This is a genomic window from Fodinibius sp. GM108, assembly GCF_058386985.1.
In genome coordinates this window covers 230,686-288,356 of the sequence record NZ_JBYEIR010000002.1, presented here as the reverse complement: position 1 = coordinate 288,356, position 57,671 = coordinate 230,686, and the positions used below count along the sequence as shown (strand labels likewise).

Sequence of the window (57,671 nt, the reverse complement as noted above, 5' to 3'; positions counted from 1 at the left end):
TGCATCATATGCTCGAACGAGCCGGTGAAGATCAGGTAGAAAAGATATTTATGGGCATGGCTCACCGTGGACGATTAAATATTCTCGTCAATATTCTGAATAAGCCCTATCGTAAAGTTTTCGCCGACTTTGAAGGAAATATTGATCCTGACAGCATTCAAGGATCCGGAGATGTAAAGTATCACCTTGGATCGAAAGGTGAATACGAAACAAAGACAGGCGATAATATTGAGATAGAACTGATGCCTAACCCCAGCCATCTCGAATCGGTAAATCCGGTGGTTGAAGGTGCTACACGGGCCACACAGGATCATGATGGAGAAAATGCCGAGAAAAAGAATGTACCGCTGCTTATTCACGGCGATGCTGCTTTTTCAGGTCAGGGGGTTGTTGCTGAAACACTGAATATGTCGCAACTGGATGCCTATAAGACAGGTGGAACAATTCACGTTATTATTAACAACCAGATCGGTTTTACTACACTGCCTGAAGATGGACGTTCGACTGAATATGCCTCTGACCTTGCAAAAGCTATTTTGGCACCAATATTTCATGTAAATGGGGATAATCCCGAAGAGGCCGTCCATGCAATGAAGATGGCTTTTGATTACCGCCAGAAATTCGGAAAAGATGTTGTTATCGATCTGGTCTGCTTCCGTAAACACGGACATAATGAGGGTGACGAACCGGCCTTTACACAGCCTGGTATGTACAAGGAGATCGAAAATCATCCTACAGTTCGTGATATTTATACTGATAAACTGCTCAACAGCGGCGAATTTACGGAAGAGGAGATGCAGGAGATTTTTGATGAATTTGATGAACTTCTCCGTGAAGCATTTGACGATGCCAAAAATGCCTCTCCCCTGGAAGTTACTGAGGATATGATCGATCGCCATGAAACCAGGCAGGAAAACTGGGACGAATATCCCGACACTACATATCCTGAGGATGAATTAAACGATATTGCAGTAAAACTAAATACCGTTCCCAAAGATTTTGATGCCAATCCCAAGCTGCTTAAACAGCTTGCAAAGCGCGCCGAAATCGTAGAGAAAAACGAGAAAAAGATCGACTGGGGATTTGCGGAAGCACTTGCTTTTGGTTCGCTGTTGAAAAACGGTACAACCGTGCGTCTTACGGGACAAGATGCTGAACGCGGCACCTTTTCGCATCGACACGCTATTTTGCACGGCACCGAAACTGATCAGAAGTTTATTCCTCTGAATAATCTTGATGACGACCAGGCACCATTTTTCCCTTACAACAGCTTGCTTAGTGAGTTTGCCTGCGTAGGCTTCGAATTTGGATACAGCGCTGCCAAACTGGATGCATTGGTTATATGGGAGGCTCAGTTCGGCGATTTTGCCAATGGTGCTCAGGTGCCTATCGACCAGTATATATCAGCCAGCGAGGCCAAGTGGGGACAAAAATCAGCACTTGTGATGACCTTACCCCATGGCTACGAGGGACAAGGGCCGGAGCACTCTTCGGCCCGCTTAGAACGCTACCTCCAGCTTTGTGCCGAGGATAATATGCAGGTCGTTAATCTTACAACCCCGGCACAATACTTTCATATTCTGCGCAAACAGGCCAAGATGGACGACAAGAAGCCATTGATTATTATGTCTCCGAAAAGCTTGCTGAGACACCGACTGGCGACCTCCCGAGCTGAAGATCTTGCCAAAGGTCAATATCGACCGTTTATAGAAGATCAGGAAGTTGAAGATAAGAGCAAAATCGACCGACTGATTATCTGTTCGGGCAAGGTCTATTACGATCTGTATCAGCAGCGGGAAGACGAAGAGCTTGAAAATATTGCCATTGCCAGGATGGAGCAGTTTTACCCCTTCCCTGATAAGGATGTAGAAAATATTCTGAAAGAATACGATCATGTGGAAGATATCGTCTGGTGCCAGGAAGAACCCAAAAATATGGGTGCCTGGACATTTGTCGCTCCGCGGATCATGAACGAATTGCAGGATAATCAATCGTTGAGATATGTAGGGCGACAAGCTTCTGCATCACCGGCTGCGGGACAGATGAAAGTTCATAAAGCCGAACAAGAGAAGCTTATCCAGGAAGCGCTTAGCTAAGGTATCCAGGTATCTTAAGGTCTAGGGGGGATAAGGATATAAGTCCTTATCCCTTGCCTTCCAAATTATCTGGGGTCAATGATTAAAAACCAGCTCATAATACCTTTGGAGAGGCTATCTATAATAGAAGTGATTCCGGAACAGGATATAAGATTTATACCTATTCCCTTATTTCCTTGTACCCCATATCCTAATTTACCTCAGGCCGTTCTTAACGCCCTTGCAGATGCGACTCACGGCATCGTGGCTGTGCAGACTTTCCATATGAACGCAGCGAATAACAAAATCGTGAATACGTTCTTCCTCATTTAATTGCTCATAAAGAAGCCGGGCGGCATCTTCCACAAATTTTTGAAAAGCTCCATTCATCTCGGCAAACGCCTGCTCATCTTCACGTTTTACCATAACCTGAGTTTCAGTCATCAGAGCTTCACGGCAGTGTTTGACAAGCTCTTCTACAAATAGTTCCTCATTGAGCTCAACAGTAAGACTGGCTACACTCCGCTGACTGTGAGGAATACTGGCTACTTCCCTGTTTTCACGTGCGTGTTCCGAAAGTTCGTATGAGCAGGGACATGCACTACTGTACTCAAAGTCAAGGTGCATAAACTTTCGGAAGTCTCCGTCAGCATTCATCGTACCTTCAATAGAAACATTATAGTACTGATATCCTTCGAGCCCCGATCGCAGACTCTCTTGCAGAATCGGATAATTAAATGACAAACGCAGATAGGCTGTTTGCGAATCCAGCTCTTCACGATACGTTTCCAGGACTTCTTTAAGTTTATCGGGATGGAAAACATCATCTTTAAAATCATAAAATGAGCGTATAATTCTGCTCATATTGATTCCTTTTTTACCGGCTTCCAATCCCACATAGCCGTCGACAGATGTCTCAAGGGTAATCAATTCTCCATCCGGCCGCGGATATTTTAACGGCAGTTTGAAATCGGAAATACCAACTTGTTGAATGGGCACGTTTGCCCCTTCAATAAGCGAAGCCGGTCCATTTTGAAGATCGGGTAAACTATCTTTGTAATCGTCTGACACGGTGAAGGTTGGATCGTAATAACGTTTCAATTTAGTAGAAATCATTCGTGCTTACTGCAATTTCTTAAATTTTAATGTATTGCCGGAGTTTCTTTTTTCAAAAGGTATGGACAATATTTGGCTGAATTTCGTTCGGTTTCCCGGAGTTCAACTTCATACAAAAAGCCATTGCCATTTGTTGCTTCCCGAATCGGTTTTTCTAACTCCTCAAAAAAAGCCTTGACCAAATTTTCTGTCGAAGGCATTACATCCTCAAGAAAATCTACATCCAGATTTAGATTCTTATGGTCGCATTTTTCAACAATACTAGACTCAACAATCGCCTTCAACTTCGACAGATCAATAACATACCCCGTCTCGGGATCAGGTGTACCAGCAACGGTCACATTGATAATATAGTTGTGTCCATGCCAATTTTCATGATTACACTTCCCATACATATCTCTGTTCCACTCGTCAGATTTATCGGGATTGTGCAAGCGATGCGCTGCGTTAAAGTGAGCCTTCCGAGTTACAAAAACCAAGCCGTAGATTTTTTATTGTTATGAATACTGATTTTAAATAACGCATCTTTAATGGAGATTGTTCCCCATTTAATATCAGGATAATTTATCACCCAAATAGATTTTAATCAAATTGCTGTTAAAGGCCTGAAAAAGATCATAACCAGTACTTATTCAAGTCATTTATGTAGCAAATAATTAAGCGTAGAGTCCAAATGTTTGGTCTGAGGCACCATTTGGTACCAACACCTGTTCGTTACGAACAATATTCCCTTCAGCTTATTTGAGAACCTGTCCAGCTTCCGGCGAATTCCTCATCACCTACCCCCCTGGCTATGATCAGTGGTTAATAGGCATTAAAGAAAGGGAAAGGACAGGAGAGGGTTCAAAACGAAGGGTTGGTACACATGAGAGCATCGGGCCGAGATAAGAGGAGAATCGGGTGACTTCAAAGCCGAAAATTCTCTTACTACGGAGCAGAGCTCCCTCGTAACAACACATTTGTGTAACTCTGCGTCTTCTCTGTGAATCTTGTGGATACCTAGAATAAAAAAGGAGGACCGAATCAACGGACCTCCTTTTTGTGATCAGCACACCTCACATTTGGGACTGTGAGATATTTTTAAAACTAATTTGATGGCCAGCGAACCCAGCTTCCTTCCCGGGTCCAGTCTTCGGTACCAAAAGCACCACGATATTCAACCTGATCAAAAAATCCATCGTTGGGCGGAGTTTCACCACTGTCTAATGCAGGAGAATCGGATTGGAGACTAAAATCATAGTTAGCCGGATTATTAAACAAAGGATCAACTTCTTCATAAGAACCAGCATAACGCTCGGCGTCCGGTTGATCGGCACGACCACCGGCGTCGGAGGCATCCTGAAATACATCATTATTATGGATGACAAATCCGTTAAGACTTAACGCATCGGGATAATTGGTATAGGTGTCATCTCCTTCTTCACCTTCATCACCACCTTCGAGTACAAATGGTGCACCGTCAAAATTAGAGACGATGAAATTATTATATGATCCTTCCAGGTGTTCGCGCAGACGAAGCCCAAAGTTATTTTTCTCGGGACTACTGCCATCACCGGCTCCATAAACTGTAACGTTATAGAGATTAGGAGAGGTAGGTCCGTTGCCACCGTCACAGTCAGAAAGATCGGCACATCCGTCATTTTCGAATCCGTTATCGGCACCTGGTTTTTGAACAGCTAACCAAAACTGCCCGCGGCCGACCCAGCCTTCGTCATAATCGAATGAATCATCGTCAGCGCCGTAGGCAATGAAATATTTCAGATCTACAGTTCCACCGAACAACTCTACGCCATCGTCGCTGCATTCGTACGTTTGTACGTATTCGATAGTCGTCCCGCTTCCCACAGAATAGAGCGTCAGGGCCTGAAGTTCAGAGCCTTCTGCAATACTGAATCCGGTATATTCGATTCGCACATAACGCAGAATACCGCTGTCATCATCATCTTTGTTTCCACCATATTGGATTGCTTCATCCAGGCCTTCAACCTCACCGACTCCACTGGGATTACTGTTGGGAGCATGGCCGGTAAGAATAATTCCACCCCAATCGTTGCGCTCGGGATTATTCCGGGCCGATGTAAATACAATGGGATTATCAGCTGTACCATCAGCGACAAGACGTGCCGTCGGACGAGTGCCATCTGAGAAGTTCTCATCATCCTGGTCCAGCGTGATTATTGTCCCAACATCATCAGAGTTACCATTGTGATACTCGAAACTCACCGTAACCCCGGGCTCGATAGTCAGCGTGACACCCGGCATTACAAAATGCGGACCGGCAAGCGTAGTATCATTACTCCACGTCTCATCTTCGGATATCAACGTACCCGGCAGGTTTTGATACACTTCGGGAATTTCTATTTCTTCCTCTTGCCCATCACCTGGATCGGTGGGATTGTCATCACCACAAGCAGAAACCATTAGCGCTAGAGGCAATAAAAGCATCATTAATCTTTTTGTTGCTGTATTAATCATGAGTGATTGATTTTGGATTGATTAAATGTTGACAAGGTGAAGATGAAAAACATGCTTTAAGAAATTATTATCCCAAGATAGGCAAACCATTATCTTTAGGATTAGAAATCGTAGCTAATTCCTACATTATAGCTCACTCCCGGCGAATACCTGTTTGTAATTACCTCTCCCTGCTTATAAATCACATCTTGGTTAAGCAGGTTTTCGATATCCGCCTTAAGTGTAAACTTGGATACCCGATATTTTACTCCAAGATCTATCTTATCGAAAGGCTGCTCATATTCGTCATCAGGATGGCGTCGCATCCCAACGGTAACGATCCGTTCGCCAAAGGTGTTATAATTCGCTGAAAGTTCAACATTCCATTGTGGGATGGTGTAGTAGGCTCCTACGTTCAAAGAATAAGGTGATTGACCATACATCGGCCGCTCAAAATTAGCCGTACGGTAGCGATCCTTTTCTTTGCTGCGGGTTTCCGAAAGGATATATGAGCCATTAATCACCATTTGGAATTGCTCAGTAATATTTCTCCTCCCTTCTATCTCTATTCCAAATAGATTTGCCTCTTCTGCATTCTTGTACTGCACTTCCGTCCGCTCGGTAAAGCGATAGAACAATTCAATAGGTTCAAAAAACTTTTTGTAAAAAGCACTGACGGCAAACATTTCACCGGGACTCGGATAGGTCTCAAAACGCAGATCGTAATTGTGGATTTTCGTTCGATTTAAATCCGGATTTCCATACACGATCTGTGATCCCACAAAATCCTGAAATCGAAAATCAGAAATCTCACGAAATTCGGGACGTGCCAGCGTCATTGAATACGCCCCGCGAATATTCATCTTTTCTGATACGCTGTATGTAGTATTTATCGCAGGTAACAGATCAGTTTTGCTTACGTTGGCAATGGTCTGACTGGCATTATCAACATCAATCATTACCTTCTGTACGGATTGCTCAATACGAGCTCCCGCCTCAAGCGAAAAGTTATCGAAGTAATTCCAGTTGGCACTGAGATAACCGGCAAGTAATGTCTGCTCACCGTCATATGAATCCCGCGACTGCGTAGTTTCTGCTAAATCCAGCAAATCATTTTCGACCATTGAAGGGTCAAGCGCAATATCGGCCGGCTCACTCTTCATATCACGAGGGTACGAACCAGTGAAATTTTGATATTCCAGTCTGCGAGCCGAGAAATCACGTTGTTTGAGTTCGGCCGAAAAACCAGTTTTAAACTCCAGTGACTGCAGCGGCTCGAGTTCATAATCTACTTTGGTCGTATAGTTATTGTCAGTCTGGTTGGAGAAGAAGTGTGAGTTTCCTCCGTCATCAAAATAGATGTTGTAATGCCCTTCGGGCGTTAAATTGTACTGGGTTGTTCGGCGGTCGGGGCGATCTTGTTTGGCTCTGGAATAGTTTAGCGTTATCGACAACTGCGACTTCAAAAGCTCATCAAAATACCGTTCGAATACACCGCTACTCGAAAAAATAGCACGCCTGTTGAAATCCAGGACTGTTTGACGTGTATTCCGCGGATAGTTAACATAATCCCCGATAATCTGTTGCGCAGAATTTTCAAGTGAATTAGAGTAAAGGTTTTTAAGGCCAATCTTTGTCTGCGAATCAGGTTTAAAAAACAGGTTCAGCATTCCGCTTATCTTAGCACTCTCGGTACCCTCTCTGCTAATGTAGTCAGCATTCAATACGTTTTTCGCGGCGTCATCATTGTAACTTTGAATTACCCGGAATTCGCGACTTGGTTGCAAGGATCGATCATACTTATAGCTAAAATTTGATACAATACCGATAGGTTTATCGCTTTCATTTATCTGGTTTGCATAACTGAGTTCAACTTTTTGTGATGGGATAGCTTGGCGACTATTGTTGAGAGACCAATCTTTATGAAGAGCATTAGCAACCTGCTTTTCATTCTCAATTGTAATCCGACTATTTTGCAAAACTACAGGCATCCCTCTTTTTCCATTATCAAAACCAAGGAAATCAGTTGCACTTCCCTGATATCCCAAAACATCCTCAAAAGTTGAAATGCTGTTATAGCCGGTTGAGTATGAGAAACCGATATCTTGCTCTTCCGGAAATTCTTTTGATGTGATCTGTACCGAACCCCCGGAAAATTCACCGGACTGATCTGGTGTAAAAGTCTTTTGGACCACGATATTATCAACCGAACCGCTGTTGATTAAATCAACCGGTGCCTCTTTTTTCGTTGGACTCGTTGAAGGTACTGCTCCGCCATTTAACTGAACATTACTGTAACGATTTCCAAGTCCACGGACGAAAACATCTTTGCCATTTAACAGCGTGACTCCTGTAATACGCTTCATGGCCGTAGCAACATTACTATCACCGGACTTGCTGATAAATTCCGAAGATAACCCATCCTGGAAAGCAATGGCCTTTCGCTGTGTGGCCAGTAAACCTGCCTCACTATTTGTAACAGCACCTGCACTAACGGTTACTTCTCCCAAGCCATAGGTTTCGGGCTGCAAGGATATATTAAGCTTGGTTACCTCACCGGATTCAACTTTTACATCAGTCACTTTCTTATTGGCGTAAGAAATATAAGAGATGGTAATCGTATAAATCCCCGGTGCAACTCCACGGATACTATATTTGCCATCAATATCGGTTGCCGCACCCCGAGTAGTATTTACAATAGCTACATTAGCGCCGATAACTGGTTCGCCTGTTTTACTATCTACAATCTTACCGGCAATTTTACCGGTTTGATTCTGGGCATTTACCTGAGAGATGACAGTAATACAAATGAAGGTTGTTAAAACGAACCCCAATAACTGTTGGAAAGTTGAGTATAATGAAGTAATCACAATAAGTGTGCTGATTTAATTTGAGTTTCCTTAACATCACATGTCAAGGATAGCACACTGATATTGCAGTACTGTTATCTCACCATTATTACTATGTTATTTTCACTTTATGAAAATGTTAACAATAGCAATCTGACAACATAAGAATGGGTGATAGATTATTCTCACACAGCTGTCAAAATGAGATTAATCGGCGTTGTTATCCGGTGAAGACTTTGTAGAAGATGTCTGAGGCTGATCATTTATCCCCCCAGATTCTGATAACTCTCCAAGATCACTTTTACCGTTCTGATCTCTGTTATCTTTTTCGTAATCGAAAATTCCTTCAGGATATTTCCCCTCAGGATGATCGCCAAGAAGCTCTTTCAGGTCATTATGATCGAGAACTTCTTTTTCAAGCAGCGTCTTAGCCATTTTTTCGAGCTTATCTTTATGCTCGTTAATCAATTTTCGAGTGCGCTTGTAGTTCTCTTTGATAATTTCGCTTACCGCATCATCGATACGTTCGGCTGTCCGATCCGAATATTTTTTATTGAAACCATAACTATTTTCAGGATTCTGTGAATCCTTCAGTGACAGATAACCTAGCTCATCGCTCATACCATACTCAGCAACCATCGCAAAAGCCATATTCGTGATTCGTTCCAGATCGTTTTGTGCACCTGTAGAAATCCGATCAAAAATTATCTCTTCTGCAACACGTCCACCGAGCAAAGCACAAATTTTATCATTGAGCTCTTCGGTTGTCATCAGAAAGCGATCCTCGAGCGGCGTCTGCAGTGTGTATCCCAACGCAGCTAGACCACGCGGTACGATACTCACTTTTAGCACAGGATCTGTATGTTTGAGGTACCAGCCGACAATAGCGTGACCAGCTTCATGATAAGCCACAATTTCGCGCTCTTTGGGACTGATTAACTTATTCTTTTTCTCAAGTCCTGCTATAACGCGTTCAATAGAATCCTGAAAATCTTCCATTTCTATGGCATCTTTATTGCGACGAGCAGCCGTTAGTGCAGCCTCGTTACAGAGGTTCGCCAGCTCTGCACCGGCAAAACCCGGCGTTTGCGATGCCAACAATTTCAGATCGATATCTTCAGACATTTTTAAATTGCGTGTATGTACTTTCAGTACTTCTACACGACCTCTCAAGTCTGGTTTATCGATGAGTATTTGACGGTCGAAACGTCCGGGACGCAGCAAAGCTGAATCCAGTACATCCGGCCGGTTTGTTGCCGCCATAATTATGACTCCCTTATCGGTATTAAAGCCGTCCATTTCGCTAAGGAGCTGGTTTAGGGTATTCTCTCGTTCATCATTAGATCCCATCTGCATCCCCTTGCCACGGCTTCGGCCAATTGCATCAATTTCATCAATGAAAATGATACATGGTGCTTTTTCTTTGGCTTGTTTAAACAGGTCACGAACACGTGCTGCTCCGACACCGACAAACATTTCTACAAAATCGGAACCACTAAGACTGAAAAATGGCACATCTGCCTGTCCGGCTGTTGCCTTTGCAAGCAGGGTCTTTCCGGTTCCCGGAGGACCTACGAGTAAAACTCCTTTGGGCAGTGTACCCCCCAGCTTAGTAAACTTCTGAGGATTTTTTAAGAATTCGACAATCTCTTCAACCTCTGCTTTCGCTTCTTCCAATCCAGCCACATCTTTGAAAGAAACTTTATTTTCCGACTGTTTATCGTAGAGTGATGCCTTGTTTTTTCCGATATTTAATACCTGTTGTCCCGGATTCATACGCCGGAAAATAAAGATCCAGAATGCTATTGCTATACCAATGAGTATCAACCAGATAAAGATGCCGCTAAACCAATCTTCTTTTACTACAGCATCATAGGTTACATCATAGTTATCAAGAATAGGACGTATGTCATCCCCCTGAAGCATTGTAGTAGTAAACTTTTTATTGCCTGAGGAAGTAAACGACCACTGATCCTGGTTTTCATCCGGTGGAGGAATTATACCATCTTCTATAGCTTTATTGCTATAAGTTCCATCGATATAAGTACCATTTTCTATGGTTATCTCGTCAACATATCCTTCTTCAACATATTCCAAGAACGTGCTATATTTAATGCGAGTACCATCTTCCGGACTCATAAACCAGAACTGAATTCCCAATAAACCCAGTAATAGAATTACATATATCCAGATAGGAAATCGAGGGGATTTATTTTTCCCCTTTAATATCTTCTGATCGTCGTTCTTTTTATCAGGGGTATTTTTATTCTCAGGCATTGCCGTTTTTATCAATTAAATCTTAATCATGTAAATATACGATAATTCTTGCTTCTGTGCTTAAATAACCGCCTATTCCTATATTCTGATATCACCCTTAGCAGGTAATAAAGTAGTATACAACGATGAGCGTCCCCTGTTTATTGGTGATGGATTTCAATTACGACTCAGAACTGTCTTCAAAAAGAATAGTATCACCATCAGCCTGCTGCATGCGAACCCCCTTATCTTTTTTAGTAATCTTGCCTATCACAGCAAAATCTTCAAACTCATCCGTCAATTTCTCTACGTCTTGTTCAGGAAGGGTAAACATTAACTCAAAATCTTCTCCCCCATAAAGGGCATATTTATCTACATCTTCTTTCATCTCATCAGCTACCTGGCGTGTATCAAGTGCAATAGGTAATGCTGTTTGATAAATATGCGCTCCTACTTCAGATGCCTGAGCCAACTGTTGCAAATCACTTGCTATCCCCTGGGTGATATCTATCATTGAAGAGGGAACAATATTTTGATTATCTAATTCTCTCACAAAATCTCTTCGTGCTAAAGGAACTAACTGGCGCTTAACTACATATTCATAGTCATCAAGGTCCGGCTGAAATGCTTGTTGGCCCTCTTGCTCTTCCCAAAACTCTTTCTCTCTCATCAAAATGCGCAAACCTGCAATGGCTCCACCGAGATCACCTGTAATACATATTGCATCGTCGATTTTGGCACCTTTCCGGTAGGTTATTTTTTGAGGATTTACACTGCCATAACAACTAACGGTAGCACTTAATATCTGGTGTGATGCTGTCAGATCACCTCCGACAATTTGAAATTCATGATCCTTCCCAGCCGTACCAATACCGCGATATATTTCCTTGAGCATATCAACAGAAATTTTGTTAGGTACAGCCAAATTTATAAGCAGTGCCTCTGGATCTCCATTCATTGCATATACATCACTAACAGCCGCTGTGCCCAATTTGTATCCCAGATGATGAAGGGGCACATATGTAAGGTCAAAATCCACACCTTCCATAAATGTTTCGGAACTTAATAACTGTAACTCATTATCATCATTTATAACGGCTGCGTCATCTCCATAACCTTTAACAACTGATGAATGTTCATACATAGAATGTTCCATCAGCTCTTCTATGAGCTCATTTCTGCCTATTGATTGTATAGTGCGGAAAGAATCTTTATCCATAATATTTCTAATAATAAAAAAGGCAGGTACACTTAAAGTGTACTTGCCTTTCTAAAATTTTTGAATGTTATTATCTAGATTTTATAAACTGCCCTGTGTTTAAGGATCTTCTTGTTTCGTAGAGTAATTTATTCGCAGTGTTCCTGCTTCTCTGAGCTCCTCCTGAATATCAGTTACAATACCAAACTCAGTTTCATCATGTACTCGAAGCGAGACAATTAGCCGTGGTTCCTCTTTAAGCTTGTCATACATCAGTCGGCGCACGGCAGAAACATCTTCTATGATGGCATCATCAATTTGGATCTGAGTCTGCCCAAGCTTGTTGCCTGCAAGCTTTTCAGGCCCCACATATATGTAACTTACAAGGCGTTTCTGTTCAATTTTTTCGATGTTTTCGGCGCGGGTATAATCAATTTGCACCTGCAAAGTTACTTCCCGCAAAACTGTTGTCACCATAAAGAAGATGAGCAACATAAAGATAATATCCGGCATTGCTGCCATTGGGATATCTTCTTTCGTCTTTGCAGATTTCTTTTCAAAATGTCCCATAGTTATATATACCTGTTAATTGGGCTCTGCGATTGAAATTTTCTTTGGATACATATCCTGGATCTTCTGCTGTTGTTCGCTTTCATCTTCCAGCTGTTCATACGATACACCAAACTGGGATCGGGCCGCTTGATCTCGAATCTCATTATATGCACCCATCACCTCGTCAAGCATATCTATATAGACGTTGTAGGGGGTTGCCCTGTCCGTCTTTATAGAAACAATAGCTTTATCCGGCGATTCAGATAGTTCGGGATCTTCACCATTGTTGGTGATAAAATCCTTTACTTGCTGTTTCACCTGATCAACAGGAGTAGGCTCTTCATCTAAAAGAACCTGTCCCTGAGCATTTACTAGAATATTCAACAGGTTGCGCTCCTTAATGGGTGGTGGTTCCTGATCTTCTTCAGGTGCGGGGGGCAGTTGTAAACCGATACCCGTATCAACATCAATCGTAGTCACCAGAAGAAAGAAGATGAGCAGCAGGAAGGCTATATCAGCCATTCCAGCACCACCTATCTCTGGTTCCTCGCGTTCATTACTTTTATCAAACATGGCTAAAACCTAAGTGTTATATATTAAATGTCCCACGTAAACCAGTGGCAAAAATCAACAGGAGCATTGCAGCCATCATAAACAACATAGTGCCGATGGCTGCTTCAGTAACTGTTCCGGCAATGGCGTACGCAACGCCAAAGACAATAAATGGAACAATCATTGTTATAATTTTCTTAACATCCTGCTTGCCCTTCATAATGCTTTGGATACCGGAGACCAGCATTCCCAGCACGCCGAGTCCGATCAATCCCAAGCCTACACCAAGTGCTATAGATACTATCATAATATTAGGTAAGAATTGGTTAAAAAGGTAGTAATTAGTTCTCGTTTATTATTCTTCGGACTCAGCAGAGCCAGAGGTATCAATTATTTGTTCTCCTTCTTTAAGCATTACAATAGAATCAATAAGAGTGATAGAACTCTCTTCCATTTCAGAAATTAATCGATCGATTTTAGAGACACAATAGTTATAACCAATTTGCAGAATAATACCTGCAAGCAGACCAGCAGCTGTTGTCAGCAGGGCTACCTTAATACCACCAGCAACAAGTGTTGGCGAAATATCACCAGCCTGTTCAATAGCATCGAATGCCTGAATCATACCAACAACAGTACCGAGGAATCCGAGCAGAGGCGCAATAGCAATAAAGAGCGACAGCCAGACCAATCCCCGCTCGAGGAAACTCATTTCAATAGATCCATAAGCTGATATAGCCTTTTCAGCAGCTTCAATACCTTCATCTACCCGCATTAGCCCCGCCTGAAATACTGACGCAACAGGACCGCGTGTTTCGGCACAAAGTTCTTTTGCTGCAGGAACACCACCTTCTTGTAGCGCTTCCTGTACATCTACAATGAATTTCCGTGTGTCAATATCAGCAAGATTTAGGGTAATGATTCGCTCCAGGAAAATTGCCAATCCCAGAATCAGAGCGACGAGCACAGGCCACATAAAACCGCCCTCATTACCTTCATTAAACTTCTCAACTAATACATTAAAAAAACCTTGGTCTACTCCTGCTTGAAGAAAAAAGAGAGCTATAGACGATGTCAACGATGTCATACGATTACTCCGATTAAATTATATAAGTTAACTGTTAATAAGGGCTTTTAAAGATTCAAAATGATAGATCATTTTATCTTAAATGTCAAAGGATAAGAATTACCTTTTATCGATTAGTGCCCTTTTAATAGTTTTTTACTAATCGTTACACTATTTATTCAATTTATTCCAGCCTGGAACTTGCTATCTATTTTACCAAACCGCTGGATCCCTGAATCCAGAAACTGCTGAAACTCCGTTTTGTCCGCATATCCAACTAATTGTTCAAGTACTTCTTCGGTATGAGGATTCACAATGACATAAGTTGGTAATGCAACAGTACCTGTTAACTCAAACTGAAATTTTTGATTCTGCGGACCCTCAGTTCCATCATCCGTATATAAACGCACTTGTTGCATTTTTGCAAATCGTTTTTGGACTTCTTCAAGTGGAAAAACATTTGCTTCCATGGCCCGGCAATTGGTACATGTATAGCCTGTGAAGTCAATAAAAACCGGTTTATTTTCTTTTTCAGCAATGGCTTTTGCTTCTTCATAATTACTCGACCAGTTTTCGCCTTCGAGGGTACTACTGCCACTCCCCCCTTCCTGTGCGAGGGTTCGGACAATGCTTACATCCGTAGCCTGTTTGGGCGGCAGCCAAGAGTCCCAAATACCGAGTGATGCTCCCATTAATCCTGGTATTAAATAAAAGCTGAACAAGAGAAAAGGCATGGCCAGCATTAACCTGCCCGTTCCGATTTTTTGGGGCTTGGTATCCTCGTTTATTGAATACAGACCAAGAATGTAAAAACCTGCAAGCAAGAAGATTGCAATCCATGTAGCAATAGCAAATGGCCGGGAGATAAGACCCCATTGCCATACAAGATCTGCATTGGACAAGAACTTAACAGCAGCCGCCAATTCGATAAATCCCAATAAAACTTTTACAATATTCATCCATGATCCGCTCTGCGGCAGTGATTCGAGCCAACGGGGAAATAATGCAAAGATCACAAAGGGACTGGCAAAAGCTGCTGAAAATCCGGCCATTCCAATAATAGGATAAAACCATTCGCCCCCTGCAGTAGCCGCTAAAACTCCGCCCACAAATGGAGCCGTACAGGAAAATGAGACGGCACTGATTGTCAGAGCCATAAACAGAATGCCCAGAAAACCTGAACTCTCGTTACTCTTCTGGTTAAGCCAATTTGTTAACTGGTGTGGCAGGCGAAGCTCGAATGCTCCCAACAGGCTAACTGCGAAAACTATAAGCATAAGGGCGATAAAAAGATTCACCCATGGATTAGCGGCAAACTGATTGGCTCCGGATGCTCCTATAAACAGGGCTAACAACGCTCCGATAATAGTAAATGTGACAACAATTGCGATGCCGAATCCCAGCGCCTGACCGATGGCCTTACCCCCCTGGCCTTCCTTCTGTTTTGAGAAAAAGGAAACAGTTAACGGAATCATCGGAAATACACAGGGCGTGAGCAATGCGGCAAATCCCGCTGTGAGAGCGATCCATAGAAAAGAAAAAATACCAGCTCCACCTATACCACTGCTCTGTACCTGGGCTTCTTCGGAAGACTCATTTGTTTCACTGGGTGATTCTGAAGGTGCAGCCTGATCACCATCAGCAGATTGAGGCTCTTCTGCAGTTTCATCGAAATCCTGATATGGATTCTCAGAGGCCCCGCTTATTTCTACTGAATGAGTTATTGATTTTGTTTTGGGAGGTAAGCACGATTTGTCATCACAAACCTGATAAAGCACCTCTATGTCGATCATAGAACTGCTTTCTGTATCATCCTGAAAAGCAAGTGGAATAGTGAATGTAGCCTCCTTACTATGCCATCCAAGCTCTGCATTAAAATTGGGATCCATCTCTATGGAGGGCTCACTCTCTTTTATATCACCGGCAATAGCCATTTTGGGATTGGCCGAAGAAAACTGGGTAGGATATGGACCGGCATCGGGATCATTGGCAATCGAATATAGATGCCAGTTGCCATCTATGGTAGCTTTGATGGTTATCTCAAAAACTTCTCCGGCTTTAACCTGCTCCGGAGCTTCATCTACCGTATAGGTTACAGGATCCATCACTTGACCCTGAACAAAAAATGGGGATAACATCATGACGATGATCCCCATCAATATTTTTGACGATGATTTCATAGCAGGTGGTAAGAGTTATATCATATACATTTACTCCTTAACTACCCAAACCTTAATTTCTGCTTTTATTTCGCTAATCAGGTTTACAGTAGCGGTGTATTCACCTAACGTTTTGATGTCTTGGTCTAGTGTAATCTTACGCTTGTCAATATTAATATCGCGTTCGGCCAATGCATCTGCAATATCCTGTGTCGTTACGGATCCATGGATACGCTCGTCTTCACCCACTTCAACAGGAATGGTAACCGATGTCGTTTCAAGACGCTCTGCCATATCCTGTGCACGCTCGACCGTCAGCTCTGCACGACGTTCGGCTTTTTCTTTCATGCGCTCCATTTGCTTTAGCGCACCCTCGGTAGCCATCATAGCCTTGCCTTGGGGAATCAGGTAATTTCTGCCGTAACCGGCTTTTACTTCTACAATGTCGCCGGATTCACCCAGTTTATCGACATCTTCTCTTAAAATTAACTTCATGTACTTGTTAGCCATAAGAAAAAAATATTTTTTATCGAAGGTTATCTGCTACATAAGGTACTAAGCCAAGGAAACGTGCTCTTTTAATGGCACGAGACAATTGACGCTGATACTTAGCACTTGTTCCGGTTACACGACGAGGCAAGATCTTGCCTTGATCGTTCATGAAGCGCTGCAGCAAATCAGTATCTTTATAGTCGATATATTCTATACCAGCTTTGGTGAATTTGCATTCACGCTTTTTTATATGTCCCTTCTTCGGATGTGATGGATTCTTAATCATAATGTAAAATCTTTTGTTTTATAGAGATGGATTAATCTTCGTCTTCTTCTTGTTCATCTTCCTCTTCAACGAAGACTTGTGGAACGGCATTTTTCCGCTGAAGTTCGCGATGACGCATCATTTTTGCGTCATACTTCAATGTCATATAGCGCATAATATGATCATCGATACGGAGGGCGCGTTCCAGCTTTTCAATGAGTTCGCCGGGAGCGGTGAAATAAGCGTTAACATAATAACCGCTTGATTTACCCTCCATTTCATACTCAAACTTCCGGATTCCCCATTCATCAACTTCATCGATCTCTCCACCATTTTCGCGGATGAAACTGGTGAATTTCTCTACAATTTCTTCATGCTCGTCATCTTCTAAGACGGGCGTAATTATATATGTTAGCTCGTAATAATTTCTGCTCATGAGATATGGTTTCCTTTGGTTGTTCATCATTGAACAGCCGACGTGGTGACTTTCACCCGCCAGCAGGCACGCAAAAATAGGCTTTTTGCCGACAAACCACAACGTAAAATTTCCAAATCATTATCATTTCTGGATCAGGTTATATGATATTTTTTTTCGATGACTTCTGGTTTCCCTTACGAAGTTCCTAATTTGATTCTGAAGGCGGCTTAATATTAAAGTCAGATGGCGGTTGTTGGTCCAGTAAATGCTCTACAAAATAGTCCCATCTTTTTTTTAATTACATATGGTTCATTAAAAAATCCATGATTCCGATTTGGCAAAACCAGTAAATCAAACTGTTTGTTATGTTTTATCAGTTCATCAATCAACAGAAGGTTAGCGTTGGGGTGTACATTGTCATCCAGCGTACCATACATAAGGAGTAACTGCCCCTGCAATTCTGAAGCTAACAGGTGATTTGCCTGACTATCAAAATTATCCGATCCATCAGGATTATCTTTTTTCAGGCCCTGATATTTTTCTCCCCAGGTATAGTTATAACTTCTGTTGTCATGGTTTCCTGCCGATGAAACAGCAACCTTAAAAAAATTAGGATACCTCAATATGGCTCCCGTCGATGAAAAACCTCCACCTGAATGACCAAAAATCCCAACCCTCTCGAGATCTACTTGTGGAATATCCACACTAAGCTGTTTTATTGCATGTACATGATCAGCAATTCCATTATCCCCCATATTGCCATACCAATAGTCATGAAAATTTTTGGATCTGAATGGAGACCCAAAAGCATCAATTTGCAAAACAATAAATCCAAGTTCCGCCAGGGCCTGGGCATTGCCGCGTGGAGATACCGTAAAATTTCTAAATCCAACAGAACCGATCTGCGGACCGGGATAAATATAATTGATAACCGGATATTTTTTTGTACTGTCAAAATTTGACGGCTTATAAACATAACCATACAAATCTGTCTGACCATCACGTGCTTTTACTTTTACGGATTGCGGAAAAGGCCAGTTATTCGCACGCAATCTGCTAATATCAGTTTCCTCAAGTGTTAGCAGGTTACTTCCATCCGGAGATCTCAAGGTTACCTCTGGAGCTCTTTGTCGGGTGGAAGAAAAATCCACAAAATATTCACCTGACGATGCCATATTAATTTGGTGGTCTGTATCTTCAGGCGTTAGCCGCTCGATCCGGGAACCATCAAATGATACGCGATAAAACTGCCTGTAATAATAATTGATATCCTGTTCTTTGCCCATTGCCGTGAAATAAACCCACTGGCCTTGCTCATCTATATGTTTGATATCCAATACGGCCCAGGGACCCTGTGTTATGGGATGTTTAACCTGCCCGGAACTCATATCCAATAAATAAAGATGTCCCCAGCCAGACCGCTCTGAAAACCAGATCGCTTCATGACCGTTAGCTAATACTTTCCAATTTGGTTGACCACCAGACAGTAGATTAAATTCCACAAAGCTGGATTGTTTCTCCGTTGTTACTTTCCGCACCTCACCATCAGACACATCAGCTTCAAATAAAGAAAACTCATCAAAACTTCTGTCGCCAGCTGTAAAATAAAATGTTTCGCCCTCTTCCCCCCATTGGACATCTTTCCATTTATCATCCGCAACAATACCGCAGCAAGATGTATTAACCATCTCTTGAGGATCATGATTTATTTCGATCTGTTCTCCAGTCTCGATATCGAACAGATGTAAACTATATTCCGGGACCACGGAATCTCCCGGTAATGCATATTTATAACTGTGAAGCTCAGGTCGTCCTTCTTCTGTTTCCAGCAGATGTAACTCTTTCACCTCCCGTTCATCCAGTTTTAGCGTAGCAATTTTGTTAGATTCAGGTCCCCACAATAGTATGGGCTTTTCTTTTTCATCATTTCTGCGGTTAGTGATTTCGGAACAACAGCCTTCGGGGTTAACGGCATATCCGAAATCTTTTTTTCCGTCGCTGCTAAGCTGCCGCTCCTCTCCTGAAGATCTGTTTCTAATCCAGAGGTTTTCATCCCTGGAAAATGCCACCCATTCTTTATCGGGAGATTCTATTTCATCCACCGATTCTTTTTCTATCTCTTCCGGTCCCGTCAGCTCTCCGGTCGTGCTGTTATAAGTCCATCTTTCTTTCTCGTCGAGCCAAAAACGGATGATGTTTGTATCTTCCTCAAATCTTAAATCCTGAAGATCCAGTTTATCATGAACAAACGCGCTGTCGGTAGCTTTTGATAAATCGGCAGCCAAATCATCATGATCAAAAGCTTTATTTCTTATTTGATTTACGGGATCTACCAAAACATACTCAAACCCTTCACCTTTTCTATTTTTATACCAAAAACGATCATTTTCATCATCTTCAATCCAGTTTACTGAACCAGGTAAATTATCTATGAGTTTTTCAGCGTTCCAACCTATGAATGATTCCGCGCGAGCGTAATCTGACTTTGTTACCTGGGCCTCAGTTATGCTTGTCAGACCTATTATTATTGTAGCTACTAGACATAGAAAGAGCTTATAATTATTCATGTTATGAGTCCTTGTGAAAGGATTAATATCATTATTATTTATTCAACTGCAGGAATGGAAATATTATATTCTTTTGGTGGAGTTATTTCTAATAAATGCTCTACGAAAAAATCCCAGTGTTTTCGGATAAAATAAGGTTCGTGTAAACTGTGGCGACGTTCGGGAGCAATAATCAGATCAAAATCTTTATTGGCCTTCATTAATTCATCCACCAACTGAATGGTCATCGCAGGATGTACATTGTCATCCATATCTCCGTGAAACAACAGCAATTCTCCTTCTAGATTTTCGGCATAGGTTTTATTAGCCGATTTATAAAAATTGTCTCTCCCTGTCTTTTCATCCTCCTTCATTAATCCCTGGTATTTTTCCGCCCAGTAGATATTGTAACTTCTGTTGTCATGATTACCTGCACCGGCCACACCAACATGAAAAGTATCGGGATAGCGCAACAGGGCATCCGTAGTGGCAAATCCCCCGCCGGAATGACCATAAATGCCCACCCTTTCCAAATCAATAGCCGGATAACGAGAGGCCAGTTGCTTTAGCGCTTTAACATGATCGGGCAATCCGTTATCGATAAAGTTACCGTACCATGTGTCGTGGAATTGTTTAGACCTGTGAGGAGTCCCCATATGATCAAGTTCAAAAACTATAAATCCCAGCTGTGCCAATGCAAAAGGCTCACCACCGATATATGTAAGTTGTTCATCGGCATAATCATGTCCCCCACCTTTGAATTCCCAGTTACCAACTCCTCCAAACTGGGGGCCCGGATATATGTGATCGATAACCGGGTATTTTTTATCCGGATCATAATTTGGCGGAAAATAGATAAGCCCGTATAAATCAGTTATCCCATCTCTGGCTTTCACGGTAAAAATTCCGGGCGCTTTCCAGCCGACATCTTTTAATGCCGTGGCATCTGCCTGCTCAATTTCCATCATAATTTCTCCGTCTTCTGAAGATCGCAAGACCGATACCGGCGGACTGCCAATAGTAGAGTACGTATCAACAAAAAACTGGCCGCTCGGAGAAAAATCCACCTTATGATTTGCAAACTCAGGCGTCAGTAATGTGAATTCAGATCCGTCATAGTTAATACTATACAGATGAGCATAATATGGATTATCGCCGGTCTCTTTGCCGCGAGCAGAAAAATAGATTCTCCTGTTTTCTTCATCGATATATTTAATTGATCCAACCGCCCAATTACCACCAGTTACCTTATTTTTTAATGTACCATCCGGACCGAACCGGTAAATATGAGCCCACCCATCTCTTTCTGACCACCAAAAAACATCCTGCCCGTCGTTGGTGACAACCCAACTTTTAGGTTCTCGTTGTCCCATTTCTACATATGTCCGGCTGGTATCTTTTGCCAGCTTAGTGACGTTTCCTGTTGAAGCCTCAATCTTTGCCAGATAAGCACTTTTGCTGGCACGGGTCAACCAATCAACATATACATATTCTGAATTTGATCCCCACGCATTTCCTACAGCATTTCCCGAATAAGATTCCGGACCAATAGATAGCTGATTCGGTTTAGGGGTTAGCTCAACCTGTATATTGTTTTGTTCCTCTATATCTATAAGATGGATATATGGTTCAGGTACAATTGAATCCCCGGGCAGCGGATAGGGTTGAGAGTAATGCCGTGGGCGTTGGTGGATGTGAGAAATATAGTGCATATGTCCGACCTCCCTTTCATCTACACGACGAACAACAATATATTTTGAATCTGGAGACCATTTAATATTCGGCCGCCTCACGTGCTCATCAATCACTGTGCTGGGACTGGGATAAGATAAGCCATAGCTGTAAAATTTTTCCCCGTCTTCCGTAAGCCGTATTTCATTTCCACTATCTGTATTGCGGATATATAGATCGTGATCAGAAATAAATGCCTCCCATTTTCCATTCGGAGATCGAACCGTACCAGGTGAAGAATCAGTCTGATTATCCCTTTCCTCGAGCTCATTGGTTCGAATATTATATTCCCAATATCGCTGGTCATTCGTCCGAAACGAAATCAACTCTTCATCTTCAAAATTAATATTCTCGAAAGGTAATTGATCGGCTACATAATTTGTATCACTTGCAGCCCTGCTTAGCTGGGCGGCTAATATGTTATGATCAAAAGCCGAGCTTATACTGCGATCTTCTATATCAACCAACTTAAACTGATAACCGCTTTGCGTATGATTACGGTACCAAAAAGTATCATCATCCAGCCAGTTAGGATCAACTTTGTCATTTACTACCAAGTGGCGGGTATTCCAACTCAGTAAACGTTCAGCCCTCGTATAATCAGATTTGGTAACCTGGGCTTTTAATGATGATACTCCTGCTATCATACCCAGTGATAGCAGGAGTATCATTACCGATTTGAGTTTTGTCATCCGCATCTGTCTTTTAAAAAAAGCTGACCCCATTAACTCGTTTCTGGCACGTCTCTGGGAAAGCTAATGTTCGAGTTCGCATTTACCTCATTAATAGAGATAGGAAGCTTTACTGCTCTGCCGGAACCCAGAATTTCGTTAATCAAGTTATAACGGTTGAGATCATTTAGTCTATGCCCTTCTAAGAACATTTCTGCAAATCGTTCATGTAATATATAATCCATGATTTCACTCTGATCAGAAGGCATAGAATGTTCAGTAAGACCGGCTGCCGAGCGAACCTCATTTATACGTTCCAGAGCATCGGTATATTGATCATCCTGATAGTAAACCTCTGCCTCAATCAGCCTCATTTCTTGCCAGTGAGTCAACCTTATATCATCTCCTAACTCGGAGTATTTTGTTTCGCTATAGTGTGGAGTATTACCGTCGACCCCAAGCGCTCCATCTTCATATCGAATGGGTACCCGAGTATCCAACTCATCAGTATAGGGATCGGTAAGATATCCTGCATCAGCATCAACCTGATCCCACCAGGCATTATATAAGCCACCAGCTCTGTTATGATCCCAGTGACTTAATGAAACAATGCTATTTTGCTGATCGCCTGTACTTACTGAAAAAACGGCATTATGAACATATCCATCCGGGATATTTTGAGCATCGGTCAGAGCCTGAGAGTAATTTTCGACCATTAAATGTGCCCGGGCCCTTCCAGCCGTTGCTAATTGTTCCCAACTAGTAAATCCTCCACTTTGCGCCAGTTGAATAGCTTCGGTAAACTGGGGGATGGCAAGTTCTACCAGCTCGAAATCTCTAATAGCTGCTCCTCCTGCTTCGCCGGGTGCCTCGGCATATCCCATCGCCGTAATTAAATTTGTGAAGGCTTTAACAACCTTTACTTGTACATAAAATTCACTTGATTCTGCTTCGCTGCCCAATACTTCTTCAATTCGTTCCTCAGCATCCTCAGCTGCCCAACGAACCGACATCAGATCATCAAATGCAGCATCACTGCTTCCGTTAGCTATACCCGGTCTGATTTTGCCGGTTGAAATTTGATCCCAGTCATTCCACGTACCAGTATGCTGATACTCATCCGAAAGCAAAGCAGTAACAAGGATGAAATCATCAATAGACATATAGAAATCTCCCAAAACACCATTAGCCACGGCCGGGATTGCTTCTTCTCTGTCCAGATCTTCATCAGCATAACTTTGCGGATCTTCCACTGTCAACAGGTCACTGCAAGAAGGCAGAAAAACAAAACTTATCAGTAAAATGGTGAACATTCTTTGTAATGACATAATAAACTCCTCCAACAAATTTTTTAGAAATTCAAGCATTAAAAACGGGTATTAATGGAAAAGGTCACATTTCTTGCTGGTGGTACAGCGAGAAAACCAGATCCCTGAGCAAAATCCGCACCTCCCAAGTAGTTTATTTGGGGATGTGGTGCATTAGAATCATCCCACCAGTGCAACTCATTACCATTTATACTGAATGTTGTTCTACCCAGTCCTAAATTCTCAAGTGCACTCGGCGGCAGCGTATAAGAAAGAGAAACCTGCTGAATCTTTATATGATCTCTTGAATCTATTGCAGGAAAAGTACGATAGTATTCATATAATTTGTCACTTTCGGCCGTCGGTTCTTGATTCTCATCAAGAGTTGACAAGTACTCATCCCCTGTTTGGAAATTAAATTGATATTGCCTGCTGCCATTTGTAAAAACAGCACCGAGCTCAGAAGACACTTGAATACCCAATCTGAATCTTTTGTAATTAAATACATTTTCAATTGATCCCGAAAATGTCGGAAATGTTGACCCCTTATAAACCAGATCATCTGTTCGTTCCCACGTCTGTGTCTGAGCATCATAGGAAACGGGCTCATATTCCCAAACACCAGCGACGGGATAACCTTCAACTACCCATCCCGTTCCACCGCCGGTTCCAGCTGAACCTGCCGGAAAACGATCTACATCTCCGATATTTAAAACCTCGTTTTCAACACCACTCATTTTTACATTTGTATTCCAGGTAAAATTCTGGTTTTGGATCGGAATAAGGTCAAGGGCAAGCTCCCATCCTATATTTTGTATTTCCCCAATATTTCTTAACTGAGCTTCAGCAAATCCCTGGCTTGGCGGAAGGTCAATGGGAACAAGGGCATCTCGGGTTCGTTGCCTGAAGTAAGTGAAATCAAAATATATCCTGTCTTCCCAAATCCCTCCTTCAACACCAGTTTCAATCTCAAAACTTTTTTCAGGCTCCAGATCCGGATTACCGGGAGCTGCGGGTGTTACTCCTGCTTGCTCTCCCAAGACAGATTGTGGAGAAAAGGTTCGGAACTGATCAAAGGCCCCCGGCGACATTCCTGCCATACCTACAGCTGCACGTACTTTGAATGAACTGAATAAATCCGGCATAAAGTTTTCCTCAGAAAGCATATATGAAACTTCACCTTTGGGATATTGCTGCAGTCCGTAATTTGTACCGAAAGCACTATTGCCATCGATTCTTAAACCGGCGGCAACAAACAGCTTGTCAAAAAATGAAAACCGGGTTTGCCCATATACTCCTACACTTACTACCTCCGTAAATTGTTCGTTACCTAAGGTCTGAGCACCTCCTCCAACCGTGGTGACCCCGGGTCCGGCAAATTCGCGGCCAGTGGCAAATACCATCTGATCAAATTCCCAAAAACCTTGTCCGCCCCACGAAAGCTCGTTATCTATGTTTTCCGTAATTGAAAAACTATAATTACCCAGATAATCAATAGTCCAGCTTTTGAAATTTCGGTGAAACAGATTCCGTTCTCCCGCTGGAACATAGGTATAAGATTCTCCATAGGGCAGTAAACGCTCCCGCTGTTCACCAACCGCATCCAGTCCAAAAACTATACGGTGTGTAAAATCTTGAGTCGGATTAAAACGAACGGTAAGACCAGCAGTATATCGATCGGTATCAGTATAAGCTTCAATCTTGCGAATTACCTCTACAGGAGTCCATGGCTCTCCAAAGGGTCGATCTTCGGTCGCTACACGCGGATTTCCCAAAATTGCATTACCCAATAATGCATTCCAGTTATTACCTGCCTGCTGTTCCAGGATTTTATTTCTCGAGTAACCGGATGTAAATGATATATTCCATCTATCGTCTACTCTCCATTGTACGTTAGCTCTGAGATTTCCTCTCCGCATCCAGTTAGGTTTTATCGAACCTTCTTCAACCGCATAAGAACCCGACATGAAATATGTAAAATCATCTCCACCACCCTGTACACTTAAGGAATTGGACGTTGTAAGGCCATTTTCAATTAATTCTTCATTGGCATCCTTTGCCTGAAATCCATCAGGTCCTTCGAAATTGGGAAATAATTTTGTGGGGAAGTTCGGGCGATGCCTGTTAACTCCAACCGACGTTCTGAATGTCCATTGAGGATCGCTATTAAACTGCCCCTTGTTAGTCATAATCTGGATCACTCCATTCGAAGCATCCGAACCATACAAAGTAGCAGCCGCAGCCCCTTTTACAATCTCGACATTGCTAATCTCATTGGGACTTAGATCCGAAAGCCGATCTGTTCCCTGACCACCACTAAATTCTTGACTAAATCGGGCACCTCCTCCGGCCCATTCTGTTGCTCTGGTATCGACACGGACACCATCAATATAAACGGCCGGACGCTGACCCAGGGTAAAACTACTTGTACCTCGGATTCGTAAATCTTTTCCGCCACCCACCGTACCACTTGTCTGTACAGATCGAATTCCAGCTGCACGTCCCTCTAAAACCTGGTCAAAGCTATTAATCGATACATTCTCCATAAGCTCATTCGTATTAATACTGGATATGGAGGTACCAAGCTTTTCACGACTTACTTCTCCACCTGTTCCTGTTACCACTACTTCAGAAAGTCTGACGCTTCCCGCCTGAAGCTGAAAATTGACTGTTATAACCTCATCTTCCTGAACATTTATCTGCTCTGTACTTTCTTGATAGCCAATAAATGTTGCTACGATTGTTTGATTTCCGACAGGAACATTGGTGATTTCATACTCACCATTCGCATCGGTAGCTGTTCCAACTGATGTTCCTTTGACAACTACATTAACCCCCGGGAGTGTTTCTCCCGATTTGGCATCGGTTACCTGACCTCTGACTGTACCTGTTTGGACCTGTGTATTTTTATCTCCTTCCATCCTCAAAATAATAAGCTGCCCGTTTTCAGATACAGCGTATCGCAGACCCGTCTCCTCCAATATTTCCCAGAGAACTGTATTTACAGTACTTCCTTTTGAAATCAGCGATATTTTTTTATCTGCAGGAATCAAATAATTACTATAAGAAAGCTTTAAACCAGCTTTTTGTGCAACTATTTCAAGTGCTTCCTCAAGTGATGCATCATCAAATACTACAGATATCTTCTTATCAAGTTTATCAATAGAAGAATTTGCTTTTTTAATGCTTTGACTTAGGTTTGCATCAGATTTTGCCAGAATTTTATTTTCATTCCCGGTATCCTGAGTATATCCCAAACTTGCAGTGATGCCACATAAAACCATAACACACATCAAAGCTATAGTAAATAAATACATCCTCTTCTTAAGCCGTTGACCTGTTGGTATCAACTCGTTCATAGGTAACCTCTATGATTATTTAATTAGAAGTATAATTAGCTAATGGTTTAGCTTCCTGTATCTGTCCTCAAGTAAAATGTAACTTGACGCTTGTCCTTCTTATATGCCATGTCTAGAGAAAGAGAAGTAATTTTTAATACTTCTGACAACGATTCTTTATTAAATGTCGCAGTTAATTCCCGTGAATAAAGAGCAGAGTCTTCGACCATAATTGAAATATCATACCAACGTTCAAGTTTTGTTTCTATATCCTTTAAAGGTGTGCTTTGAAACACGAGCTTACCTGTTGTCCACCCTATGTATTCCTGAGGATTATTAATGTCTTGGACTTCTATATTTTTTGCATTTGTAATTCTTCCCAATCGATTGTTTTCAATTATTTTTTTTGTAGATGTATCCTCTTTTGAATTGACTGCTACTTTACCTTCAGTAACTGCGACTGTCGTTTCGTTATTCTCAGGATAAGCAGAGACAACAAATTCAGTTCCTAATACGGTAACAGAGGAGTTTTTTGAATTGACGATAAAAGGATTTCCTTCTCTGTGGGCTACTTCAAAATAGGCCTCGCCTTCAAGCCATACTTCTCTGGAACCAGCTAAGAACTTTGGAAGAATATTTAATTGACTATCGGAGTTCAGCATAACTCTGGTACCATCACTCAATTTAAGTTCAGTCTTTTCCCCTTTCTTAGTTACTATTTCCTGAAGATTAAATTGTTTATTCTGGATCTGTTCTTTCTCTTTACCCATCTCATCAGCGAAAAGAAAAGCTATGATAACAACAGCCGCTGCAGTAACGGCATAGTATAGAATCTTTGTAACTTGACTTCCGGACGAGGATTGATAGCTTTTATAATTCGTAGAATATGCTTCTTTATTTTCTTCAATAATTTCATTTTTAAAATCAGTCCAGGCTTTATCAGCATCAATTTTTATATTGTTATCAGGTTTTACTTCCCATATCCTTTTAATTTCATCCATTGTTGCTTGATTTTTAGTATCTGAATTAAGCCATTCTTTAACTATTAGCTCTTCCTCTAGGGTGCATTCACCCGATACATATTTCAGGAGTAAATTCAAATCCATGTTGCAACAAATATTTATTCTTGGCTTTGCTTTATTTATAGTACGATTGCCAAAGAGGGTACCCTGTAATTTTTTTGAAAAACTGTAAGGAAAGGCAGTTAAAACGAAAATTAGGAAAGTTGCTTTCTTAGAATACGAAGAGCTCTGCTCATTTGTGATTCTACAGTCTTAACAGATATATCCAAAACATCAGCTATTTCCTTGTAGGTTAACCCATCTCTTCGGCTTAATTTATATATCTTTTTTGCTCCATCGGGCAGATTATTAATTTCTTGTCTGACTCTCTTTTCAAAATCAGACTGCTGAACTTTAACTGTCTGTTGGTAAACCTTTTGATCAGATAGGTATTCGAATTCAGCTAAGTATTTATCTTCTGTTTTTACTTTATCTAAATAATCCAGCGCTTTGTTTTTAACCGATTGGTATAAGTATGACCGGATATTTTTGGAGGGATCCAGTTCATATTTATTTTCCCAAATATTAGCAAAAACTTCCTGAACAACTTCTTCTGCACCATGCTTGCTCTTGACGTAGGAATAAGCAAAATTGGATAGTGGGGCATAATATTTCAAAAAAAGTTTTTTAAACTCTTTTTGACTACCCTTCCAATTGATAGTTTCAAAATCATCGTCAATATCAGGTGTATTTGAACCCATCCCAATTTAACTAAACCCTTAACATCCCAATTACCTCTATAAAAATTAAACTATTTTACCTTTACTACAATTTCTTTAGTGTAAAAATATTAACTGTTCTTCTTTAAAAGAGTAAGTAATATTCTACACTATCCGAAGGGTAAAAGGAAGGTGAAACAAGCGACTTATTTCATCAAAACGAAAGCAAAATCCGGTTATTTAGGACAATAGCAGGATTCTACTGAAAGATTATAGAGGTCAAAGGTGAAGATCTTTCCAACAGGATATGCGAAATAGTTCAGTTCTTACTGTCCCAGGTAAGTTACCCAGTCTCCGGTGTAATAAGAGGTAATCAGATTATGTATATCTCCGAATGCTATTCCAAAATAGACTGTCATTATTGCCAGAATGATCAACGTGGAGCGAAATACTAATCCGGACTTAACAAGTGGGACATCTTTCTGTGCTTCCCAGAAATACATATAGACCATCGGACGCAGGTAGTAATATACACTTGCGGCACTTGCCAGTATACCGATTATGGCCAGTGCAATAAATCCGGCGTCAATGGCGGCCGCAAAGACCATATACTTACCGATGAATCCGACAAACGGCGGTATTCCTGCTAATGAAAAAAGGAAAAAGGAAAGCATGACTCCCATAATAGGACGTTTGAAACCGAGACCGGCATAGTTGTTTACATCCGTAAAGTCGAGACCCTGCTGGCGCTCGTAATAAGCCACTACACCAAATGCTCCAATATTCATTATTGTGTAAGCCAACAGGTAGAAAAGAACGGCACTATATCCTTCGGGAGTCCCCGCTGCCAGACCAACCAGTAGATATCCCGCATGAGCAATACTCGAATATGCCAGCATGCGTTTAATATTATCCTGAACCAGTGCAATAATATTACCAAGAATCATTGTAAGTATTGCAATTACCTCAATGACTTCGGCCCAATCAGCAGTATCGGCGGGAATCATTTTTGAAAGTACTAATATGAGGGCCACAAAAGCAGCTGATTTTGAGGCCGTAGCCATGTATGCGGTAATAGTGGTAGGCGTGCCCTGGTAAACATCGGGTGTCCACATGTGAAAAGGGACAACCGAAACTTTAAAAAAGAATCCTGTTAATAACAGGGCTCCTCCAGCAATGAAGAGTAAACCTGAGCTGGCGGCTTCTGCTATCTCTGGTAAATATAATGTGCCGGTAGCTCCATAGAGCAGAGCCATCCCATATAACAGAAAACCTGTTGAAAAGGCACCCAACAAAAAGTATTTAAGCGAAGCCTCTGCCCCGGTCTTTCGCTCTTTTATTAAGCCTGCCAACACATAGAGGCATATCGACATCGTTTCAATGCCGATAAAGATCATGATAAGATTATTGGCACTTGCCAGGCCCAGCATACCGGCCGTGGCAAAAAGCATCATGGCATATACTTCTCCAAATTCGTGATCGATTGCGCTGAGATATTCCCGTGATATCAATACGCAAAATAAGGATCCGAACAAGACGATGGTGTTGCCAAATGCGGCAACGCCACCGTAGGTTATCATTCCCGAAAAGGCCTCTCCCACAGGGCCAAACATATCCATGACAGAAAGTACAAGTCCGGCCAGCAATGAAAACACCGACAGACCATAAATAGCATCATGGTCGTCCTTGTACGAATCAATTAAAATAGCAATGAGCCCGGCAACGCCAACAATGACCCCGGGTAAAAAAGCATTTAGGTCGTGTAAGTAATCCATGCAAATTATTCGTTATACAGAGACTCTATAGTTTTTGCGAGCTTGATATCTTTTTCGGTGACCTTGCCGCCCGCATCATGCGTGCTGAGCGCTATCTTCACCGTGTTATATACATTAAAAATTTCAGGATGATGCACCTGATCTTCCGCTTCAAAGGCGATGCGGTTTAAAAATGTCATTGCATCGCGGAAATCATCGAAGCTAAATTCTTTCTTTATTTTGTCCTCATCGTGCTCCCAGCCAGACAGGCCCTGGAGCTCTTCTGCAATTTTATCTTCGGATAATGGTTCAGCCATTGTATTACTTGTTTTGAGTTTTCGATGCTAATTCATCGGTAACATCATACAAAGTAGTTGCCCATTGAGGAAGTTCCTGATTATGGGCAGATTGTTTTATAGCTGTCCGTTTTTCTTCGGATGACTGCAGTAATTCCTGAACTTGTTGCTCCGAGAACTGTGTGAAATCGACCGGACGAATTCCAATCCAGATCATAAAAATAACCAATGGTACCAACAGTCCAACTTCACGGAAGTTGAGATCGATCAGCTTTTTATTTTCCTCATGTTTTATCGGACCAAACATCACCCGCTGATACATCCACAGCATATAAACAGCTGCTAAAATAACTCCCAGTGCAGCAAATACGACATAGGCATTTTGCGGAAGTATCTCGGAGTTAAACGTGCCATTCAAAATCAGAAACTCTCCTATAAATCCATTCAGCCCCGGTAGTCCAATCGAAGCTAGTGTTGCGATCATAAACATCACAGCGAAAACAGGCACCACCTTCGCAATTCCACCGTAGTCTTTGATATCCCTCGTATGAGTACGATCATAGATCATTCCAACGATAAGGAATAATGCACCTGTCGAAAGTCCGTGATTAATCATCTGAATAAGAGCGCCCTGCACAGCAATGGTGTTAAAGGCAAATAATCCCAATACAACAAAACCGAGGTGACTTACGGAAGAATAGGCCACCAGTTTTTTTACATCTTTCTGTACCATCGCCACCAGCGCGCCGTAAATTATTCCGATGATGGCCAATATTGCCAGATATGGAGCAAACTCGGTGAAGGCGTTGGGGAAAAGCGGCAGACAGAAGCGAAGCAGTCCGTATGTCCCCATCTTCAGCATAACGGCAGCAAGCACTACAGAACCTGCTGTCGGTGCCTCGGTGTGAGCATAAGGCAGCCAGGTGTGAAATGGGAACAGCGGCACCTTGATGCAGAATGCAAGCGCAAAGGACAGAAACAGATATGTCTGCTCAACTAACCCCACCTGATATTCTGCCCCGGACAGGAATCGCCAGTCGGCTGTAAATTGATATCCTTCCATAAAGCTACCGGCATCGAATCCCGTATAAATCAAACCAACCAGCATAATTAGCGAACCGACCAGCGTATAAACAAAAAACTTTACAGTGGCATGGATCCGATCCTTGCCACCCCAAATTCCAATGAGGAAATACATGGGGATAAGCGACAGCTCGAAAAAGACATAAAAGACGACCATATCAAGCGAGGCAAAAACTCCCATCGAAGCAGTCTGCATAAGCATCAGCATGGAATAATAACCGGCCAGATGCTTTTTCACCGAATCCCATGATGATAAAACCACAATCGGGCCAAATAGCGTGGTAAGCATAAAAAGTAGCAGGCTCAATCCATCGAGACCGATCAGGTACTTTATATCGTACCCGTTCATGATGGGAAGCCCCTCTGTCAGATATTGGGCCGTGGAGGAGTTGGCAATATCAAAACTAAATAACAGGGGCAGCGATAGTAAAAATGTTGCTGTTGTTACAACCAGGCTAATCCACTTCTTAGCCCTGTCATTTCGAACTGCCAGAATTCCGGCAATTCCCAGAAGTGGTAAATAAATAACTAAATTTAATAGTAACTCCATTATCAATTCTTTTTTACAGGATCAACATGCTTAGTACGAGGATAACGCCGAGCACAAGTGCCAGTGCATAACTGCTGGTAACTCCGGTTTGAACATATCGGAATACACTACCAAAAAGCCGGACTACACCGCCAATTGTATTCACTATGCCATCCACAATTTTCATATCAAATTTTGCAAGTCCTTTGTCAGAAAACCTGACAAGAGGATGTACCAAAAGTCCTTCGTAAAATTCATCGAGGTTGTACTTCTCACTCCACGTTTCATACAATGCACCAAACCGCATCGCAAGTTTTTCATCGGATTCTTCGGTTGCGCCGCTGCTGTACATCTTATAAGCCATATAGACTCCACTTAATGCAACTACAATTGAAAAAGCCATTAATATCCACTCTGTAGCATGCGAGAGGGTGAGTCCAACATCAACCGTGACACTATACAGCCAGTTGTGCAAGAGGTTTATATGCTCTTCCTGGTGTGTAAATGTGGCCAGCAAAAAATTGGGGACTCCTAGAAATCCGCCTACAACAGACAGCCCGCCGAGCGTCCAAAGTGGGATCGTCATCGTTTTTGGGCTTTCGTGCAGATACTTTTCTGCTCCACTGGCTTCACTAATTTTTTCGGGCAGTTTAAATTCGCCGTTAAAAGTACCGAACGTGAGACGGAACATATAAAATGCCGTCATGAAAGCAGTTAATATTCCTACTACCCATAATAAAATGTAGAGAGAACCGGCAAATTCGCCGAACCCGGCATTAAAGGTAAATGCTAAGATCTCATCCTTTGAAAAGAATCCGGCCAGCGGTGGAATTCCGGCGATAGCTATAGTAGCAATTAAAAACGTTTTGTAGGTGCTTGGCATATATTCTTTGAGTCCGCCCATAAAGCGCATATCCTGCGGATCAAAATGCACATCCTTACCTTCTTCATGAAGACCGTGCTCAACATGTTCCATAGCATGGATGACGGACCCCGACCCCAGGAAGAGCAAAGCTTTAAAAAATGCGTGTGTTACCACATGAAACATAGCGGCCGTAAAAGCTCCAGACCCCAATGCCAGGAACATATATCCCAACTGAGAAACGGTTGAGTACGCCAGCACCCGCTTGATATCATTTTGGGTTATTGCAATAGTAGCAGCAACGAGCGCGGTCAGTGCACCAATGACTGCTATAATCATCATGATTTCCGGAGACATTGCAAACATCGGCGACATACGGGAAATCAGGTAGATACCTGAAGTCACCATTGTAGCCGCGTGAATAAGTGCAGAAACAGGTGTCGGTCCGGCCATGGCATCGGGCAACCAGACAAAAAGCGGAATTTGTGCACTCTTCCCCGTGGCACCGATAAACATCAACATACCGATCCAGAACTTGCCGTCAGCAGGAATGGCATCGAGATTATTCAGGATCTGGCTGAAATCAAGGCTGCCGATATACTGAAAGGTCAAAAACATAGCTATCAGAAAAGCAAAATCGCCCACCCTGTTATACCAAAAAGCCTTACTACCGGCCGCTGAATTTGCAATATCAGAATACCAGAAACCGATTAACAGATAAGAACAAAGTCCGACACCTTCCCATCCCAAAAACAACAGCAGAAGGTTATCTGCCATCACGAGATTGAGCATGGCAAAAATAAACAGGTTCAGATAGGCAAAGAACTTCCAGTATCCTTCATCTGCCCACATGTAACCAATCGAATAAAGGTGTATCAGAAATCCAACGCCGGTTACAACAAGCGTCATCAAAAGTGATAGCTGATCGATCTGATATGCAATATCTACGCTAAATGAGCCAGTTTCTATCCAGGTAAAAAGCTCAACAAATATCGGCGCTGAATCTTGGCCCATGTTTACAAAAAAGTAAACCGCAATCGCAAAGGGAATGAACACTGCCAGGTTAGCAATAGTGCCAATCAGGGCTTTTTGTTTACGAAATGATTGTGAACTTAATCCAATAAGTCCATTAACAATAAACCCCAAGAGAGGAAGTAAAATTATCAGACTTGTAAGCGTAGTAGCAGAATCCATTAAAATGAAATTTCAGATTGTATTCTTACAAAATTTTCGGCTCAAATGTAGCCATTACCCCCTATTTTACCAAGGGTGAATTATTAAGTGGCAAAGATACAAAAAAGTGATTCAAGGTAAAGTTTTGAATTGCTGTTTAGAGCCATTTTACAACAGCATATTTTAGGCAGCATTACCAGCGAAGGAGATTAATTTTAGAGATATCTACCGACAGATTATTTCTGAATATCGCTATGATAATAGCTAATCCTACTACAGCCTCTGCAGCGGCAACTGCCAGAGAAAAGAAGACAAGAATTTGCCCATCAATATTTCCGTAATGACTGCTAAAAGAGATCAGGGATAAGTTGACGGCGTTGAGCATCAGCTCTACACACATAAAAATGACAATGGCGTTTTTCCGAATAAGCACGCCAATAATCCCAATACAAAATAGAAGCGCACTAAGCGCTAAAAACCAATCTATACTAATCATTTGCAGTTTCTTTAGTAATTTTATGTTGCGCTATCAAAATGGCCCCTACTACGGCAGCCGTTAGTAAAATAGCCGTAAGCTCGAATGGGAGCAGATATTCAGTAAATAATACTTCTCCAACCGCTTCAACAGTTCCTACCTCTGCCATTTCAGGTGAAATTGTCGGCAAGGTGTCTGAGAAGCTCCCCAAGCTGTATAAAATCTGTGAGAAAACTCCGACTCCCAGCAAGAAAGCCACAAAATATTTGATGCGAAATTTGTTGAACAGACTTTCTTCATCCTCCAGATTCAACAACATAATCACAAATAAAAACAGCACCATTATTGCACCGGCATATATCAAAATCTGAATTATCGCCAAAAATTGTGCTTTTAAAAGCAGGAATAATCCAGCTAGAGCAATCATGTTTAGCACCAGAAACAAGGCACTGTTGACAGTATTTTTGCTAATAACCATGGCCAATGCTGATGCCACGGATAGTACGGCTAAGAAAATGAATAAATAAGTTATCATATCTATCTGTTCTTTTAAGTGGCTTCAAAGGTAGATAAATTTAAAAACCTCATCAACAGAAATTACTAATTTGTTTCTGATCTTGATTGCAGGTTTTATCTTGTGTTTATCCGCTAATCAAATAACCGTACTTTATTATTTCTCCTCTTTGCAATCTCCTAAAATTACTTACCGGACAGCTGAAAAGTTTATTCAGTGTCTTCCGAAAATCTTTTGGAACGAATCAAAGATGTCACCGTTAGGAATAGCAGATTTTGTTCTAACTACAGATCTTTTTCGAACCTTTTGAATGAGACCCGAAATAATTCGGGACAAGCAACTGTGCGGTAAAACTTACCGGCTAACCAACTTCGGCGCAGCTCATTCAGATTTCATTGTTCATTTTTTGTGAGCAAACCGCCGACAGCAGTCGGGACCAGAAAATCACTGGAATGAACCAAAAACTCCCGGGGGAATCGCAGATTTTGTACTGGCTAAAACAAGAAAACCGGGAATAGCTATTCCACATTAATCATTATGCTGAAGTATCTTTCCCCGATTCGCCCCGGACCCCCTACTTATTAAACCGTGAAGTCGTAACTCTACTCTTATTCCTAAGGAATTTTTCTGGTAATGACTTCAGGGGTTCATAGCAACGTAGGCGGGAATTATATGATTTTAGCAAAGATGGCGATCAATCGGGCCAAGTAACGTTTTCAAAGAAACCATGAAGCAGACGCAGGTGCGTCTGTCATGCGTTCCGCACCAGAGGTACGGAACGAGAGAAGAATCTTTTTTTGCACCTTTTGAATGAGCCCAAAAAAGTCGGGACAGGCAGCGGTGCAGTAAAACTCATTCCGAAGCATCGGAGCTTTGCTAAGACCGAAGGGATTAGCGGTTTTTGTCTAGTCTTGATAACTTTGTTTGAACCCACCCCACCCGACCTCCCGGGAGTGGACTTTTTGTGTACTTATTTCCAGGTTTGCCCCGGCTTAAGAATTGTCTGCTGAAGCCAAAGGAGGTGGATTTTGTGCCAAATATTTAACGCTGTTCGAAAGGTTTTGCCAGCTTTACCTATCCTGCCGCGCGAGATGCCGGATCAAGTCCGGGATTACGACGGAGTAAAAAAGAGTATCACTCACTCGACATCGGCTTAGTTCACGTAAGATCTGAAGGGTTTCTTTCATACTATCCAGAGCTTCAATAAAGCCGGCCCGAATATTTACCTAAAAAGAGTTGACTCAAAACCATTTAAATCTTCCAAGGAAAATCCGATTTTTTTTCCATCCATTTGTAACTAAAAAAGTATAGCAATTTAGAAATTACACCATATCTTCAGCAACAAAATAATACCTCTTTTATGATGTTATTATCCTTAACAAGTAATTCCGAAAACAACGGGCAATAGAAAAGAATCTGTAAATTCCATTTATTAACGTTAGCTTTTTATTTTTGCGTAGAAAACAGTATTTATTTGCTTAAAATTTTGAATCAATAATATTCTCTTGTTATGGCCACAACCTCCACTTCGGTAGATATGGAAGCATTGGGTGAAAAAATTGAAGAATCCAGTGCATTTATTGAAGATATTTATGACGAATTAAATAAAGTAATTGTCGGCCAACGCTATATGATCGATCGACTGCTGATTGGTTTGCTTGCAGACGGTCATGTGCTTTTGGAAGGTGTACCGGGGCTGGCTAAAACGCTAACGGTTTCTTCGCTGGCCAAAGTTATTGATACAAAATTTCAGCGGTTGCAATTTACACCTGACTTACTGCCTGCTGACTTAGTCGGAACGTTAATTTATAATCAAAAAGAGGCGGAGTTTACCGTCAAAAAAGGTCCGATTTTTGCCAATATTATTTTGGCTGATGAGATCAACCGATCACCGGCTAAAGTGCAAAGTGCCCTGCTCGAAGCGATGCAGGAACAGCAAGTTACCATTGGTGAAGAAACCTATCCGCTTGACGATCCGTTTCTTGCACTGGCTACACAGAATCCTGTGGAGCAAGAAGGAACCTATCCCCTGCCTGAAGCCCAGGTCGATCGCTTTATGATGAAGATAAAGATCGATTATCCCAGCGAGAGTGAAGAGCTAGAGATTATGCGCCGAATGGCTAAAACAGGTGCCAAAAAAGAGCTGGAGCCGGTTATCAAGACCGAAAAAATTCTGGAGGCACGGAAGGTTATCAATGACATATATATAGATGAGAAAGTTGAACAGTATATTATTGATCTTGTTTTCGCTACACGCGACCCAGAACAATACAATCTGAAAGATCTGGCGGACCTTATTAATTTCGGAGCTTCGCCGCGTGCATCGATCAATCTCAATCTGGCAGCACGGGCTCATGCCTATATGGAGCATCGGGCTTATGTAACGCCCGAAGACGTTCGCTTCATTGCAATGGATGTGCTGCGACATCGGATCATCCCTACTTTTGAGGCTGAAGCAGAAAATATCACCTCCGAAGATCTGATCGACAAGGTGATGTCAACAATTCAAGTGCCGTAAATTTTAGCCTGTTTACTCGTCGGACATCAAACCCAGATGTTCGACGAGGATTAGTTGTCTTTTTCTTTTATATCAAGCACCTGCTACAGTACGGAATAGTGTTTCAACCATCACCCACGGGTGAATCCGTGGGCTAAAAGTTTTTATAAAAGCTCACTTGAAGTGAGCTTCGTGGTTTCCTCCTTAGCCTGATGATTCATCTTCAGGCGGAGATAAATAATCTTCCTATCTCTCTCTGCCCAAGAGACAAGCAGGCTTAAGAGATGATACATCTTTCATTAAAGCATCAAAAAACCAACCGGAATATTTTTGATTTAAATAGAGGAGATCAGAGATAATTTTTCGGGATCAATCTTATCCCACGGATGAATCCGTGGGCTGGGAATGTTTTGTGAAAGCTCACTTGAAGTGAGCTTTAGGTTTTGCTTCTTAGCCTGATGATTCATCTTCAGGCGGAACATTGTGCAATTGATACAGATTATTTCAAAATAATCCTCAAATAAAAAAGGCTCAGAGATAATCTCTGAGCCTTTGAATTGAGAAATGTAAAAGCGGAGCAGCTATTTATTCCTGCTCATCATCATTCTCCTCTTCTTCTTTTTCTACCTCTTCGGCTTTCTTCTTGAGGTTTCGAGCTGCCTTTTCTTTATCAGCCATCTCTTTTTTAAGATCAGCAAGACCTGACATTTCACCCAGTGTAGGAGTGCCTGTCTGTGGAGTAGGCTCTTGCTTACCACCTCCTCGGCTTTTCTTTTCCTTGGGTTCTTTGGCTTTCTTCACATCCTGCTCACGTTGACTGAGCGTAATGTTTTTATTGCTTTCATCCAGCTCAATAACATAAGCTTCAACGGTATCCCCTTCTTCAAAGTTTTCTTGAGGTTCACCGCCGGCTTCTGTTTTACTTGCAGGAATAAAGCCTTCCAATTCATAAGGAAGCTTAACGAAAACACCTTTCTCGGTAGTTTTAGAGACTTCACCTTCTACCTGGTTGGTTCCGCTGTATTCTTCAGCAAACTGCTCCCACGGATTATCTTCAATCTGCTTGTGACCCAGTGTAATCCGACGGTTTTCAAAGTCGATCGCCAGAATTACCACTTCGATCTCCTCATCTTTATCGATAACCTCGTTCGGATGGTTGATCTTCTCTGTCCAACTTAGGTCAGAAATGTGGATGAGTCCGTCAATGCCTGGTTCGAGTTCAACAAACACACCGAAGTTGGTGAGATTGCGAACGGTTCCTGTATGCTTAGAACCGACGGGATAACGCTCGTCGATGTCTTCCCAGGGATCTTTCTCGAGCTGTTTGACACCGAGCGAAATTTTCTTCTCCGGCTCGTTCACATTCAGCACCACGCAGTCGATGATATCATCCTTGTTGACGAGCTGCGACGGATGCTTGATATGTTGTGTCCACGACATCTCGCTGATGTGGATAAGTCCTTCAACACCTTTTTCGAGTTCAATAAAGGCTCCGTAATCAGCAATAGAAACTACGCGACCCTGCACCTTGATATTTTCAGGATACTTGAGATCGATTTCGTTCCATGGATGCGGCTGCAGTTGTTTGAGTCCGAGCGAAACGCGCTTGGTCTCTTCATCAAAATCAATAACCGCAACATTAAGCCGCTGATCCAATGAGACAATCTCTTCGGGATGTTCCACACGTCCCCATGAAAGGTCCGTAATGTGCAGCAGGCCGTCGACACCACCGAGATCGATAAACACACCGAAATCGGTAATATTTTTGACAATGCCTTCGAGCACCTGACCTTCTTCGATCGTTTCGAGAATCTCTTCACGCTGCTCTTCTAGATCAGACTCAATAAGCGCACGGTGCGAGACAACCACGTTTTCGGCAGACATATTCAGTTTTACAACCTGAAATTCCATTGTCTTGCCTACATATGCATCAAAATCTCGAACGGGACGTACGTCAATTTGTGATCCGGGCAGAAATGCATCAATACCCATAATATCGGCAACCATACCACCCTTAATCCGACGCTTGATATATCCTTCTACAATTTCGCCAGTTTCAGCAGCACGTTCGATAGTCTCCCATGCATGCAGTATGTCAGCCTTGCGTCGCGAAAGAATTAACTGTCCTTCCTGGTCTTCAACCTGATCCAGGAAAACATCAACTTCATCACCCGGCTGCAGGTTTTCCACAACTTCGTCAGGAAATTCATTGGTTTGCACCATGCCTTCGGATTTGAATCCGATATCTACAACAACATAGTCTTCATCAACAGAAACAACACGCCCCGTAACTATTTCCTTCTCTTCAATTTCATTGAGCGTATCTTCATACATATCTGCAAGCTTGTGAAACTCCTCATCGGAATAATCTTCCGATGCAGCCTGCAGCTGATCATAAGTATAGGTTACATCTTCATCGACATCTCCGGTGAAGGTAGCCACCTCTTCTTCTTCAGGTTCTACTCGTACTTCTTCTTCCGAGGTAGCATCAATAACAGATTCTTCCGGAGCCTCTTCAGTTTCAGTATCGGTGGCTTCAGTAGCTGTAGTCTGTTCTTCTTCGTTATTTTGGTTAGTATTTTGTTCTTGTTTTAGTTCTTCGGTCATTATCAGTTTTTAGTTAAAATTACCGCATCCATCAGCTGACGGATGGGATTGAGTTAAGATTTTAGTTCTAGTTGTTACTTAGTCTTTCATGTGTTGTTTCACTTTCGAACAAATTTGATTTACTTGCTGTTCGAAAGTCAAATTCGTTGTATCAATTTCAATTGCATCTTCCGCTTTTTTCAATGGATCGGTTTGACGCCTGGAATCTTTCCGATCTCTTTCTTTAATATTTTGCTTCACTTCTTTCAACGTTAATGCGGGGTTATTCATTTTACGTTGATTGAATCTTCTGCGAGCCCGTTCATCTAAGTTGGCTGACATATAAAACTTCAAATCAGCATCGGGGAACACAGCCGTACCCAGATCCCGGCCTTCAGCAATATATACACCATCGAGGACGACACCCCGCATCAGGTTATTCACAAAAGCCCGTACGCGCGGCATTGCTGCTATATCACTTACACAGCCGGCAACTTCTGAAGAACGAATCGCATCAGTCACCAAATCGCCATCAACAGCAACATGGAATTGTTGATCTTCATAGTAGAAAGAGATCTCTTTCTGATCCAATAAACGAAAGAACTGTTCTGTATCTCGATTCGCCTCTATATATATAAGCGCCGCCGTTCGATAAAGCGCCCCGGAATCGAGATATTCAATTTGCAGCCGGTCAGCAACAGCTCGTGCTGTCGAGCTTTTTCCCGAGCCTGCCGGCCCATCGATAACTATAATCATATTTGAAAGTCTCCCAACTTACCCTTCTTTTACTAATTTTTCAATGATTTCTTGTTTAACACATCCAGAAATTTTAACTTTTGGGTCTTTCTGAAACGGCGAAGAAGATACAAATTAATTTCAAGAACTGATAAGAATACTTAGAAATCTATGCCACGACATCAATCAGCAATAAAACGTGTACGACAAAATGAGAAGCGCCGCCAGCGAAACCAGGCGCAACGGTCAAAAATGAAGACAATGATCAAGAAGACACTTGAGACGACCGACAAGGAAGAAGCTGAAGAAATCTTTAAAGAAGCAAGTTCATATTTAGATAAATTGGCAGCCAAAGATCTGATCCATAAAAATTATGCTGCCCGTAAAAAATCTAAATTGGCCAACCACGTAAATAATTTATAAAAGGCTGCTTCCGCTTTGTCTGATCCATACTCGAAGGCACTTCTAGTTATACTCGATGGATATGGGATTGCAGAGAATCCCGAAGTCAGTGCGATAGATAAAGCGCATAAGCCGTTTATTGATTCACTTTTTGAAAAGTATCCCCATTCCCAGCTATCAGCAAAGGCCACAGATGTAGGTCTTCCCGAGGGGCAGTTCGGAAATTCAGAAGTCGGACATCTGAATATTGGAGCAGGCCGTATTGTCCCCCAGGAACTGACGCGGGTAAACAAGGCCATTGAAGATGAAAGTTTTTTTAGTAATAAAGCTTTGACTGCTGCTTTTGATAAAGCCAGGCAGAATGGCCGCATTCATATCATGGGTCTTTTTTCGGATGGAGGAGTCCACAGCCACAATAACCATCTTTTTGCTCTGCTTCGGTTTGCCAAAAAAGCAAACATTCCTAACACGTATGTGCACGCTTTTACTGACGGACGCGATACCTCTCCGCACGGGGGGGTAGACTATATGAAGGAGTTCAAAAAGAAAGCAGATGATATCGGAGCTGGAAAAATTGCCTCGATTGTCGGGCGCTATTACGCCATGGATCGTGACAATCGGTGGGATCGTACTCAGCTTGCTTATGAACTTCTGGTTAATGGAAAGGGTGAAAAGTTCGATGATCCGGAGCAAGCTCTCCGATCATCTTATGATGAAGAGGTGACTGACGAATTTGTTAAACCCAAACTGATTGACTCCTCACCTGACTCCCGCATCCAAAAAAATGATGTCATCATCTTTTATAATATACGGGGAGATCGGGCGCGCCAAATAACACGTGCCTTTACAGAGCCTGAATTTGATAAGTTTGAAGTTGAAAAGGATCTGAATCTCCACTACACCACGTTCACATCGTATGATGATACTTTTGATCATGTAGATGTAGCTTACCCACCCTTAGAACTAAAGAATACGCTGGGAGAAATAGTCAGTAAAAATGGTTTAAAGCAACTTCGGATCGCTGAAACAGAAAAATATCCTCACGTCACCTATTTCTTTAATGGCGGTGAAGAAACACCATTCAAAGGGGAACAACGTATATTAATTCCCAGTCCCAAGGTCGCCACTTATGATCTGCAGCCTGAGATGAGTGCACCGGAAGTGACCGATGCTCTGTGTGCTCAACTGATGACCGAGAAGCATCATCTGTGTGTACTTAATTTTGCCAATCTTGATATGGTGGGTCATACCGGCGATATGGAAGCTACAATTGAAGCTGTCGAAACAATCGATCAGAAATTGAAACAAATTGTGGAGACCGCTACAGATCATGATTATAAAATCTTGATTATCTCTGACCACGGAAACGCTGATCGCCTGGTTAATGACGATGGAAGTCCGCATACAGCTCACACCTCAGCACCCGTTCCGGCAATAATTCTAAATGAGGCTGAGGCACAGAAACTGCGGGATGGCATTTTAGCAGATGTTGCTCCCACACTCCTTAAATTGATGGGGCTCCCGCAGCCGGAGGAAATGACTGGATCATCTCTCTTCTAAATTTTCTGAAGATTAGAAATCAAGAGCCTATCTTCGTATTTTTATGCACAGAGGATTGCGATTATTATAAATTTTTATCTGAATAGTCGGATCACTAACTATCATTTTATTGTTTAAAGGCCTTAGAAAAATAGCCGATAACAATTTAGTTACATGCTTGGCTTGCATGTAAGTACCAGAAACCCGAGCAACGTTATGTGCTCTTTAGAATTTTTTAAAGAGTTTCACACTTGTTTTAGTTTGCTTTTGCACTAAGCCAGTACTACTTTCGTTAAAGAATATGAACTAAATATTCGAGTCACTCGTTTTAACGATTGACAAAATAACTCAAAACCTGAAGGTTCGTTTTTATGGAGGGTAATTTCTCTAGCAAAGTTCGAGATGTCATCCAATTCAGTCGCGAAGAAGCCCTGCGTCTGGGCCATGATTATATTGGCACAGAGCATTTGATCCTTGGCATTGTCCGCCTTGGAGAGGGCGTAGCTGTTAAAATTTTGAAAAATCTAAATTGTGATCTTTTTAAACTAAAAAAGACAGTAGAAGATACGGTTCGCGGTACAGGCGGATCAGTTAAAGTGGGGAATATACCTCTCACCAAACAAGCTGAGAAAGTACTCCGTATAACCTATCTGGAAGCCAAGCTCTACAAGAGTGATACTATTGGCACAGAACATCTGCTTTTATCATTGCTGCGGGATGACGAAAATATTGCCGCACAGATATTGCAACAATTCAATGTCTCGTACGACGCCGTGCGGGAAGAATTAGACCTTATTATTTCAGGAAAATCTTCTGATGATGAAGGACAGGATTCACGATCTGTTTCCGCCAGTCTTTCTTCATCCAAAGGTAGTTCAAAATCGTCCGGAAGTTCTAGAGAAAAGAAAATGGAAAAATCAAAAACACCAGTACTCGATAATTTTGGCCGGGATCTTACGGAACTGGCCGAGGAAGGAAAGCTCGATCCTATTATCGGTCGAGAAAAGGAGATTGAACGCGTTGCTCAGGTACTGAGCCGGCGCAAGAAAAATAACCCGGTGCTCATTGGTGAGCCGGGAGTTGGTAAAACAGCCATTGCAGAAGGATTGGCTTCAAGAATCGTCGAACGAAAGGTATCGCGTGTACTCTATGATAAGCGCGTTATCCAGTTAGACCTTGCCGCACTGGTAGCCGGTACCAAGTATCGGGGCCAGTTCGAAGAGCGTATGAAAGCTGTAATGGGTGAACTTGAGAAAACTCAAAATGTGATCCTGTTCATCGATGAGCTTCATACAATCGTCGGCGCCGGTGGAGCAAGCGGCTCGCTCGATGCTTCAAATATGTTGAAGCCGGCTCTTGCTCGTGGTGAAGTTCAGGCTATTGGCGCCACAACGCTTAATGAATATAGACAGCATATCGAAAAAGACGGTGCGCTTGAGCGTCGATTCCAGAAAATCATGGTCGACCCGACAACGCCAGAGGAAACCATCGATATTCTGTCTCAAATTAAAGACAAGTATGAATCGCACCACAGCGTCAACTATTCGGAAGAAGCCATTAAAGCTTGTGTAGAACTCACTGACCGTTATGTGACGGATCATTTCTTGCCGGATAAAGCTATTGATGCTCTTGACGAAGCCGGTGCTCGCGTACATCTCTCAAACATTCACGTGCCGCAACATATCATTGATCTGGAAGAACAAATCGAAAAAACCAGCAATGAGAAAAACGGAATGGTGAAGAAGCAGCGTTTTGAAGAGGCTGCCCGGCTCCGTGACAAAGAAAAGAGACTTACGGAAGAACTCGAACAGGCCCAGAAAGAGTGGGAGAAAGAGTCTGAAGAGATCATTTACGATGTCCACGAAGATGACGTTGCTCAAGTTGTAGGTATGATGAGCGGTGTTCCGGTCAGCAAAATCAGCCAGAGCGAAAGCAAGAAGCTGGTGAAAATGAAAGAAGAGCTGTCTAAGCAGGTCATCGGCCAGAACGAAGCTATTGTTAAGCTTACTAAAGCGATCAAGCGGACACGAGCGGGACTCAAAGATCCTACACGCCCGATTGGCTCGTTTATCTTCTTGGGTCCTACTGGTGTTGGTAAGACCGAGATGGCCAAAGTGCTGGCCCAATATCTCTTCGATAAAGAAGAGGCCCTGATTCGCATCGACATGAGTGAGTATATGGAGAAATTCTCTGTCTCACGTCTGGTAGGTGCACCTCCGGGCTATGTAGGATATGAAGAAGGCGGTATGCTGACCGAGAAGGTACGCCGTAAACCGTACAGCGTTGTGCTGCTCGATGAAATTGAGAAAGCGCACCCTGATGTATTCAACATTCTGTTGCAAGTTCTCGACGACGGTATTCTTACCGACAGTCTGGGACGTAAAGTGGATTTCCGCAATACGATTATTATCATGACTTCAAACATTGGTGCGCGGGATATCCGCAACCTGGGTCAGGGAATCGGTTTTAGCTCAGAAGAAAATGAGTTTGACTACGAGAAGATGAAATCCACTATTCAGGATGCACTGAAGAAAGTATTCAATCCTGAATTCCTGAACCGGATTGATGATGTTATCACCTTCCGTGCTCTGGAGAAAGAAGATATCTTCCAGATTATCGACCTGCTGTCTGATGATCTGTTCCAGCGTATCCGAAGTCTCGGATATGAAGTTGAAGTCACGAAAGGTGCTAAAGATTTCTTGAGTGAGAAAGGCTTCGATCAGAAGTATGGCGCTCGTCCGTTAAAACGTGCGATCCAGAAATATGTTGAAGAGCCACTCGCTGAAGAACTTCTTGAAGCCGATCATCCGGAAGGCTCAGAGATCAAAATAAAGATGAATAAATCTCGTGACGGACTGCTATTCGACTGGTCAGATACAGAAGAGACCACAGAAGTTGAGACCAGCGATGAGCAGCTTAAGGCTGCGCGGGAAAGCGAGGATGATGACGATTCGGATTCAGGATCAAAAAGCGAAGAGTCTAAATCTGAGGCCAAAGCTTAATACGAAACACAAATTTATTAGGAAAGGCCACCTTCTCGGTGGCCTTTTTTATTTTAGGCACAATATTATTTCGATGGCGATCTACTCTACGAAATGATGCTCCGCTAAAAGCCTGGAGATAAATCATCAGGCTAAGAAGCAAAAAACCGAAGCTCACTTTAAGTGAGCTTTGTAGATTTTTAGCCCACGGATTCATCCGTGGGTAAAAAAGTAAAAGTTTGGGATGAGATTTCTTACTTGCACTCCCAATCGGTCAACAACAACGGGAGCAGAGCTCCCTTAAAATCAAGTAAAGTTCCTGTCATACAAGACAAGTTTCCACGTCTTCCGTTAGTCGTACAGGTCTCGTGCGACGTTATTTTCAGGTCATACAAAAATCATAGGAAGACAATCACCTGATGGATTAATGCCTTTTCTCTCGTAAAGCATTAGTCTGGTACAAGCGGACGCTTGCACAATTAGGTGTAGCGCAAAAGTAGGTTGCCCTAAAGCCTGAAGATAAATCATCAGGCTAAGAAGCAAACCGAAGCTCACTTTAAGTGAGCTTTTACAAAAAATTCCTAGCCACGGATTCATCCGTGGGTAATAGCTCAGAGAGTGCTTTTATCACTAGCGCGGGAATTAATTCCCGCGCTACTAATAAAACGTGTGACTCGTCTCTAAAAATAGATGCGGAGTGACTGAATGAGATAATGCTTGTGGCAGACGATTGAATTAGTATCCGAGAACGTAATCCTTATATCCTTTATAGATTCTACGCGACCCTCTTCAGGGAGATTCTTCGACTGTGTTCGTCACTATACTCCTCACTACGCTCCCCGATTCACTCAGGACAGGTAGATGACATCAACTATGATAACCTGCGCTAATATCTCCCGTCCGCTGTGTAATCCTCTGTGCTCTCTGTGGTTATTTTCTTTATTTAAAAATTAGCCTGTATAATTACTTCTTTGCTTCCCCCTATCAGCTGATATTCTCCGGCTGAGGTTCGCACGAGACGAGGCTGAATTTCATCCGTAAAACCCAAAGCACCACCTGTAAAATCTTCACTTGCAATTTGACGCTGCTGGATGTTAACCGCTCGAAATTCAACGTTATTTAATATTCCGCTGTTTTCTGAGTAATTGCCCATCACAAATAATAGCACATTATCCCCGGGAAAATAATCGGCCAGAAATACAGGCGAACGAGTACTTGAGGCCCCAATGCGATCTCCATCCACAGAATAAACTACCGCACGTCCTGCTGAATACAACGTGATATAATTGTTATCAGCTGACAACGTTACACCGCTCAGGTTTTCATCGGTCGTTATGCTGTTCAGTTCGTTACCATATCGATCCATAATCAGCACCTGATCATCCGTACCATCCTGCGCTGTAACAGCAGTAACAAAATTGCCATCATCAGAAACGTTCAGCTCTTTCAAATAGCGATTCGTATTGCGATAAATATTCCGGAACTCATAATTTGCCATCATAACCTGCGCTTTAGATCCCAGCTTTCCCGTACGTTTTATCCGGGGATTATAAACTACAATCGTTTCTCCGTTTTGACCCATTGTCAGTTCTGCAATCGCTTCCCCCTCTTCAGTCTGACTACTGCTGGACATGCTGGTTAGTAGCTGACCAAATGTATCATAAAAGGTGAAGTTTGTGATATTATCTCGCAGAATGACATTTCCATTATTTAGAGCAAAAATGCCAAGCGAAGGGTCGTCAGATCCCAAGGTTTTTGCTGAATAGCTGTTTAGTGAGTCACCCGCAGAATTGAACAGATCAATTTCTGCCTCTCCATCTACACGTTTTAATACAGCAATCACTGAGCCATCGGGAGAAATTCCAAAATCCTCATACCGGGTAATGGATCTATTATTAGCTAAAAATTGGAAAGCATCAGAACCTATCCTGATCTCTCCATCTTCTAATAAAAAAGTGGACGGATTATTATCGGAAGTCCCCTGTGTAGTCGTGGCATTTAATGATTGGCTAATTGCTACAGAAGGAAGCAAAAGAAAAATGATAATCTGGTAAATTCTAGCACCCATAAATGATGTAAGTTATTGCGCCTGTTAAAATTTCGAAGACTAAAGAACGGAATTTTTTGTCAGAGTTTCATCTGCATCGGCTATAATTCTGTGATATTATTTTGTAGATTTGGCCTATCCAAAATTTAGAAATCAGTCATGTTTTTTTCGGTTATAATTCCTGTTTACAATCGTCCCCAAGAAGTAGATGAGCTTCTGAATAGTCTTACCAAACAAACCTATACAGACTTTGAAACATTGATCATAGAAGATGGTTCCGAGGAATCCTGCAAACACGTCACAGAGAAGTACAGTGGCACACTTGATATCAAATATTATGCAAAGGAGAACTCGGGCCAGGGGTTCAGCAGAAATTATGGCTTTGAACGAGCCAACGGCGACTATTTTGTTGTCTTTGACTCTGACTGCCTGATTCCTCCCCACTACTTTGAGACAATCAACAACTATCTGCAGGAGCACAAACTGGACGCTTACGGCGGTCCCGACCGAGATCACGAGAGCTTTACCCCCGTTCAGAAAGCGATCAGTTATGCCATGACCTCCCCCCTTACGACAGGCGGTATCAGGGGAAATAAACAACAGATCGGCACCTTTCATCCCCGCAGTTTTAATATGGGGATTTCCAGAGAAGTTTACGAACAGACTGGTGGGTATCGCATTACCAGAATGGGAGAAGATATCGAGTTCAGTATCCGCATTAAGAAGCAGGGGTTCAACATCGGACTTATTCCCGATGCGTATGTATATCACAAACGACGCACAAATTTAAAGCAGTTTTTTAATCAGCTTCATTTTTTTGGGCGTGCCCGGATAAATATCAGCCGGTTTCATCCATCGGAAATCAAACCCGTTCACACCCTGCCCGCACTATTTACGCTTGGAATGCTCTTTTTCATCACCCTCCCCTTCTGGAACATGAGCCTCTTCAATCTACTGCTTATACCTTTCGTAATTTTTTTTGCTCTCATTTCTATTCACTCCTCCATCAAAAATCGGGATATATACATCGGATTACTTAGTTCTGCCGCCTCATTTATTCAGCTCATTGCCTATGGTATCGGGTTTATAAGCGAATGGTGGACTAAGATTTGGGAGTGAAATTCCTTAGCTTTTCGAATTGATTTGAGACTTTAAGTCTCTTATATTTGACATCTTTCTGAAAGACAGGGAGCTGATGTTTTGCTTCTGATAATAAAGCAGAACATTAATCCTCATTTTTCTTTTATGTATTGATATTGATCGACCTTACGGGGAGTGGCGCAGTCAGGTAGCGCATTCGCTTTGGGAGCGAAGGGTCGCTGGTTCAAATCCAGTCTCCCCGACTCATTAGCCTGATGAATGTTGAGTTATGGATATTCGGGCGTTGAATTTTGAATTACTCATTCATGATTCTACATTCACATACGAGCGCCCGTAGCTCAACTGGATAGAGCAACTCCCTTCTAAGGAGTAGGTTACAGGTTCGACTCCTGTCGGGCGTACAGAGCACAACATATTTTGGCGACGTGGCCGAGTGGCTAGGCAGAGGTCTGCAAAACCTCCTACGGCGGTTCGAATCCGCCCGTCGCCTCAGTTTATAGAACGCAGATGGCACGAATCGTACAGATTTTCGCAGATTAAAAGTTTTCTGTGGTCATCTGCTCTATCCGCATTATCTGTGTTCTATTCTAAAATGCCGCGTTCGTCTAGGGGTTTAGGACGCCGCCCTTTCACGGCGGTAGCACGGGTTCGAATCCCGTACGCGGTACTCTTAAAAAGCCCTTGCATCTGCCCCTGGCGGTGTGAGGGCTTTTATTTTTGATATATCCGATAGGCACATCGCCTGGCTCCTTTGATGATATGTTCTGTCCGCTCAACCTTTGCTTCGTCTCCCAACACTTCCCGGAAAATATTCAGCTCTGCCCGGCAAAATCCCTGACAGGCTTTGGCAGCCGTACAAATGGGACAGTGATTTTCCACGAGGATAAACCCCTCTTCATCTTTTTCGTATTCTGCCATATATCCCTCCCGGCTGCGGATTTCCGTTAGCTTTGCCACCCGTTCTTCCAGGTCTTCCGCTTCCTCCAACTCTCTCTTGTAACGAGATAATGTTTTCTTTTCATGTGTTCCGATCACATCATCCACAGCAGTTTGGCCCAGTGTTTCGCGCATCATATCAATTAGATTTGCCGTCAAATCCGCATGCGCATCAGGAAAACGGTCGTGCCCTTTTTGCGTCAGCGACCAGATCTGCTTAGGACGTCCCCGTCCCTCGGCAACGGATTCGGACTTCACCAATCCCTCCTTTTCCAGCTTCAACAAATGAAACCGTGCTCCTTCCGTTGTAACCTCCATCTCATCGGCCAAATTTTTTACCGATTTCGGTCCCTCTGTTTTAAGGATAGATACTGCACGTTCCCGATCCGGCAATTTATTTTTCATAATAAACAAAGCATTTAATTAGCAAATCCTTTTATAATAAATAATTCCCTTCTAAAGTCAAACATGACCATCCTTTTTAAGCCTTGATCGCTGTTTGAAATTTTCTATCTGCTCCATAAATAATAAATAACCTAATAAACAAAGTGTTTATTTTGTTTATTGTGAAGAATCTTTAGATTAGCGGATGAACAAGAACAAATACTCAAAAACTATGACTCACCAGTTACCTACACTTTCATTCGAGTACGATGCCCTGGAGCCCTTCATTGATGCACAGACAATGGAGATCCATCATTCCCGTCACCATCAGGGATATGTAAATAAGTTTAATGATGCTATCAAAGATACTGAATACGAAAGTAAATCTATTGAAGAAATCCTCTCATCAGCTTCGGAGCTTCCGACAGCAATACGCAACAATGGCGGCGGACATTATAACCACAGTCTGTTTTGGGAGATTTTGAATCCGAACGGCAAAGAAGAACCCGACGGAAAGCTGGCCAATGCTATAGATAAATCTTTCAGCTCGTTTGCCTCCTTCAAAGATATCTTCTCACAGATTGCAGCTTCCCATTTCGGCTCGGGATGGGTATGGCTGGTTGTCAGCAGAGAAAATAATCAGCTGGCTGTCACATCAACTCCCAACCAGGATAATCCTCTGATGTATATAGCCGATATTCAGGGAATTCCCATCCTCGGACTTGATCTCTGGGAGCATGCCTATTATCTCAATTATCAGAACAACCGCGCCGACTATATCGAAGCATTTTGGAATGTAATGGATTGGGAAGCTGTGGAAGAAAAATACAGTAAATCCAAAGAAAACTCATGGGATAAAATTTTGAGATATACTACTGTTGCTTTTCATCACGAATCTATCAATCAGAAAAGTTGAAGGAATAAAACTACCATTATGAAAATAGCAATCCTCTTGGGCAGCGTACGAATGGGACGTCAAACCCACAAAGCTGCTTACTACCTCAAAAAGAAACTGGAAAATCGTAATATCGAAAGCGATCTCATTGATCTGGCGGAAGAGCCACTGCCGGTACTTAAAGAACGGGTGAGACATCATCCCGATCCGCCAGAAAATGCGGTAAAAATCGGCAAGCGGCTTAACAAGGCCGATGCTTTGTTGCTTGTAACACCGGAATATCACAGTAGCATTTCAGGAGTTCTTAAAAATGCAATCGACTATTACTGGAGTGAATTTCAGAAGAAACCTATCGGAGTTGTGGCTGCATCGGCCGGAAGTTTCGGCGGGATTAATGCCTCTACTCACCTGCAGCAGATCATCCTGGGCATAGGAGCCTATCCGATGCCGCTGAATTTGCTGATACCCCGGGTACACAACGCGTTCAATGAATCGCACGAGCCACAAAATGAAAAAATCGTAGAATCGACAGAGAACTTCCTGGATGAATTTCTCTGGTTCGCCGACGCCCTGCATCAAAAGAAAATCGCAGAACAGCAACACAAAGAGGAGGTCGCATGAGTTCTTTCGTTGATCTGGACAAGTATTTTGAACGCATCGGATATGAGGGACCGGAGTCTGGCACGCTGGAGACTCTGAAAATCCTTCATCGAAAACATACGGAACGTATCCCCTTTGAAAACCTCAATCCCTTCCTGGGAATCGAGGTAAAGCTGGATACTCCATCATTGGAGCAGAAAATGATCCGCAACAAAAGAGGCGGCTACTGTTTTGAACAGAATCTCTTGTTTCGTGATGTACTTCGATCAATGGGATTTGACGCAAAGGGACTGGCAGCACGCATCCGCTGGAATAAAGAGGAGGATGAAATAACTTCACGCGGACATATGCTGCTCCTTATCGATGTTGATAGCCAAAAGTATATTGCCGATGTGGGTTTCGGCGGACAGACGCTTACTGCTCCCTTGCAGCTTAAAACCGATATCGCACAGAAAACACCGCACGAGCCATATCGTCTGATCCAAAAAGGCGAAGAATATCTCATGCAGACGCTGGTCAGAGATGAATGGAAAGATGTCTATCAATTTGATTTGCAGGAGAATTTTCGGCCGGATTATGAAGTCACCAGTTGGTACCTGTCGAATCACCCGGAGTCACATTTTGTCACGGGACTCATAGCCGCACGTCCGGAGCCCGGTCGGCGCTATGTACTGCGCGACAACCGATTCTCAATTCACTATACCAACGGTGGAACGCAAAAGCAGTATCTCAAAACAGCGGAGGGGATCAGGGAAGTGCTTGAAGATACATTCCTGCTGTCCCTCCCGAAAGGAAAAGACCTCGATGAAAAATTATCTCAACTGATTGAGACTGAACATAATAAACAGCCTATTTAACCATCATCATTATAAAACTTAAAAACTAACGTTATGCCTACAATACAAGTAACGATTCCTCAAAATGATCTCAACCAAAACCAAAAATCTCAGCTGATTGAGCAGCTTACAGAATCAATAAGCGAGTTTTATATCACAGAAAAAGATGAGCACGTAAAAAAGTTTGCAAATGTTCGAATACATGAAACAGCCCAAAGCGGGTATGGTGTTGGGGGCAAAATAATAGGTTGATTCCTGCTGCAAATGAAGGTCGCTTTTTTACAATCTTCTCTGCGGCAGAACGGGGAGTTTACCATGAAATCTATAGCGAGACGGCGACTTTCCTCTCGAGGGGAAATGCATCCTGATAAAAAAGGTGTCAAAAAACGTTTGAAATTGAAATTAATATCGAACTCACGTTAGAATAAAAGCCAAATGAACAAAAATAGTTTTTCAACCAAGATGACGCTGCTGTTGGTGAGCAGTCTCACCGTAATGTCGGGAGCAACCATCGCTCCTGCCCTGCCTGCCATTAACAACTACTTTACCAGCGTAGAGAGCGCAGACTTCCTGGTCCGATTGCTACTCACTGTTCCTGCACTATTTATTGTACTTGCGGCTCCCATCGCCGGTGCAATTACCGACCGCTGGGGACGCAAAAAGCTGCTCATTCCGGGACTTGTACTTTATGCTGCGGCGGGCAGCTCCGGACTCTACCTGGATTCGCTGGGAGCCATTTTAGCCGGACGTGCCCTGCTGGGAGTTGCCGTAGCGGGATTGATGACTACCGCCACCACCCTGATTGCAGATTATTACGAAGGCAGCGAACGTGCAAAATTTATGGGATGGCAGGCAGCATTCATGAGTTTTGGAGGAATTATTTTTCTGGCAGCAGGAGGCTTTCTGGCTGAAGAAAGCTGGCGGTGGCCCTTTGCTGTCTATTTCTTTGCATTCTTACTCGTACCCCTGGCCCTTTTTGCACTGCCAAAACCAGATATCGAGCAACCGGATAATCAAAATTTTAATCCGGCAAAACCAAAAATAACTTTTCCCTGGAAACTGCTGGGATTCATTTACAGTACATTACTTTTGGGTTCTACAGTATTCTACTTTGTCCCGCTGCAAATTCCTTTTTACCTGGAAACGCAGATCGGCACCAGCCCATCGGCAAGCGGTATGGCTATCGCAGTATCTACATTGTTCGGGATGTTTACCTCATTGTCTTATGGCAAGATTAAATCCCGGTTGGGGTATGTCCCCATTCTTGGCCTCACTTTTGGATTGATAGGATCAGGATACTTGCTGATCGGAATGGCATCAACATTTTCAACTGTCGTGGCGGGGCTTGCTTTCTGTGGGCTCGGTATGGGACTTTTATATCCCAACCTAAACCTATGGCTCACATCTGAGACACCGGTAGCCATTCGCGGCAGAGCTGTTTCGGGATTTACAACTGCCATCTTCCTGGGACAGTTTATATCCCCATTTGTAAGCCAGCCAATGGTAGAAGCTTTCAGCCTTGAAACCATGTTCTGGACAACCGGCATTCTGTTGATTTCACTGGCTGGAACTTTTCTCCTGCTTCGCCGCCCTATTCTAGCCTTTACCTCTACCGAGACCGCCAAAATTCATCCTGATGAAGACAGCGCTTCGCTCAAAAAGAAAATCACATCCCATACCCATGACCTTTCGTAACGGAAATATTCATCCGCATGAAGCTGATGTACACCGACAGATGGAAACCGGTCACGGCCACGAAAAAGTTGTGCTAACCTTTAAACTAATCATCCAGCACTATGTTTAACCTGAAACATATACTCATCATCGGTGGAACTGGAATGTTACGGGGTGTTACTACTCATTTTATTGAACAGGGAAATATCGTTTCTGTTCTGGCCCGCAACAAAGATCGACTAAAAGCTCTCAAAGAGGAATACCCCAACAAGAGAGGAAGAATCTGGACAATTTCTCAGGATTATCGGGATTCAGAGAAAGCCCTGGTCAAAGTCAAAAAGACGGCAGATATGTTTGTTCATATCGATCTGGCTGTTTTATGGATCCATGATACCGGCCGCCGGTTTTCGGATGAGGTGAGAGAGTTTTTGCTCTCTCACCATCCCAAAACAAAAGTATACCAACTGTGGGGAAGTTCGACAGTCAATCCACTGAAAATGAGTCGTTCAAAATGGCGAAAATATTATCCTGAACGATACCGGGAGATTTTTCTGGGTTATAAAAAAAGCGGATCTTCATTACGGTGGCTAACGAATCGTGAAGTTTCGGAAGGCACCATTCGGGCGATTGAGGAGAATACTCCGCAATATGTTATAGGTACAGTTGATGCATGGGACCAAAATCCCTGAAATTTAACGGGATATCTCCTTATTCTACTTCAGAAATCCGTTCTATAATAGAGCCGACTAATCCGTATTCCTTGGCCTCTTCTGCTGTGAGCCAAAAGTTACGCTGGGTATCTCGCTGGATCTGTTCTAACGGCTTACCGGTAGCATCGGCAAGAATCTGATTCAAACGCTGGCGCATCCGCACAATTTCTTCAGCCTCTATGGCGATATCGCTTCCACTCCCCTGCACGCCACCAGACGGCTGATGCAGCAAAAAGCGGGTATTCGGCAGAGAATAACGGTCTTTTGCAGGTACTGAAACGTAAATTAAAGCACCTGCACTGGCTACCCACCCGTTGCCTACCATTCGGACACGGGCATCGATAAAGCGAATGGCGTCGTAGATGGCATGTCCCGAATCCACATGTCCACCCTGCGAGTGAATAAACAGGGTGATCGGATCATTTGATTCTGAAGCAAGAGCCAACAGCTGGCCGGCAACATTCCCCACCAGTTCTTGCGTTATCTCACCATTAATTATGACGATGCGCGATTTGAACAGGCGGTCGGCTATGGTTTTCTGTATCGAAGGGTGTTTGTCAGGTTCCATAATAAATTCTCTTACATTTAAAGGTGATCTTTAAAAACATAAGGGGCTCGCAAAACTAAGTATTGTAAAATATTGCAGACAAAAGGAGAAGCCAGGTGCCAGAATAAGATTTTTATGTTTACAGATTCTGATTTCTACATTCCTGAATGTTTCTTTAATTCCGATTTCTAAAAAGTTCTTCCTGATATTCCTTAGGCGTTTGCCCTGCCTCTTCCCGAAAAAGTTTGTTCAGGTGACTTTGATCATAAAAACCTGTTTCCACAGCAACCTGTCCCGGAGCTATCCCTTTCTCCAGTAGTTTTTTGGCTTTTTTGATCCGCTTTTGTATCAGGAATCTCCAGGGGGTAATACCTTTTTCACTGGAAAAGCGACGAATAAGCTGATATTTGCTGAGTCCCGCTTCATTTGCCAGCTCCTCCAGAGAAATATCTTCGGTGAGATGCTCTTCCATATACAAAATAACGCGTCCCACTTGTGGAGTGTCATCTTTTGTTGATGATCGTCTGCTCCTATTCTCTTTTTTCTCAACTCCGGCAAAAATTTGTTCCCGGCAGTAAGAAACACCAACTCCTTGCAATAAGCTGTCTAACTCTTTTAAAAACAGTAAATATGAGACAATGTTTGTAGTAGGCTTCATAACAGAATTCCCCGTCATTTGTTAGAGGCATAGTAATTAAGATAGAATATATGGTATGTCATCCCGGGGAGCTTTCCGCAATTGTAGAAAATCACTTCTAATAGGCTTGAGATCCCTCACCCGATTAATCGGATCCGGAATGACTTATAAGTAATTTTTCACCCGCTAAATGAGTTCTGTTAACTAAACTTATTAGTTGCTCAAATAGTTTAAAGACTCTGTGTTTAAAGCTCTTACTTGTTTTGAGCCAGAATTTCGTAGGGGAATATTTGATAGCTGTATTTTAGGAACCCTGTTTCAGGTAATTTCTTACTTTTTCTGTCGAACAGTTTACTTATGTAGATGATCTGTCCGAGGTGATAGATGTCGTGCTGTATTATACCATTCAGGAGATAACTATATGTGTAGGGTTTTCCTGCTACCTGCTGCAATAGCAGTGAATCGTCATGTCGACCGAGCAGTTCTAACAGGTTTCGTTGGCTGTCATCGAGACGCTCTTTCAGAATATGCCAAACATTTTTCTGCTCATTCGAATACAATTCCCAATCGAAGGTCTGTTCCTGCTCGGGAAGATATTCCGTTTCACCACTCAATCGACCTCCCGCAAATTCCCTCCAGCCGATTATATGAACGGTCAGCTCAGCAATAAAATGCATACCGTTACCCGGTGACTTAAAAATGTATGCCGGATCCACCGATGCAATTCCGTCTCTGACAGATTGGCCATACCAAGGGTCTCCGTCGTAGACCAGATTAAGCTGTTTTATTATATTCTCCAGCATATCAGCTATCCTCCAATACTTTGTAGTGATCAACAAAGGGCTCCAGCTCCAACAGATATTCTTCATCTTTGGGATAATAACGGGCTTTCTCATATTTATCCCCGGCAAAATCCTTGATCGATCTGTATGAATCCCACCAGGTAATCAGCAGGTAGTGAGTATGTTGTTTGTCATCCTTCCGCAATACCTTCAGTCCTAAATTTCCTTTGGCCTTTTTGTAATCATTAAGACCGGTCTCCTTCAGGTAGTTGTAGTAGACATCAGCCTTTTCTTTGGGAACTACTCCGTGCCAGATTCTTGCTATCATAAG

Annotated in this window: 47 protein-coding genes and 4 tRNA genes (1 of these 51 running past the window's edge); 17 read left to right on the top strand and 34 right to left on the bottom strand. The window is 42.6% G+C overall.

All coding sequences use genetic code 11. The features are described from left to right. A protein-coding gene (locus ACT3ID_RS04555) for a multifunctional oxoglutarate decarboxylase/oxoglutarate dehydrogenase thiamine pyrophosphate-binding subunit/dihydrolipoyllysine-residue succinyltransferase subunit (RefSeq protein WP_491540804.1) crosses the window boundary here: on the top strand, nucleotides 1–2,096 show its 3' portion. 1,564 nt of this gene lie to the left of the window's left edge; the window shows 2,096 of its 3,660 coding nt (coding positions 1,565–3,660); its start codon lies beyond the left edge, outside the window; it ends in the stop codon at nucleotides 2,094–2,096. Between the two features lie 195 nt (nucleotides 2,097–2,291). Here the strand turns inward: ACT3ID_RS04555 and folE2 are convergent, their stop codons facing one another. The 26 genes from folE2 to ACT3ID_RS04425 all read right to left on the bottom strand — a co-directional run bounded on the left by folE2 (nucleotide 2,292) and on the right by ACT3ID_RS04425 (nucleotide 35,472). After that, nucleotides 2,292–3,191, bottom strand: coding sequence for a GTP cyclohydrolase FolE2 (gene folE2 / locus ACT3ID_RS04550; RefSeq protein ID WP_491540803.1), 900 nt, complete (start codon nucleotides 3,189–3,191; stop codon nucleotides 2,292–2,294). 26 nt (nucleotides 3,192–3,217) lie between these two features. Continuing rightward, a complete protein-coding gene (locus ACT3ID_RS04545; protein ID WP_491540802.1) occupies nucleotides 3,218–3,670 on the bottom strand; it encodes a 6-pyruvoyl trahydropterin synthase family protein in 453 nt (150 codons plus the stop codon). A gap of 607 nt (nucleotides 3,671–4,277) precedes the next feature. Beyond that, nucleotides 4,278–5,666: a beta-helix domain-containing protein gene (locus ACT3ID_RS04540; protein WP_491540801.1), complete on the bottom strand. Its 1,389-nt coding sequence runs from the start codon at nucleotides 5,664–5,666 to the stop codon at nucleotides 4,278–4,280. 101 nt (nucleotides 5,667–5,767) lie between these two features. Continuing rightward, nucleotides 5,768–8,515, bottom strand: a complete 2,748-nt coding sequence (locus ACT3ID_RS04535; protein ID WP_491540800.1) for a TonB-dependent receptor — start codon at nucleotides 8,513–8,515, stop codon at nucleotides 5,768–5,770. A gap of 186 nt (nucleotides 8,516–8,701) precedes the next feature. After that, the gene (gene ftsH, locus ACT3ID_RS04530) at nucleotides 8,702–10,771 is read right to left on the bottom strand and encodes an ATP-dependent zinc metalloprotease FtsH (RefSeq protein ID WP_491540799.1); all 2,070 of its coding nucleotides are present in this window, start codon (nucleotides 10,769–10,771) and stop codon (nucleotides 8,702–8,704) included. A 160-nt stretch (nucleotides 10,772–10,931) separates the two neighbouring features. Then, nucleotides 10,932–11,969: a thiamine-phosphate kinase gene (gene thiL / locus ACT3ID_RS04525; RefSeq protein ID WP_491540798.1), complete on the bottom strand. Its 1,038-nt coding sequence runs from the start codon at nucleotides 11,967–11,969 to the stop codon at nucleotides 10,932–10,934. Nucleotides 11,970–12,068: 99 nt separating this feature from the next. After that, complete coding sequence (locus ACT3ID_RS04520; RefSeq protein ID WP_491540797.1) at nucleotides 12,069–12,518, bottom strand: ExbD/TolR family protein; 450 nt, start codon at nucleotides 12,516–12,518, stop codon at nucleotides 12,069–12,071. Nucleotides 12,519–12,533: 15 nt separating this feature from the next. Continuing rightward, on the bottom strand, nucleotides 12,534–13,073 hold the full coding sequence (locus tag ACT3ID_RS04515) for a biopolymer transporter ExbD (protein ID WP_491540796.1): 540 nt from the start codon (nucleotides 13,071–13,073) through the stop codon (nucleotides 12,534–12,536). Nucleotides 13,074–13,089: 16 nt separating this feature from the next. Next, nucleotides 13,090–13,359 (bottom strand): hypothetical protein, encoded by a 270-nt coding sequence (locus ACT3ID_RS04510; RefSeq protein ID WP_491540795.1) that lies wholly within the window; start codon nucleotides 13,357–13,359, stop codon nucleotides 13,090–13,092. A 48-nt stretch (nucleotides 13,360–13,407) separates the two neighbouring features. Next, nucleotides 13,408–14,139, bottom strand: a complete 732-nt coding sequence (locus ACT3ID_RS04505) for a MotA/TolQ/ExbB proton channel family protein (RefSeq protein WP_491540794.1) — start codon at nucleotides 14,137–14,139, stop codon at nucleotides 13,408–13,410. A 158-nt stretch (nucleotides 14,140–14,297) separates the two neighbouring features. After that, nucleotides 14,298–16,298 carry a protein-disulfide reductase DsbD family protein gene (locus ACT3ID_RS04500; protein ID WP_491540793.1) on the bottom strand — a complete coding sequence of 667 codons (2,001 nt, stop codon included), beginning with the start codon at nucleotides 16,296–16,298 and terminating at the stop codon, nucleotides 14,298–14,300. A gap of 30 nt (nucleotides 16,299–16,328) precedes the next feature. Beyond that, a complete protein-coding gene (gene rplI, locus ACT3ID_RS04495) occupies nucleotides 16,329–16,772 on the bottom strand; it encodes a 50S ribosomal protein L9 (RefSeq protein ID WP_491541105.1) in 444 nt (147 codons plus the stop codon). Nucleotides 16,773–16,803: 31 nt separating this feature from the next. Then, nucleotides 16,804–17,055: a 30S ribosomal protein S18 gene (gene rpsR / locus ACT3ID_RS04490; RefSeq protein ID WP_491540792.1), complete on the bottom strand. Its 252-nt coding sequence runs from the start codon at nucleotides 17,053–17,055 to the stop codon at nucleotides 16,804–16,806. 31 nt (nucleotides 17,056–17,086) lie between these two features. Further along, nucleotides 17,087–17,470 (bottom strand): 30S ribosomal protein S6, encoded by a 384-nt coding sequence (gene rpsF, locus ACT3ID_RS04485; protein WP_491540791.1) that lies wholly within the window; start codon nucleotides 17,468–17,470, stop codon nucleotides 17,087–17,089. Nucleotides 17,471–17,691: 221 nt separating this feature from the next. Further along, entirely contained in the window at nucleotides 17,692–20,019 is a 2,328-nt protein-coding gene (locus ACT3ID_RS04480; RefSeq protein WP_491540790.1) for a S9 family peptidase, read from the bottom strand. Nucleotides 20,020–20,057: 38 nt separating this feature from the next. Then, nucleotides 20,058–22,421 (bottom strand): S9 family peptidase, encoded by a 2,364-nt coding sequence (locus ACT3ID_RS04475; protein WP_491540789.1) that lies wholly within the window; start codon nucleotides 22,419–22,421, stop codon nucleotides 20,058–20,060. Between the two features lie 32 nt (nucleotides 22,422–22,453). Further along, nucleotides 22,454–23,728: a RagB/SusD family nutrient uptake outer membrane protein gene (locus tag ACT3ID_RS04470; RefSeq protein WP_491540788.1), complete on the bottom strand. Its 1,275-nt coding sequence runs from the start codon at nucleotides 23,726–23,728 to the stop codon at nucleotides 22,454–22,456. 38 nt (nucleotides 23,729–23,766) lie between these two features. Further along, nucleotides 23,767–27,066 carry a TonB-dependent receptor domain-containing protein gene (locus ACT3ID_RS04465; protein WP_491540787.1) on the bottom strand — a complete coding sequence of 1,100 codons (3,300 nt, stop codon included), beginning with the start codon at nucleotides 27,064–27,066 and terminating at the stop codon, nucleotides 23,767–23,769. A gap of 47 nt (nucleotides 27,067–27,113) precedes the next feature. Continuing rightward, nucleotides 27,114–28,151, bottom strand: coding sequence for a FecR family protein (locus ACT3ID_RS04460; protein WP_491540786.1), 1,038 nt, complete (start codon nucleotides 28,149–28,151; stop codon nucleotides 27,114–27,116). A 110-nt stretch (nucleotides 28,152–28,261) separates the two neighbouring features. Beyond that, nucleotides 28,262–28,807, bottom strand: coding sequence for an RNA polymerase sigma-70 factor (locus tag ACT3ID_RS04455; RefSeq protein ID WP_491540785.1), 546 nt, complete (start codon nucleotides 28,805–28,807; stop codon nucleotides 28,262–28,264). Between the two features lie 284 nt (nucleotides 28,808–29,091). After that, nucleotides 29,092–30,540 (bottom strand): NADH-quinone oxidoreductase subunit N, encoded by a 1,449-nt coding sequence (locus ACT3ID_RS04450; protein WP_491540784.1) that lies wholly within the window; start codon nucleotides 30,538–30,540, stop codon nucleotides 29,092–29,094. A gap of 5 nt (nucleotides 30,541–30,545) precedes the next feature. Then, entirely contained in the window at nucleotides 30,546–30,836 is a 291-nt protein-coding gene (locus tag ACT3ID_RS04445; RefSeq protein ID WP_491540783.1) for a 4a-hydroxytetrahydrobiopterin dehydratase, read from the bottom strand. Between the two features lie 4 nt (nucleotides 30,837–30,840). Then, complete coding sequence (locus tag ACT3ID_RS04440) at nucleotides 30,841–32,448, bottom strand: complex I subunit 4 family protein (protein WP_491540782.1); 1,608 nt, start codon at nucleotides 32,446–32,448, stop codon at nucleotides 30,841–30,843. A gap of 13 nt (nucleotides 32,449–32,461) precedes the next feature. After that, nucleotides 32,462–34,483: an NADH-quinone oxidoreductase subunit L gene (gene nuoL, locus ACT3ID_RS04435; RefSeq protein WP_491540781.1), complete on the bottom strand. Its 2,022-nt coding sequence runs from the start codon at nucleotides 34,481–34,483 to the stop codon at nucleotides 32,462–32,464. Nucleotides 34,484–34,655: 172 nt separating this feature from the next. Continuing rightward, on the bottom strand, nucleotides 34,656–34,958 hold the full coding sequence (gene nuoK / locus ACT3ID_RS04430; RefSeq protein WP_491540780.1) for an NADH-quinone oxidoreductase subunit NuoK: 303 nt from the start codon (nucleotides 34,956–34,958) through the stop codon (nucleotides 34,656–34,658). Next, nucleotides 34,951–35,472, bottom strand: coding sequence for an NADH-quinone oxidoreductase subunit J family protein (locus tag ACT3ID_RS04425; RefSeq protein WP_491540779.1), 522 nt, complete (start codon nucleotides 35,470–35,472; stop codon nucleotides 34,951–34,953). Before ACT3ID_RS04425 ends, nuoK begins: the two co-directional genes overlap by 8 nt. A 1,489-nt stretch (nucleotides 35,473–36,961) precedes the next feature. Here ACT3ID_RS04425 and ACT3ID_RS04420 point away from each other — a divergent pair. Then, the gene (locus ACT3ID_RS04420; RefSeq protein ID WP_491540778.1) at nucleotides 36,962–37,969 is read left to right on the top strand and encodes an AAA family ATPase; all 1,008 of its coding nucleotides are present in this window, start codon (nucleotides 36,962–36,964) and stop codon (nucleotides 37,967–37,969) included. Nucleotides 37,970–38,533: 564 nt separating this feature from the next. On the opposite strand, the gene rpsA is transcribed toward ACT3ID_RS04420, so the two are convergent. Both rpsA and cmk read right to left on the bottom strand, forming a co-directional pair. Further along, a complete protein-coding gene (rpsA, locus tag ACT3ID_RS04415) occupies nucleotides 38,534–40,555 on the bottom strand; it encodes a 30S ribosomal protein S1 (RefSeq protein ID WP_491540777.1) in 2,022 nt (673 codons plus the stop codon). Between the two features lie 78 nt (nucleotides 40,556–40,633). Next, nucleotides 40,634–41,290 (bottom strand): (d)CMP kinase, encoded by a 657-nt coding sequence (gene cmk / locus ACT3ID_RS04410; RefSeq protein WP_491540776.1) that lies wholly within the window; start codon nucleotides 41,288–41,290, stop codon nucleotides 40,634–40,636. 150 nt (nucleotides 41,291–41,440) lie between these two features. Here cmk and rpsT point away from each other — a divergent pair, with 150 nt between their 5' ends. The 3 genes from rpsT to ACT3ID_RS04395 all read left to right on the top strand — a co-directional run bounded on the left by rpsT (nucleotide 41,441) and on the right by ACT3ID_RS04395 (nucleotide 46,212). After that, nucleotides 41,441–41,692: a 30S ribosomal protein S20 gene (rpsT, locus tag ACT3ID_RS04405; protein WP_491540775.1), complete on the top strand. Its 252-nt coding sequence runs from the start codon at nucleotides 41,441–41,443 to the stop codon at nucleotides 41,690–41,692. A 15-nt stretch (nucleotides 41,693–41,707) separates the two neighbouring features. Next, nucleotides 41,708–43,231 (top strand): 2,3-bisphosphoglycerate-independent phosphoglycerate mutase, encoded by a 1,524-nt coding sequence (gpmI, locus tag ACT3ID_RS04400; protein WP_491540774.1) that lies wholly within the window; start codon nucleotides 41,708–41,710, stop codon nucleotides 43,229–43,231. Between the two features lie 350 nt (nucleotides 43,232–43,581). Further along, the gene (locus ACT3ID_RS04395) at nucleotides 43,582–46,212 is read left to right on the top strand and encodes an ATP-dependent Clp protease ATP-binding subunit (protein ID WP_491540773.1); all 2,631 of its coding nucleotides are present in this window, start codon (nucleotides 43,582–43,584) and stop codon (nucleotides 46,210–46,212) included. A 922-nt stretch (nucleotides 46,213–47,134) separates the two neighbouring features. On the opposite strand, the gene ACT3ID_RS04390 is transcribed toward ACT3ID_RS04395, so the two are convergent. Continuing rightward, on the bottom strand, nucleotides 47,135–48,259 hold the full coding sequence (locus tag ACT3ID_RS04390; protein ID WP_491540772.1) for a hypothetical protein: 1,125 nt from the start codon (nucleotides 48,257–48,259) through the stop codon (nucleotides 47,135–47,137). Between the two features lie 138 nt (nucleotides 48,260–48,397). On the opposite strand from ACT3ID_RS04390, the gene ACT3ID_RS04385 reads away from it, so the two are divergent. From ACT3ID_RS04385 to ACT3ID_RS04365, 5 genes are all read left to right on the top strand, one after another. After that, nucleotides 48,398–49,357, top strand: coding sequence for a glycosyltransferase family 2 protein (locus ACT3ID_RS04385; protein ID WP_491540771.1), 960 nt, complete (start codon nucleotides 48,398–48,400; stop codon nucleotides 49,355–49,357). A 150-nt stretch (nucleotides 49,358–49,507) separates the two neighbouring features. After that, a tRNA-Pro gene (locus ACT3ID_RS04380) sits at nucleotides 49,508–49,581 on the top strand. Nucleotides 49,582–49,666: 85 nt separating this feature from the next. Next, nucleotides 49,667–49,740: transfer RNA gene (locus ACT3ID_RS04375), tRNA-Arg, on the top strand. An 18-nt stretch (nucleotides 49,741–49,758) separates the two neighbouring features. Then, nucleotides 49,759–49,829 (top strand) — tRNA-Cys (locus ACT3ID_RS04370). Between the two features lie 104 nt (nucleotides 49,830–49,933). Further along, nucleotides 49,934–50,006, top strand: a tRNA-Glu gene (locus ACT3ID_RS04365). 44 nt (nucleotides 50,007–50,050) lie between these two features. Here ACT3ID_RS04365 and ACT3ID_RS04360 read toward each other — a convergent pair. Further along, nucleotides 50,051–50,680 carry a helix-turn-helix transcriptional regulator gene (locus tag ACT3ID_RS04360; protein ID WP_491540770.1) on the bottom strand — a complete coding sequence of 210 codons (630 nt, stop codon included), beginning with the start codon at nucleotides 50,678–50,680 and terminating at the stop codon, nucleotides 50,051–50,053. Nucleotides 50,681–50,864: 184 nt separating this feature from the next. On the opposite strand from ACT3ID_RS04360, the gene ACT3ID_RS04355 reads away from it, so the two are divergent. The 7 genes from ACT3ID_RS04355 (at nucleotide 50,865) to ACT3ID_RS04325 (ending at nucleotide 55,353) form a co-directional block, all read left to right on the top strand. Next, on the top strand, nucleotides 50,865–51,575 hold the full coding sequence (locus ACT3ID_RS04355; RefSeq protein WP_491540769.1) for a superoxide dismutase: 711 nt from the start codon (nucleotides 50,865–50,867) through the stop codon (nucleotides 51,573–51,575). Nucleotides 51,576–51,593: 18 nt separating this feature from the next. Then, entirely contained in the window at nucleotides 51,594–52,175 is a 582-nt protein-coding gene (locus ACT3ID_RS04350) for an NADPH-dependent FMN reductase (RefSeq protein ID WP_491540768.1), read from the top strand. After that, the gene (locus ACT3ID_RS04345; RefSeq protein ID WP_491540767.1) at nucleotides 52,172–53,011 is read left to right on the top strand and encodes an arylamine N-acetyltransferase family protein; all 840 of its coding nucleotides are present in this window, start codon (nucleotides 52,172–52,174) and stop codon (nucleotides 53,009–53,011) included. The genes ACT3ID_RS04350 and ACT3ID_RS04345 overlap by 4 nt, the downstream gene beginning before the upstream one ends. 33 nt (nucleotides 53,012–53,044) lie before the next feature. Next, nucleotides 53,045–53,242 (top strand): tautomerase family protein, encoded by a 198-nt coding sequence (locus ACT3ID_RS04340; RefSeq protein WP_491540766.1) that lies wholly within the window; start codon nucleotides 53,045–53,047, stop codon nucleotides 53,240–53,242. Between the two features lie 183 nt (nucleotides 53,243–53,425). Beyond that, nucleotides 53,426–54,685, top strand: a complete 1,260-nt coding sequence (locus ACT3ID_RS04335; protein WP_491540765.1) for an MFS transporter — start codon at nucleotides 53,426–53,428, stop codon at nucleotides 54,683–54,685. Continuing rightward, entirely contained in the window at nucleotides 54,672–54,794 is a 123-nt protein-coding gene (locus ACT3ID_RS04330) for a hypothetical protein (RefSeq protein ID WP_491540764.1), read from the top strand. The genes ACT3ID_RS04335 and ACT3ID_RS04330 overlap by 14 nt, the downstream gene beginning before the upstream one ends. Continuing rightward, entirely contained in the window at nucleotides 54,787–55,353 is a 567-nt protein-coding gene (locus ACT3ID_RS04325; protein ID WP_491540763.1) for a Rossmann-fold NAD(P)-binding domain-containing protein, read from the top strand. The genes ACT3ID_RS04330 and ACT3ID_RS04325 overlap by 8 nt, the downstream gene beginning before the upstream one ends. A gap of 19 nt (nucleotides 55,354–55,372) precedes the next feature. Here ACT3ID_RS04325 and ACT3ID_RS04320 read toward each other — a convergent pair whose 3' ends face one another. The 4 genes from ACT3ID_RS04320 to ACT3ID_RS04305 all read right to left on the bottom strand — a co-directional run bounded on the left by ACT3ID_RS04320 (nucleotide 55,373) and on the right by ACT3ID_RS04305 (nucleotide 57,668). Then, nucleotides 55,373–55,942: an ATP-dependent Clp protease proteolytic subunit gene (locus ACT3ID_RS04320; protein WP_491540762.1), complete on the bottom strand. Its 570-nt coding sequence runs from the start codon at nucleotides 55,940–55,942 to the stop codon at nucleotides 55,373–55,375. Nucleotides 55,943–56,096: 154 nt separating this feature from the next. Then, nucleotides 56,097–56,579 carry a helix-turn-helix domain-containing protein gene (locus tag ACT3ID_RS04315; protein ID WP_491540761.1) on the bottom strand — a complete coding sequence of 161 codons (483 nt, stop codon included), beginning with the start codon at nucleotides 56,577–56,579 and terminating at the stop codon, nucleotides 56,097–56,099. A 233-nt stretch (nucleotides 56,580–56,812) separates the two neighbouring features. Further along, nucleotides 56,813–57,361, bottom strand: coding sequence for a DinB family protein (locus tag ACT3ID_RS04310; RefSeq protein WP_491540760.1), 549 nt, complete (start codon nucleotides 57,359–57,361; stop codon nucleotides 56,813–56,815). A gap of 1 nt (nucleotide 57,362) precedes the next feature. After that, the gene (locus tag ACT3ID_RS04305; protein WP_491540759.1) at nucleotides 57,363–57,668 is read right to left on the bottom strand and encodes an antibiotic biosynthesis monooxygenase family protein; all 306 of its coding nucleotides are present in this window, start codon (nucleotides 57,666–57,668) and stop codon (nucleotides 57,363–57,365) included. Between the last annotated feature and the right edge of the window lie 3 nt (nucleotides 57,669–57,671).

Excerpts from the sequence above, each read along its gene's own strand:
- ACT3ID_RS04345 (WP_491540767.1), top strand. The coding sequence starts at position 52,172 with ATGAGTTCTTTCGTTGATCTGGACAAGTATTTTGAACGCATCGGATAT.
- ACT3ID_RS04500 (WP_491540793.1), bottom strand. The coding sequence starts at position 16,298 with ATGAAATCATCGTCAAAAATATTGATGGGGATCATCGTCATGATGTTA.
- ACT3ID_RS04335 (WP_491540765.1), top strand. The coding sequence starts at position 53,426 with ATGAACAAAAATAGTTTTTCAACCAAGATGACGCTGCTGTTGGTGAGC.
- folE2 (WP_491540803.1), bottom strand. The coding sequence starts at position 3,191 with ATGATTTCTACTAAATTGAAACGTTATTACGATCCAACCTTCACCGTG.
- ACT3ID_RS04330 (WP_491540764.1), top strand. The coding sequence starts at position 54,672 with ATGACCTTTCGTAACGGAAATATTCATCCGCATGAAGCTGATGTACAC.
- ACT3ID_RS04510 (WP_491540795.1), bottom strand. The coding sequence starts at position 13,359 with ATGATAGTATCTATAGCACTTGGTGTAGGCTTGGGATTGATCGGACTC.
- ACT3ID_RS04465 (WP_491540787.1), bottom strand. The coding sequence starts at position 27,066 with ATGAACGAGTTGATACCAACAGGTCAACGGCTTAAGAAGAGGATGTAT.
- nuoK (WP_491540780.1), bottom strand. The coding sequence starts at position 34,958 with ATGATTAGTATAGATTGGTTTTTAGCGCTTAGTGCGCTTCTATTTTGT.
- ACT3ID_RS04350 (WP_491540768.1), top strand. The coding sequence starts at position 51,594 with ATGAAAATAGCAATCCTCTTGGGCAGCGTACGAATGGGACGTCAAACC.
- ACT3ID_RS04540 (WP_491540801.1), bottom strand. The coding sequence starts at position 5,666 with ATGATTAATACAGCAACAAAAAGATTAATGATGCTTTTATTGCCTCTA.
- ACT3ID_RS04520 (WP_491540797.1), bottom strand. The coding sequence starts at position 12,518 with ATGGGACATTTTGAAAAGAAATCTGCAAAGACGAAAGAAGATATCCCA.
- ACT3ID_RS04475 (WP_491540789.1), bottom strand. The coding sequence starts at position 22,421 with ATGACAAAACTCAAATCGGTAATGATACTCCTGCTATCACTGGGTATG.
- rpsF (WP_491540791.1), bottom strand. The coding sequence starts at position 17,470 with ATGAGCAGAAATTATTACGAGCTAACATATATAATTACGCCCGTCTTA.
- thiL (WP_491540798.1), bottom strand. The coding sequence starts at position 11,969 with ATGGATAAAGATTCTTTCCGCACTATACAATCAATAGGCAGAAATGAG.
- ACT3ID_RS04325 (WP_491540763.1), top strand. The coding sequence starts at position 54,787 with ATGTTTAACCTGAAACATATACTCATCATCGGTGGAACTGGAATGTTA.
- ACT3ID_RS04470 (WP_491540788.1), bottom strand. The coding sequence starts at position 23,728 with ATGTCATTACAAAGAATGTTCACCATTTTACTGATAAGTTTTGTTTTT.
- ACT3ID_RS04445 (WP_491540783.1), bottom strand. The coding sequence starts at position 30,836 with ATGGCTGAACCATTATCCGAAGATAAAATTGCAGAAGAGCTCCAGGGC.
- ACT3ID_RS04450 (WP_491540784.1), bottom strand. The coding sequence starts at position 30,540 with ATGGATTACTTACACGACCTAAATGCTTTTTTACCCGGGGTCATTGTT.
- ACT3ID_RS04340 (WP_491540766.1), top strand. The coding sequence starts at position 53,045 with ATGCCTACAATACAAGTAACGATTCCTCAAAATGATCTCAACCAAAAC.
- ftsH (WP_491540799.1), bottom strand. The coding sequence starts at position 10,771 with ATGCCTGAGAATAAAAATACCCCTGATAAAAAGAACGACGATCAGAAG.
- ACT3ID_RS04420 (WP_491540778.1), top strand. The coding sequence starts at position 36,962 with ATGGCCACAACCTCCACTTCGGTAGATATGGAAGCATTGGGTGAAAAA.
- rplI (WP_491541105.1), bottom strand. The coding sequence starts at position 16,772 with ATGAAGTTAATTTTAAGAGAAGATGTCGATAAACTGGGTGAATCCGGC.
- ACT3ID_RS04515 (WP_491540796.1), bottom strand. The coding sequence starts at position 13,073 with ATGTTTGATAAAAGTAATGAACGCGAGGAACCAGAGATAGGTGGTGCT.
- ACT3ID_RS04390 (WP_491540772.1), bottom strand. The coding sequence starts at position 48,259 with ATGGGTGCTAGAATTTACCAGATTATCATTTTTCTTTTGCTTCCTTCT.
- rpsR (WP_491540792.1), bottom strand. The coding sequence starts at position 17,055 with ATGATTAAGAATCCATCACATCCGAAGAAGGGACATATAAAAAAGCGT.
- ACT3ID_RS04505 (WP_491540794.1), bottom strand. The coding sequence starts at position 14,139 with ATGACATCGTTGACATCGTCTATAGCTCTCTTTTTTCTTCAAGCAGGA.
- rpsA (WP_491540777.1), bottom strand. The coding sequence starts at position 40,555 with ATGACCGAAGAACTAAAACAAGAACAAAATACTAACCAAAATAACGAA.
- nuoL (WP_491540781.1), bottom strand. The coding sequence starts at position 34,483 with ATGGATTCTGCTACTACGCTTACAAGTCTGATAATTTTACTTCCTCTC.
- ACT3ID_RS04425 (WP_491540779.1), bottom strand. The coding sequence starts at position 35,472 with ATGATAACTTATTTATTCATTTTCTTAGCCGTACTATCCGTGGCATCA.
- ACT3ID_RS04360 (WP_491540770.1), bottom strand. The coding sequence starts at position 50,680 with ATGAAAAATAAATTGCCGGATCGGGAACGTGCAGTATCTATCCTTAAA.
- ACT3ID_RS04395 (WP_491540773.1), top strand. The coding sequence starts at position 43,582 with ATGGAGGGTAATTTCTCTAGCAAAGTTCGAGATGTCATCCAATTCAGT.
- ACT3ID_RS04385 (WP_491540771.1), top strand. The coding sequence starts at position 48,398 with ATGTTTTTTTCGGTTATAATTCCTGTTTACAATCGTCCCCAAGAAGTA.
- ACT3ID_RS04310 (WP_491540760.1), bottom strand. The coding sequence starts at position 57,361 with ATGCTGGAGAATATAATAAAACAGCTTAATCTGGTCTACGACGGAGAC.
- rpsT (WP_491540775.1), top strand. The coding sequence starts at position 41,441 with ATGCCACGACATCAATCAGCAATAAAACGTGTACGACAAAATGAGAAG.
- ACT3ID_RS04440 (WP_491540782.1), bottom strand. The coding sequence starts at position 32,448 with ATGGAGTTACTATTAAATTTAGTTATTTATTTACCACTTCTGGGAATT.
- ACT3ID_RS04320 (WP_491540762.1), bottom strand. The coding sequence starts at position 55,942 with ATGGAACCTGACAAACACCCTTCGATACAGAAAACCATAGCCGACCGC.
- ACT3ID_RS04305 (WP_491540759.1), bottom strand. The coding sequence starts at position 57,668 with ATGATAGCAAGAATCTGGCACGGAGTAGTTCCCAAAGAAAAGGCTGAT.
- cmk (WP_491540776.1), bottom strand. The coding sequence starts at position 41,290 with ATGATTATAGTTATCGATGGGCCGGCAGGCTCGGGAAAAAGCTCGACA.
- ACT3ID_RS04455 (WP_491540785.1), bottom strand. The coding sequence starts at position 28,807 with ATGGGTTCAAATACACCTGATATTGACGATGATTTTGAAACTATCAAT.
- ACT3ID_RS04480 (WP_491540790.1), bottom strand. The coding sequence starts at position 20,019 with ATGAATAATTATAAGCTCTTTCTATGTCTAGTAGCTACAATAATAATA.
- ACT3ID_RS04355 (WP_491540769.1), top strand. The coding sequence starts at position 50,865 with ATGAACAAGAACAAATACTCAAAAACTATGACTCACCAGTTACCTACA.
- ACT3ID_RS04460 (WP_491540786.1), bottom strand. The coding sequence starts at position 28,151 with ATGGATTTGAATTTACTCCTGAAATATGTATCGGGTGAATGCACCCTA.
- ACT3ID_RS04315 (WP_491540761.1), bottom strand. The coding sequence starts at position 56,579 with ATGAAGCCTACTACAAACATTGTCTCATATTTACTGTTTTTAAAAGAG.